At 63.3% G+C, this 57,671-nt stretch carries 52 protein-coding genes (2 of these 52 running past the window's edge); 24 read left to right on the forward strand and 28 right to left on the reverse strand.

Translation table 11 applies throughout. The features are described 5' to 3' along the window. The 7 genes from AC1TQG_RS23310 to AC1TQG_RS23340 form a co-directional block, all read right to left on the reverse strand. Positions 1–76 carry the 5' portion of an FHA domain-containing protein gene (locus AC1TQG_RS23310; protein ID WP_482140683.1) on the reverse strand. It extends 1,328 nt beyond the left edge of the window, so the window shows 76 of its 1,404 coding nt (coding positions 1–76); the start codon lies at positions 74–76; its stop codon lies beyond the left edge, outside the window. A 46-nt stretch (positions 77–122) separates the two neighbouring features. Then, a complete protein-coding gene (gene pstB, locus AC1TQG_RS23315; protein WP_482140685.1) occupies positions 123–899 on the reverse strand; it encodes a phosphate ABC transporter ATP-binding protein PstB in 777 nt (258 codons plus the stop codon). Positions 900–991: 92 nt separating this feature from the next. Beyond that, positions 992–1,885, reverse strand: coding sequence for a phosphate ABC transporter permease PstA (gene pstA / locus AC1TQG_RS23320; RefSeq protein WP_482140687.1), 894 nt, complete (start codon positions 1,883–1,885; stop codon positions 992–994). Position 1,886: 1 nt separating this feature from the next. Further along, positions 1,887–2,903, reverse strand: coding sequence for a phosphate ABC transporter permease subunit PstC (pstC, locus tag AC1TQG_RS23325; RefSeq protein WP_482140689.1), 1,017 nt, complete (start codon positions 2,901–2,903; stop codon positions 1,887–1,889). Positions 2,904–2,986: 83 nt separating this feature from the next. Further along, complete coding sequence (gene pstS, locus AC1TQG_RS23330) at positions 2,987–4,039, reverse strand: phosphate ABC transporter substrate-binding protein PstS (RefSeq protein ID WP_482140691.1); 1,053 nt, start codon at positions 4,037–4,039, stop codon at positions 2,987–2,989. A gap of 247 nt (positions 4,040–4,286) precedes the next feature. Continuing rightward, positions 4,287–5,156 carry a mycothiol synthase gene (gene mshD, locus AC1TQG_RS23335; protein ID WP_482140692.1) on the reverse strand — a complete coding sequence of 290 codons (870 nt, stop codon included), beginning with the start codon at positions 5,154–5,156 and terminating at the stop codon, positions 4,287–4,289. Further along, a complete protein-coding gene (locus AC1TQG_RS23340; RefSeq protein ID WP_482140694.1) occupies positions 5,146–5,937 on the reverse strand; it encodes a winged helix-turn-helix transcriptional regulator in 792 nt (263 codons plus the stop codon). The genes mshD and AC1TQG_RS23340 overlap by 11 nt, the downstream gene beginning before the upstream one ends. A 180-nt stretch (positions 5,938–6,117) precedes the next feature. On the opposite strand from AC1TQG_RS23340, the gene AC1TQG_RS23345 reads away from it, so the two are divergent. The 4 genes from AC1TQG_RS23345 to AC1TQG_RS23360 all read left to right on the forward strand — a co-directional run bounded on the left by AC1TQG_RS23345 (position 6,118) and on the right by AC1TQG_RS23360 (position 9,347). Continuing rightward, positions 6,118–6,930, forward strand: coding sequence for an LmeA family phospholipid-binding protein (locus AC1TQG_RS23345; protein WP_482140696.1), 813 nt, complete (start codon positions 6,118–6,120; stop codon positions 6,928–6,930). A 375-nt stretch (positions 6,931–7,305) separates the two neighbouring features. Next, the gene (locus tag AC1TQG_RS23350) at positions 7,306–8,145 is read left to right on the forward strand and encodes a sulfurtransferase (RefSeq protein ID WP_482140698.1); all 840 of its coding nucleotides are present in this window, start codon (positions 7,306–7,308) and stop codon (positions 8,143–8,145) included. 2 nt (positions 8,146–8,147) lie between these two features. Continuing rightward, positions 8,148–8,453 (forward strand): DUF1416 domain-containing protein, encoded by a 306-nt coding sequence (locus AC1TQG_RS23355; RefSeq protein WP_482140700.1) that lies wholly within the window; start codon positions 8,148–8,150, stop codon positions 8,451–8,453. A 279-nt stretch (positions 8,454–8,732) separates the two neighbouring features. Further along, the gene (locus AC1TQG_RS23360) at positions 8,733–9,347 is read left to right on the forward strand and encodes a heme-binding beta-barrel domain-containing protein (protein WP_482140702.1); all 615 of its coding nucleotides are present in this window, start codon (positions 8,733–8,735) and stop codon (positions 9,345–9,347) included. Here AC1TQG_RS23360 and AC1TQG_RS23365 read toward each other — a convergent pair. Then, entirely contained in the window at positions 9,335–10,213 is an 879-nt protein-coding gene (locus tag AC1TQG_RS23365) for an NAD(P)H-binding protein (RefSeq protein ID WP_482140704.1), read from the reverse strand. The genes AC1TQG_RS23360 and AC1TQG_RS23365 overlap by 13 nt on opposite strands. 203 nt (positions 10,214–10,416) lie before the next feature. Between AC1TQG_RS23365 and AC1TQG_RS23370 the strand changes: the two genes are divergently transcribed. Beyond that, positions 10,417–10,734 (forward strand): winged helix-turn-helix transcriptional regulator, encoded by a 318-nt coding sequence (locus AC1TQG_RS23370; RefSeq protein ID WP_482141439.1) that lies wholly within the window; start codon positions 10,417–10,419, stop codon positions 10,732–10,734. A gap of 245 nt (positions 10,735–10,979) precedes the next feature. On the opposite strand, the gene cydC is transcribed toward AC1TQG_RS23370, so the two are convergent. The 5 genes from cydC to AC1TQG_RS23395 all read right to left on the reverse strand — a co-directional run bounded on the left by cydC (position 10,980) and on the right by AC1TQG_RS23395 (position 18,306). After that, positions 10,980–12,689: a thiol reductant ABC exporter subunit CydC gene (gene cydC / locus AC1TQG_RS23375; protein WP_482140706.1), complete on the reverse strand. Its 1,710-nt coding sequence runs from the start codon at positions 12,687–12,689 to the stop codon at positions 10,980–10,982. Next, a complete protein-coding gene (gene cydD, locus AC1TQG_RS23380) occupies positions 12,676–14,367 on the reverse strand; it encodes a thiol reductant ABC exporter subunit CydD (protein ID WP_482140708.1) in 1,692 nt (563 codons plus the stop codon). The genes cydC and cydD overlap by 14 nt, the downstream gene beginning before the upstream one ends. Beyond that, the gene (gene cydB / locus AC1TQG_RS23385; protein WP_482140710.1) at positions 14,364–15,425 is read right to left on the reverse strand and encodes a cytochrome d ubiquinol oxidase subunit II; all 1,062 of its coding nucleotides are present in this window, start codon (positions 15,423–15,425) and stop codon (positions 14,364–14,366) included. Before cydB ends, cydD begins: the two co-directional genes overlap by 4 nt. A 16-nt stretch (positions 15,426–15,441) precedes the next feature. Beyond that, positions 15,442–17,055: a cytochrome ubiquinol oxidase subunit I gene (locus tag AC1TQG_RS23390; RefSeq protein WP_482140712.1), complete on the reverse strand. Its 1,614-nt coding sequence runs from the start codon at positions 17,053–17,055 to the stop codon at positions 15,442–15,444. Positions 17,056–17,394: 339 nt separating this feature from the next. Further along, a complete protein-coding gene (locus AC1TQG_RS23395; protein ID WP_482140714.1) occupies positions 17,395–18,306 on the reverse strand; it encodes an aminodeoxychorismate lyase in 912 nt (303 codons plus the stop codon). A gap of 30 nt (positions 18,307–18,336) precedes the next feature. On the opposite strand from AC1TQG_RS23395, the gene ygfZ reads away from it, so the two are divergent. The 3 genes from ygfZ (at position 18,337) to AC1TQG_RS23410 (ending at position 20,540) form a co-directional block, all read left to right on the forward strand. Then, positions 18,337–19,470: a CAF17-like 4Fe-4S cluster assembly/insertion protein YgfZ gene (ygfZ, locus tag AC1TQG_RS23400; protein ID WP_482141441.1), complete on the forward strand. Its 1,134-nt coding sequence runs from the start codon at positions 18,337–18,339 to the stop codon at positions 19,468–19,470. A 58-nt stretch (positions 19,471–19,528) separates the two neighbouring features. Next, entirely contained in the window at positions 19,529–20,167 is a 639-nt protein-coding gene (locus tag AC1TQG_RS23405; protein WP_482141443.1) for an MOSC domain-containing protein, read from the forward strand. A 193-nt stretch (positions 20,168–20,360) separates the two neighbouring features. Continuing rightward, positions 20,361–20,540: a DUF3073 domain-containing protein gene (locus AC1TQG_RS23410; protein ID WP_331889125.1), complete on the forward strand. Its 180-nt coding sequence runs from the start codon at positions 20,361–20,363 to the stop codon at positions 20,538–20,540. 232 nt (positions 20,541–20,772) lie between these two features. On the opposite strand, the gene purM is transcribed toward AC1TQG_RS23410, so the two are convergent. From purM to AC1TQG_RS23425, 3 genes are all read right to left on the reverse strand, one after another. Next, entirely contained in the window at positions 20,773–21,867 is a 1,095-nt protein-coding gene (purM, locus tag AC1TQG_RS23415) for a phosphoribosylformylglycinamidine cyclo-ligase (RefSeq protein WP_482140716.1), read from the reverse strand. A gap of 222 nt (positions 21,868–22,089) precedes the next feature. Continuing rightward, on the reverse strand, positions 22,090–23,643 hold the full coding sequence (gene purF, locus AC1TQG_RS23420) for an amidophosphoribosyltransferase (protein WP_482140718.1): 1,554 nt from the start codon (positions 23,641–23,643) through the stop codon (positions 22,090–22,092). A 113-nt stretch (positions 23,644–23,756) separates the two neighbouring features. Continuing rightward, positions 23,757–24,143 (reverse strand): sterol carrier family protein, encoded by a 387-nt coding sequence (locus AC1TQG_RS23425; RefSeq protein WP_482140719.1) that lies wholly within the window; start codon positions 24,141–24,143, stop codon positions 23,757–23,759. 122 nt (positions 24,144–24,265) lie between these two features. Between AC1TQG_RS23425 and AC1TQG_RS23430 the strand changes: the two genes are divergently transcribed. The 5 genes from AC1TQG_RS23430 to AC1TQG_RS23450 all read left to right on the forward strand — a co-directional run bounded on the left by AC1TQG_RS23430 (position 24,266) and on the right by AC1TQG_RS23450 (position 29,446). After that, positions 24,266–24,565, forward strand: a complete 300-nt coding sequence (locus AC1TQG_RS23430) for a hypothetical protein (RefSeq protein ID WP_482140721.1) — start codon at positions 24,266–24,268, stop codon at positions 24,563–24,565. Further along, entirely contained in the window at positions 24,562–26,232 is a 1,671-nt protein-coding gene (locus AC1TQG_RS23435) for a hypothetical protein (RefSeq protein ID WP_482140723.1), read from the forward strand. Before AC1TQG_RS23430 ends, AC1TQG_RS23435 begins: the two co-directional genes overlap by 4 nt. Positions 26,233–26,318: 86 nt before the next feature. Continuing rightward, the gene (locus tag AC1TQG_RS23440) at positions 26,319–26,915 is read left to right on the forward strand and encodes a hypothetical protein (RefSeq protein WP_482140725.1); all 597 of its coding nucleotides are present in this window, start codon (positions 26,319–26,321) and stop codon (positions 26,913–26,915) included. Positions 26,916–26,940: 25 nt separating this feature from the next. Further along, complete coding sequence (locus tag AC1TQG_RS23445; RefSeq protein WP_482140727.1) at positions 26,941–27,645, forward strand: hypothetical protein; 705 nt, start codon at positions 26,941–26,943, stop codon at positions 27,643–27,645. Positions 27,646–27,808: 163 nt separating this feature from the next. Next, positions 27,809–29,446 (forward strand): ABC-F family ATP-binding cassette domain-containing protein, encoded by a 1,638-nt coding sequence (locus tag AC1TQG_RS23450; protein WP_482141445.1) that lies wholly within the window; start codon positions 27,809–27,811, stop codon positions 29,444–29,446. Positions 29,447–29,468: 22 nt separating this feature from the next. Here AC1TQG_RS23450 and AC1TQG_RS23455 read toward each other — a convergent pair whose 3' ends face one another. Further along, positions 29,469–30,095 (reverse strand): TetR/AcrR family transcriptional regulator, encoded by a 627-nt coding sequence (locus tag AC1TQG_RS23455; RefSeq protein WP_482140729.1) that lies wholly within the window; start codon positions 30,093–30,095, stop codon positions 29,469–29,471. Positions 30,096–30,193: 98 nt separating this feature from the next. Between AC1TQG_RS23455 and AC1TQG_RS23460 the strand changes: the two genes are divergently transcribed. From AC1TQG_RS23460 to AC1TQG_RS23470, 3 genes are read left to right on the forward strand one after another with little or no spacing between them, the layout of a single operon-like run. Further along, positions 30,194–31,306 carry an Rv3169 family protein gene (locus AC1TQG_RS23460; protein ID WP_482140731.1) on the forward strand — a complete coding sequence of 371 codons (1,113 nt, stop codon included), beginning with the start codon at positions 30,194–30,196 and terminating at the stop codon, positions 31,304–31,306. Continuing rightward, on the forward strand, positions 31,303–32,373 hold the full coding sequence (locus AC1TQG_RS23465; RefSeq protein WP_482140733.1) for a phosphotransferase family protein: 1,071 nt from the start codon (positions 31,303–31,305) through the stop codon (positions 32,371–32,373). The genes AC1TQG_RS23460 and AC1TQG_RS23465 overlap by 4 nt, the downstream gene beginning before the upstream one ends. A gap of 57 nt (positions 32,374–32,430) precedes the next feature. Continuing rightward, positions 32,431–33,939, forward strand: coding sequence for a glutamate-cysteine ligase family protein (locus tag AC1TQG_RS23470; RefSeq protein ID WP_482140735.1), 1,509 nt, complete (start codon positions 32,431–32,433; stop codon positions 33,937–33,939). A 74-nt stretch (positions 33,940–34,013) separates the two neighbouring features. Here AC1TQG_RS23470 and AC1TQG_RS23475 read toward each other — a convergent pair whose 3' ends face one another. Together AC1TQG_RS23475 and AC1TQG_RS23480 are read right to left on the reverse strand one after the other, a co-directional pair. Continuing rightward, entirely contained in the window at positions 34,014–35,408 is a 1,395-nt protein-coding gene (locus tag AC1TQG_RS23475; RefSeq protein WP_482140737.1) for an MFS transporter, read from the reverse strand. Between the two features lie 558 nt (positions 35,409–35,966). After that, positions 35,967–36,995 carry an AraC family transcriptional regulator gene (locus AC1TQG_RS23480; RefSeq protein ID WP_482140738.1) on the reverse strand — a complete coding sequence of 343 codons (1,029 nt, stop codon included), beginning with the start codon at positions 36,993–36,995 and terminating at the stop codon, positions 35,967–35,969. Positions 36,996–37,173: 178 nt separating this feature from the next. On the opposite strand from AC1TQG_RS23480, the gene AC1TQG_RS23485 reads away from it, so the two are divergent. After that, positions 37,174–38,574: an FAD-binding oxidoreductase gene (locus AC1TQG_RS23485; RefSeq protein ID WP_482140740.1), complete on the forward strand. Its 1,401-nt coding sequence runs from the start codon at positions 37,174–37,176 to the stop codon at positions 38,572–38,574. Between the two features lie 16 nt (positions 38,575–38,590). On the opposite strand, the gene AC1TQG_RS23490 is transcribed toward AC1TQG_RS23485, so the two are convergent. Continuing rightward, positions 38,591–39,439 (reverse strand): phytanoyl-CoA dioxygenase family protein, encoded by an 849-nt coding sequence (locus tag AC1TQG_RS23490; RefSeq protein ID WP_482140742.1) that lies wholly within the window; start codon positions 39,437–39,439, stop codon positions 38,591–38,593. Between the two features lie 51 nt (positions 39,440–39,490). Then, a complete protein-coding gene (locus AC1TQG_RS23495; RefSeq protein WP_482140744.1) occupies positions 39,491–40,291 on the reverse strand; it encodes a nuclear transport factor 2 family protein in 801 nt (266 codons plus the stop codon). A 109-nt stretch (positions 40,292–40,400) separates the two neighbouring features. Between AC1TQG_RS23495 and AC1TQG_RS23500 the strand changes: the two genes are divergently transcribed. Further along, positions 40,401–41,426 carry an NAD-dependent epimerase/dehydratase family protein gene (locus AC1TQG_RS23500; protein ID WP_482140746.1) on the forward strand — a complete coding sequence of 342 codons (1,026 nt, stop codon included), beginning with the start codon at positions 40,401–40,403 and terminating at the stop codon, positions 41,424–41,426. A gap of 88 nt (positions 41,427–41,514) precedes the next feature. Here AC1TQG_RS23500 and AC1TQG_RS23505 read toward each other — a convergent pair whose 3' ends face one another. Next, positions 41,515–42,594: an NAD(P)H-dependent amine dehydrogenase family protein gene (locus AC1TQG_RS23505; RefSeq protein WP_482140748.1), complete on the reverse strand. Its 1,080-nt coding sequence runs from the start codon at positions 42,592–42,594 to the stop codon at positions 41,515–41,517. 120 nt (positions 42,595–42,714) lie between these two features. After that, positions 42,715–44,994 (reverse strand): phosphoribosylformylglycinamidine synthase subunit PurL, encoded by a 2,280-nt coding sequence (gene purL / locus AC1TQG_RS23510; protein ID WP_482140750.1) that lies wholly within the window; start codon positions 44,992–44,994, stop codon positions 42,715–42,717. A gap of 165 nt (positions 44,995–45,159) precedes the next feature. Here purL and eccA point away from each other — a divergent pair, with 165 nt between their 5' ends. Then, positions 45,160–46,977 carry a type VII secretion AAA-ATPase EccA gene (gene eccA / locus AC1TQG_RS23515; RefSeq protein WP_482140752.1) on the forward strand — a complete coding sequence of 606 codons (1,818 nt, stop codon included), beginning with the start codon at positions 45,160–45,162 and terminating at the stop codon, positions 46,975–46,977. Positions 46,978–46,981: 4 nt separating this feature from the next. On the opposite strand, the gene AC1TQG_RS23520 is transcribed toward eccA, so the two are convergent. The 3 genes from AC1TQG_RS23520 to cysD are packed head-to-tail and all read right to left on the reverse strand — an operon-like array spanning position 46,982 to position 50,612. After that, on the reverse strand, positions 46,982–47,818 hold the full coding sequence (locus AC1TQG_RS23520; RefSeq protein ID WP_482140754.1) for a 3'(2'),5'-bisphosphate nucleotidase CysQ: 837 nt from the start codon (positions 47,816–47,818) through the stop codon (positions 46,982–46,984). Beyond that, complete coding sequence (cysC, locus tag AC1TQG_RS23525) at positions 47,815–49,698, reverse strand: adenylyl-sulfate kinase (RefSeq protein WP_482140756.1); 1,884 nt, start codon at positions 49,696–49,698, stop codon at positions 47,815–47,817. The genes AC1TQG_RS23520 and cysC overlap by 4 nt, the downstream gene beginning before the upstream one ends. Next, a complete protein-coding gene (gene cysD, locus AC1TQG_RS23530) occupies positions 49,698–50,612 on the reverse strand; it encodes a sulfate adenylyltransferase subunit CysD (protein ID WP_482140757.1) in 915 nt (304 codons plus the stop codon). Before cysD ends, cysC begins: the two co-directional genes overlap by 1 nt. A gap of 70 nt (positions 50,613–50,682) precedes the next feature. Here cysD and AC1TQG_RS23535 point away from each other — a divergent pair, with 70 nt between their 5' ends. Beyond that, entirely contained in the window at positions 50,683–51,579 is an 897-nt protein-coding gene (locus tag AC1TQG_RS23535; protein ID WP_482140759.1) for an IclR family transcriptional regulator, read from the forward strand. Here the strand turns inward: AC1TQG_RS23535 and AC1TQG_RS23540 are convergent. Together AC1TQG_RS23540 and AC1TQG_RS23545 are read right to left on the reverse strand one after the other, a co-directional pair. Next, positions 51,566–52,327 carry an ABC transporter ATP-binding protein gene (locus tag AC1TQG_RS23540; protein WP_482140761.1) on the reverse strand — a complete coding sequence of 254 codons (762 nt, stop codon included), beginning with the start codon at positions 52,325–52,327 and terminating at the stop codon, positions 51,566–51,568. The genes AC1TQG_RS23535 and AC1TQG_RS23540 overlap by 14 nt on opposite strands. Then, a complete protein-coding gene (locus tag AC1TQG_RS23545; protein ID WP_482141447.1) occupies positions 52,324–53,373 on the reverse strand; it encodes an ABC transporter permease in 1,050 nt (349 codons plus the stop codon). The genes AC1TQG_RS23540 and AC1TQG_RS23545 overlap by 4 nt, the downstream gene beginning before the upstream one ends. A gap of 162 nt (positions 53,374–53,535) precedes the next feature. On the opposite strand from AC1TQG_RS23545, the gene AC1TQG_RS23550 reads away from it, so the two are divergent. From AC1TQG_RS23550 to AC1TQG_RS23565, 4 genes are all read left to right on the forward strand, one after another. Then, positions 53,536–54,705 carry a sensor histidine kinase gene (locus tag AC1TQG_RS23550; RefSeq protein WP_482140763.1) on the forward strand — a complete coding sequence of 390 codons (1,170 nt, stop codon included), beginning with the start codon at positions 53,536–53,538 and terminating at the stop codon, positions 54,703–54,705. Continuing rightward, on the forward strand, positions 54,702–55,319 hold the full coding sequence (locus AC1TQG_RS23555; protein ID WP_482140765.1) for a response regulator: 618 nt from the start codon (positions 54,702–54,704) through the stop codon (positions 55,317–55,319). The genes AC1TQG_RS23550 and AC1TQG_RS23555 overlap by 4 nt, the downstream gene beginning before the upstream one ends. A gap of 321 nt (positions 55,320–55,640) precedes the next feature. Further along, entirely contained in the window at positions 55,641–56,543 is a 903-nt protein-coding gene (locus tag AC1TQG_RS23560) for an enoyl-CoA hydratase (protein WP_482140767.1), read from the forward strand. After that, positions 56,543–57,671, forward strand: partial view of an acyl-CoA dehydrogenase family protein gene (locus AC1TQG_RS23565; protein WP_482140769.1) — the 5' portion only. Its footprint extends 47 nt past the window's final position; the window shows 1,129 of its 1,176 coding nt (coding positions 1–1,129); its start codon is at positions 56,543–56,545; its stop codon lies beyond the right edge, outside the window. Before AC1TQG_RS23560 ends, AC1TQG_RS23565 begins: the two co-directional genes overlap by 1 nt.

A 57,671-nucleotide genomic window follows, 5' to 3' on the forward strand; every position in this document is an offset into this window, starting at 1 on the left:
CGCGCCGGAGAGCGATGCCACGACCAGGCAGCACGCTGACCGGATGTTTGACCGTCACTCCCCCATCATCACCCATGCCGCCGGATTTTCACCCGTTCGGGGCCAGGCGACAATCGTTCGGACTAGCCGAATCGACCGGAGATGTAGTCTTCCGTGGCCCGTTGCGCGGGGTTGGAGAACATCGTCTCCGTATCGCTGACCTCGATCAGTTGTCCCGGTTGACCGACACCGGCCAGGTTGAAGAACGCCGTCTGGTCACTGACACGGGCAGCCTGCTGCATGTTGTGGGTGACGATGACGATGGTGAAGTCCTTCTTGAGCTCGTTGATCAGCTCTTCGATGGCCAGCGTCGAGATCGGGTCGAGAGCTGAGCAGGGCTCGTCCATCAACAGCACCTCAGGCGAGACCGCGATGGCGCGGGCGATGCACAGACGCTGCTGCTGACCGCCGGAGAGGCTGCCACCGGGCTTGTCGAGACGGTCCTTGACCTCTTCCCAGAGGTTCGCACCGCGCAGGCTGCGCTCGGCGACCTCGTCGAGCTTCTTCTTGTCCCGCAAGCCCTGCAGGCGAAGGCCGGCGACCACGTTGTCCTTGATGGACATCGTCGGGAACGGGTTCGGCCGCTGGAACACCATGCCGATGGTGGAACGCACCGACACCGGGTCGATGTTTTTGCTGTAGATGTCCTCGCCGTCGAGCAACACCTTGCCCTCGACGCGGGCACCCGGGGTGACCTCATGCATGCGGTTGAGCGTGCGCAGCACCGTCGATTTGCCACAACCGGACGGACCGATGAAGGCGGTGATGCAGCGTGGCGGCACTTCCAGGCTCACGTCCTTTACCGCGTGGAAGGCGCTGTAATAGATGTTCAGGTCTTTGATATCGAGGCGCTTTGCCATGAATCTGTACTTTCGTTCGCTACTGGAGCCGGCGGGCGTCGGGGGGTGGGCGTCGCGTCAGAATCTCTGTGATCATCAGAACTGCTGTGACATCAAAACTTCTTGGGCGAGAACACCTTGGAGACCAGCTTGGCGCCGAAGTACACGATCGCCACCAGGATCACCAGGGTCAACGCCGCGCCCCACACCGTGTCGAAGGCGCCGGGACCGTTGTTGTATTGCTGCACCATCATCAAAGGCAGCGACTGCTGGTTACCTTCAAATGGGTTGGTGTTGATCACCTTTGTCGAGCCGACCAGGATCAGGACCGGCGCCGATTCACCCATCACGCGCGCTATCGCCAGCATCACGCCGGTGACGATGCCCGACAGTGCTGTGGGAAGTACGATCAGCGCGATCGTCTTCCACTTGGGCACGCCGAGGGCGTACGACGCCTCCCGCAGATCCTGCGGGACGACCTTGAGCATTTCCTCGGTCGCCCGGACCACGATCGGTGCCATCAGCAACACCAACGCCAGCGCGACCACAAATCCCGAACGCGGCAGCCCGAACGTGGTGCGCCACACCGCGTAGATGAACAGCGCGGCCACGATGGACGGCACACCCGAGAGGATGTCGACCATGAAGGTGGTGATCCGGGCGAGCACCGAATTGTTGCCGTACTCCACCAGGTAGATCGCCACGAAGATGCCGATGGGGATCGCGATGACCGCGGCCAGCGCAGTCTGTTGAAGCGTGCCGATGATCGCGTTGAGCGCTCCGCCCCGCAGTTCCGACTTCTGCCACCACTCGGCGTCGAGAATGGTCGACAATCCGCGGGAGATCAGCGTCCAGACCAACCATGCCAACGGGATCATGGCGATGACGACGGCGGCCGTGACCATGATCGCGGCACCCTTGTCGCCGATCTTGCGACTTCGTTTGACCGGTGTGAAGCCCGAGGGTGTGCGCTTGACCGGTGCAGTGCTCGTGTCGAGAGTTGTCATGTCACTTGGCCTTCTTTCCGCTGATGACGGCCCGTGCCGCAGAGTTCACGATGAACGTCAGCACGAACAGCGCGAGGCCGGCGGCGATGTAGGCACCGGTCTTCGACGGTGAATCGAACTCGGCGGCATTGTTGGCGATCTTCGTCGCGAACGTTTCGCCGCTCTCCATGAGGTTGAAGTCGATCGGGCCCGCCGTCGAGATGATGAGCAGTAGCGCCATTGTTTCGCCGAGGGCACGTCCCAGGCCGAGCATCGATCCGCTGATGTACCCGGAGAATCCGAACGGGATCACCGCCACCCGGACGACCTCGAACTTGGTCGCGCCCAGCGCCAGCGCCGCCTCACGATGCCCAGCCGGTGTCTGCACGAACACCTCTCGGGTCACCGAAGTGATGATCGGCAAAATCATCACAGCCAGGACGATGCCTGCGGTGAGCATCGTTCCGCCGGTCGACATGTTGGTCACCTGAGATGGTTCCTGGAAGAGCGGCATGAAACCGAGGTTGCCCACGAGCCATTCGTTGAGTGGCACGAGTGCGGGCCCCAGGACCAAGATGCCCCACAGGCCGTAGACGATCGACGGCACTGCGGCGAGCAGATCGATCACGTAGGCGATCGGACTCACCAGCCGCTTTGGTGCGTACTCGGTCAGGAATATCGAGATACCCAGTGCGATCGGCATCGCCAGCAGCAACGCGATGATCGACACCACCAACGTCGCGTAGAGCAGGCCCAGGATGCCGAACTTCATGTTCCCGGGATCGGTACTCCACGGGCCCGAGTAGGTGAAGAAGTTCGCCTCGTTGTCGAGCATCGAGGGGACCGCCTGGATCACCAGGAAGAGTGCGATCAATCCGATGATCACCGAGATGAAGATGCCGGATCCGACCGAAAGGGTCCGGAAAATCCGGTCTCCCAGTCGAATCGCCGAACCGCCGGACTTGATCTGCGACCCGGCCGGTTCTGTTGTCCCGCCTCCACCGGTGGTGGTACCGGGTTGAGTCGTCGAGGAGCTCATAAGCCCTTTCGCCCTCGTCGTATCGTCAGTCTCTGTCATCGCCTTCTACCGCTTTTTCTTTACGGTCACCCTCGCCTACTCGATCAGGCCAGTGCGTCGATGGTCGACTGCAGCTTGGATTTGTATTCTTCGGGCAGGGGGGTGTAGCCCAACTCTGCCAGTCCCTCTTGGCCATCGCTCAGAATGGTGGTGAACGCATCTTTGAGGGTCTTCGAGACGTCACCTTCGTAGCCTGCGGAGCAGACGATCGAGTACGGCGTCAGCAGCAGCGGGTATGCGCCCTCCTCCTTCAGCCCGTACAACGCGTCGGTGTCGACGATCAGGTCCTTGGACGCCGGGTCCTTGAACTCGACCGCGTCGAGCGCCTTGGCCGAGGTATCACCGTTCAGCTCCGTGGCACCGACACCGAAGTCGACCTGCGCGATACCCAGACCGTTCTCCTCGGCGAATCCCCACTCGACGTAGGTGACCGAGCCGGGAGTCTTCTTGACGGTGTCACCGACACCTGTCGACTTGGCCGCACCCGAACCACCCTGACCCTGGAAGGCCTTGTCGTGCTCGTACGGCCAGGCCTGCGGCGCCGAGTTCTGCAGAAAACGCTGGAAGTTGTCTGTGGTGCCCGAGCTGTCGCTGCGGTGCACCGGCACGATGGCGGTGGCGGGCAGTTCAACGCCCGGGTTCAGAGCTGCGATCTCGGGCGCGTTCCAGGTGGTGATCTTCGAGTCGAAGATGCCCGCCAGCACGGCCGGGTTGAGGACAAGACCATCGACCCCGGGCAGGTTGTAAGCGATCGCGACCGGACCGGCCACCATCGGGATGTGCCATGCGTCGTTGCCGGCGCAGCGGGTCTTCGCCTCGGCGATCTCCTCGCCCTTCAGTGGCGAGTCCGAACCGGCGAAGTCGACGTCGCTGCTCAAGAACTTGGCAACACCGTCACCTGAACCCGAACCGGTGTAATTCAGCACGACGCCGCCATTGTCGGCGACCACAACCTGGAAGTGTTCCATCGCCTTCTGCTGCGCGGTTGATCCTTCACCGCTGACGGTGCCACCGCTCTCTTCGCTGCTACACGCAGACAGCACCAGAGCAGTAACCGCAGCCGCACTGACGAGCGCAGCACTTGACTTCATTCTCACCGAAGACTCCTCCATGGACTTTCCGTGACATCTCGCGATTCGAGCCGTCACCCGACGCTCAATGCGTCACCTGTTGAAAGCTAGAGGTCCGTCATGTCTGGATTACCTACGCGTGGTGAACCGCAGATGAATACAACATCGCCCCCTAGACGGCGCTCTCGCAGGGGAAACCAGAGGTGTCCACCCAATGTTCACCTACATGCCACCTCTACGACGATCTGATGTCCGCCGGACACCTGATGGTCGGTCAGCCGTAGGCCACATCGATCGCGTATTGCTCGAATCCGAGCTTGCTGTAGGTGTTCAGAGCGGCGGTGTTGTCGCCCTCGACGTAGAGCTCGACTTCGTCGACTCCCTGCTCAGCAAGGTAGTGCAGACCGGCGAGGGTCAGGAGGCGGCCGAGACCACGGCCTTGCGCCGCGACATCGACGCCGACGATGTAGACCTCGCCCAGCGACGGGGTGTGAATCTTGGTCCAGTGGAACCCGAGTAACCGGTGCGGGTCTGCCGCGTCGAAGGCCAGGAACAGCCCGGCCGGATCGAACCATGCCGCGCTTGTACGTTCTTCGATCTGCTGCGATCCCCAGCCGCCCTGTTCCGGATGCCAGGCGAACGCCACATTGTTGACGCGAATGATCTCTGCATCGTCAGAGGGTCCGGCATATGTTCGGAGCACCACATCATCGGGGACGACCAGTTCCGGCAAGGCGGGATTCGGCAGTGGCCGGCGCAACTGCAGTAATTGGCGTCGCGCAGTCAGCCCGGAAGCCGCGGCCAGGGCCCGCGCGGCAGGCAGATCGCCGTGCGCCCAGACCCGGACATCACCGGTGACGCGCTTACGCGTCTCGCCCAGCAGTGTCCTGCCGTGACCCTTGCGTCGGTGGTCCGGATCGACCACCAATTCGATCACCGCCAGTTCGTCACCGCGCGCCGGAGTCACGTTGGCGTACCCGACGATCTGGTCGTCGTCGCTGACGGTGACCTCTACGACGCCGGGACGGCCGACACCGTTGACGGCCTGCTCCCCCAACGGCGCGACGCCGTCAACGGCCGTCGCGGCGTCGAGAATCTCCTTGATTCGCCCGGCGAACTCCGGGCTGCCCGATTCAGCTCCCATTGGTGCTGGAACTTAACTCCGCGTCCGGGAACTCGACCTCATCGGTTTCGACAAGGCCATCCAATTCTGTTCCGTCCGTGACAGTTCCGTTCGAATCCGATGTTCGTCCGCCACGGCTTGGCCGCACGGCCTTGTATCCGACGTTGCGCACGGTTCCGATCAGCGCCTCATACTCGGCGCCGAGCTTTGCGCGGAGTCGTCGGACATGTACGTCGACGGTGCGGGTGCCACCGAAGAAGTCGTAGCCCCACACCTCCTGCAGCAACTGTGCACGGGTGAACACCCGGCCGGCGTTCTGCGCGAGGTACTTCAGCAACTCGAACTCTTTGTATGTCAGATCGAGGGGGCGTCCCCGCAACCGCGCGGTGTACGTGCCCTCGTCGATGACCAGATCACCGAGTGTGACCTTGCCACTGGCTTCTTCTGCGGTGACGCCACGACTGCGAACCACAAGCAGACGAAGTCGCGCGTCCAATTCGGCCGGACCTGTGGCCGGCAACAGGAAGTCGTCAAGACCCCACTCCGAGTTCACGGCCACCAGGCCGCCCTCGGTCAATACAGCAACGACGGGCACCGATGAGCCCGTACTCCCCAGTAGCCGACACAGACCGCGTGCGGCTGCCAGATCAGAACGCGCATCGACGATGGCTACGTCTGCATTTCCAGCTTCCATCAGCGACGACACCTCGGTGGGCGCTACGCGGACGGTATGAGCCAGCAGTGACAACGACGGCAGTACAGACTCAGGGGTGGGATCGGCTGTCAGTAACAAGAGATCCACAAACCACTCCGATCTCGAAGGTACGTATTTATGTACGCTGCCTTACCAACGTGTGCGAGACAGATGTCAGAATAGCGCCATATCGGTCTCAGCCCGTTAACAAGTCCCTTGTTGGCGAATGAACAGCGACGGTCAGCCACGGTGACCAAGGGCCCAAAGTCCACGTAAAGAAGGGTTTAGGTGCGCAAACTGCTGGTCGGCGTGCTCATCGTCGTCCTCGCTGCGGTCGGCATCGACTTCGCCACCGCCGCCTACGCGGAGCACCATTATTCCCAGGCCCTGCGAACAGCCTCCGAATTGGAGTTCGACCCCGAGGTCACGATCACCGGTTTCCCCTTTATCGCCGCCGCCGCAAGCAACGAATACGACCGGATCGGTATCACCGCCAGGGGCACTGACCTGGGAAATGGCCGGCGCGGGGACCTCCGCTCCAACCTGTCCGGTGTCGAACGGGTCGGCGGCGCCTGGCTGATCGGGAAACAGACACAATTACGGGTCGACAAGGTGAGCGGCTCACTGAAGATCGATTCGGTGAACCTGGGCCGTTTCCTGGGTCTCGACGACCTCACCGTCACAACACCTGCACCCGAGGACAAGGCCGGCGGAGGCGGACCCGGCGACGGCATCCTTTCTGCCGACTCAGGCATCATTCTGACCGCGACGATCAGTTTGCCAAAAGTGGGTAATGTCGGTCACATTCGGGCTACCGACCACCAGAAAGTCAGTGTTTCCGCCGATCTGTCGATCAGCGGTGGCGCTTTGCGGATCGACGCAACCGGTATCTACTCGGGCTCCGCGGACCACGTCGACTCAGATGTCTCGCCGCAGCAGCTGCCCGACGTGTTGTCACAGTTCTCTCGGACACTGCCCGTTCTCCCGCTCCCGTGGTCGCTGCCTGCATCGTCGGCGGCAACCGAGGGCAGTGACGTGGTTCTCACCGCCGATCCGAAACCGCTGGTGGTGACCGCGGCCGAGTTCTGGCAAGGGTCTTGAAAACCCGGACACGGAGCGAAGCGGAGTTGGGCCATTGGCCGGACACGGAGCGAAGCGGGGCTGGACACGGAGCGAAGCGGAGCTGGACCAAAGTGGGTTGCATGCCTGCGGTAGTCTGGCGCTCATGCAACTGGGCCGTGAGTTGATGCTCACACGTCGCCGGGCGATCGACTTCTGTCGTATCGCCAACTGTTGCTGTCTGAGCCGGTAGTCGACGGGCTTTTCACAGTATTTCTCTGTGCCCCGTATGCCGGTGCGCCTCCTGGACAGCTCTGCGCTGTTCCAAGGCGATCACCTCACGTCACCCGCACGTCCCGATCTCTTTCGATCACCGAACAACACCTGAACGCAATACCCCTCTACGAAAGGAAAACCATGGCTCGCTCCGATGTCCTGGTCAGCGCTGATTGGGCTGAGCAGAACCTGAAGGCCGACAAGACTGTTTTCATCGAGGTCGACGAAGACACCTCGGCATACGAAGGCGGCCACATCGAAGGCGCCATTCGCCTGGACTGGCGCAAGGACCTGCAGGACGGCGTTCGTCGCGACTTCCTGAACCGGGAGCAGTTCTCCGAACTCCTGTCGGCCAAGGGCGTTTCGAACGACGACACCGTTGTCCTCTACGGCGGCAACAACAACTGGTTCGCCGCGTACGCGTACTGGTACTTCAAGCTGTACGGCCACAAGGACGTCAAGCTGATCGACGGCGGCCGCAAGAAGTGGGAACTCGACGGCCGCGAGCTGTCGAAGGACGAGGTCACCCTGTCGGCCGCGACCTACAAGGCCGAAGAACCCGACACCAGCATTCGCGCCTTCCGCGATGAGGTCATCAACGCCATCGGCAGCAAGAACCTCGTCGACGTGCGTAGCCCCGATGAGTTCTCCGGCAAGATCCTCGCGCCGGCTCACCTCCCGCAGGAGCAGGCTCAGCAGAAGGGCCACATCCCCGGAGCCATCAACATCCCGTGGAGCACCACTGCCAACGAGGACGGCACCTTCAAGTCGGACGAAGACCTGGCAAAGTTGTACGCCGACAAGGGATTCGACGAGAGCAAGGAAACCATCGCTTACTGCCGTATCGGCGAGCGCTCAAGCCACACCTGGTTTGTGCTCGATCAGATCCTCGGTAAGAAGAATGTCAAGAACTACGACGGCAGCTGGGTCGAATACGGCTCACTTGTCGGCGCCCCGATCGAGCTGGGAGAGAACAAGTAATCATGTGTGCTGCGCCTAAACAGGGACAGAATCTGCCCGCCGGTGTCGATACCGAAAAAGAGACCGTGTTGACCGGCCAGGTGCTCGACACCGACGGCAACCCGGTGGCCGGCGCATTCGTGCGCCTGCTTGATGGAACCGGCGAGTTCACCGCCGAGGTTGTCGCCAGCGGTACCGGCGACTTCCGCTTCTTCGCCGCCCCCGGAACCTGGACGCTGCGCGCGCTGTCGTCCACCGGTAACGGTGACGTCATCGTGAAGCCCGAAGGTGCCGGCGTGCACGAGCAGAACGTGACCGTCAGCAAGTAAGAGCCTCGGCTCTTGACGAAGGCCCGGTTCACCTTTCGAGGTGGACCGGGCCTTCGTGCGTCCAGAGAGGAAGCACCCCATACCTGCTCCCCCGGTCGACCCTCGCTCAGACGCCATGACGGCTCGGCAAAAGTGAGGGAATCCCCACACGCAACGCGATCCGGGCGGACGCTAGAATACTCAGGTGGTCATCTTCTTCGAAGCGTTGTTGGTACTGGCGAGCGTTCTGATCGTCTGGTTCGGCCTTTACGTGCTCTACCGGCTGGTCACAGACGAATCGTGACCCGTTCTGGCAACGAGGCGGTCAATCAGGCCGCCATCAAGGCTCAGGAAACCGGCAGCAGGAACATCCCGTCGCTGCCTGACCTGCCGCTGCCCGACGACACCGCCAACCTTCGCCAGGGTCCGGATCTCCATCCGGGCTTGCTGGCGTTGTTGCCGTTGGTCGGGGTCTGGCGTGGTGAAGGGGAAGGTAATCACCCCGAAACCGGCGACTACCGTTTCGGCCAGCAGGTGATCATCAGCCACGACGGCCAGAATTACCTCAGCTGGGAGTCCCGCTCATGGGTCACCGCAGAGGACAGCGATGAGGTCACGCCCGACCTCCGCGAATCCGGCTTCTGGCGCATCGGCGCAGACGATGTCATCGAACTTCTCCTCACCCATGCCGAGGGATGGATCGAACTCTTCTACGGCACCCCGTTGAACCAGACGAGCTGGGAGCTGGCCACCGACGTGGTGATCAAGTCCGCGTCGGGTCACCAGGCCGGCGGCGCCAAGCGTCTCTACGGTCTCGTAGAAGACGGCGACCTCGCGTACGTCGAGGAACGCATGGACAGCGACGGTGACCTGGTTCCCCGGGCGTCCGCGAAACTGCGCCGCTACGTCGGGTGAATGGCGGAGGCGGCGCGATAGCCCGCAGCCAACTCCTCGTGCAGCCCATCTCGGTTCGGCTGCCAACCCAGGGCGTAGGCGCGCAACGACTCGCCAACCACCTGATCCATCAGTAACGCGTCTGCGAACGCGGCACCCAGGCGTGATCGCGTGTCTTCCACGGTCGCGGGGATCAATTCTGCTCCGGGGTGTGCGGCCTCGTGAAGATCGACCACCGATGCCGTACTACTGACACCGATCACTCTCCCTCCCGGGTTGCTCTGCAGTGCAAGCACATACAGCTGCGCAAGATCACGGACGTGAACCAGTCCCCAGTGTGCAGAACCGTCACCGATGAGTGATACCTGCCCGGACCCGACACCTGGTGCATCGACGACGAGGTTCGGGATTCCACCACCGTCGCCGTACACGATTCCCGGAGCAACGATCGTGGCCGCCACCGACGACTCGAGCAGCCGGTCTTCCTGCTCCACCCGCCACGCGACGATGGCGGGCGGATCGAGCGGAGAATCGTCCACAAACCCGGTATTCGATCCCCACAGCCACATGCCACTGGTGTGGACATACGGTTTGCCCGTCCCGTCGAACGCAGTTGTCACGGCATCGATGACCGCCGAGTCGAGTGCGCTGCTGGTGGCGTCACCCGGGCTCGCCGTGTGGACGGCTCCGTCGGCGTCGGCAAGTAGACGGCGCACCGCAGCAACATCGAAGAGGTCGACGACCAGCGCGTCGGCACCTCGATCCCGCACGGTCCCGGCAGCCTCCTCCGAGCGCACCAGCGCCGTCACTGCCGTGCCCCGTGCGATGAACTCGTCGAGAACCGCTCCCCCGATATAGCCGGTCGCCCCGGTCAGCAGAATTGTCATGTCTCACCTTTCACAGTGGATAAATGGCCTGTGATCAGGACACTATCTGCCAGATACCGGTGACTTCAACGTGCCATACTTACCTGATGGAAAGCATCCAGCCCACCGGCCATGCCGCCCTTGAGTTCCCGCCAGACGAGGTTCGCCGAGCTCCGTTGCGTCCCCTCCACGGTGACGTCCTCAAACCATCCTGTCCGAGCCGCATGGTCGTCGAGCGACTCGGCGAAAGATGGACCTTGCTCGTCCTGATCGCCCTGCGTAACGGGCCGATTCGATTCACCGCACTCCGCGAGATGATCGGCGTGGTGACCCCGAAAGTGCTGACGCAGTCCCTGCGCGGCCTGGAGCACGACGGACTGGTCCTGCGCACGGTCTACCCAGAGATCCCACCGCGCGTGGAGTACGAATTGACCGAACTCGGCGTCTCGTTGATGGGCCCGGTGGACGCCCTTCGGCTGTGGTCAGAGACGAACAGCCGGCACATCGTCGCGGCCCGCGAGGCAGCCGACCGCCAGTCCTGATCGCGATGCGTGGACCCGGCCTCCCCAACCCGCGAAAAAACGGGCAGACCCCCGCACCACCCACTGAGCAGCGGGTATCCGACCAGGACGAGGCCGGGGGTGCGGGGGTCCGGTGACCAACGTGGATTTCTCTCCATACCAATTGGGGTACAAGGTAATCCACCAATCGGCCGGTTAGCTGATGGTCACCTCACGTGTCCTAGAAATCAATTTCAGACCACCTCCTTCCTCGTGTACCGACGAAGCTACTCCCGGTACCGCGACTCGGCAACAGTATTTTCTGTCGGCGAAACCTCGGGGAGGGTCAACACCAGATCGGCATGGTGACGGGCCGGGAGGCGATGGGTCACCACCACGACCGCCCGGTCCGGCTCGACCAACGCTGTCGTGGATGCGTCGAGCAGTTCGGACTGCAATCGATCAGAATCGGCGCGGTCCAGGTTCTCCCCCGGCTCATCGAGCAAAAGTATCGGCGCTTCGTTGATCAGCGCGCGTGCGAGCAGCAAACGCCGACGCTGACCTCCGCTGATCGAGTCCGCACCGGCATCCAGCGGAGTGTCGACTCCCGCAGGGAGTCCGGCCACCCAATCACCGAGCCCGACCCGATTGATCGTGTCGATGATCAGGGCATCGGAGGCATCACCGCGCGAGACCAGCAGATTCTCGCGGACGCTGGTCGTGAAGATGTGACCGTCCTCGGCAAAGTAGCGGACGACGTTGTCGTCGGGCCGGGTGACCGTACCCGCCACCGGCGTCAACAGGCCGGCCAGGGTGAGGAGCAACGACGACTTCCCACACCCGCTCGGTCCGACAATCGCGATCCGTGACCCCGGTTCGATGTCGAGGTCGATCCCGTTGTCACCACCGAACACCTCGCCACCCGGCCAACCCCAGCGCAGACCACTGGCCACCACTGCGTTCGGGTCCGTGCCCGTAGTCACCGTCGGCGCCGGCTGCTCGAAATCGTCGGCCCGGTCGACCATCGACATGATCCGGCGAGCAGAGTTTCGGCTCTTCTGAAGCTGCAGCGCCGCCTCGGTCATCGGCCCGGTCGATTCGAATGCGCTCAGCGGCAGCAGGATCAGCACACCGAGCGCCATCGGGGATGCCCCATCGGCGAGTCCGATCCCGACCAGAGCCGCGGCCAGTACCGACACCCCGACCGCCAGCGGAACCGCGGCACCGGCCCAGGCACCTTGCCTGGCACCACGATCACCGGCATCGGCAGCATCGGTCTCGGCGGTTCGGGCCTCGTCGAGCAGCACCTGACGCCGCCCGGCAACCGCCAGTTCTGCGGCATGGTCGAGCAGGGTCATGATCGCGCCTGCGTTGCGCGTCTGGGCTGCGGCCTCGGCCCGCGCTGCGCTCTGGGCGCCCCGGACCGCCAGCCACGGCGCAATCACACCGCTGACCACCAATGCGACCGCCAGTACCAGCGCCGCCCACAGCGACACGATCGCCATGATCGCCACCGCCGCACCGGACACCACGACCGACACCCCGATCGGGATGATCGCGCGGATGAGCGCATTGCCGATCTCGTCGACGTCAGTCCCCGTCCGCGACAACAACTCTCCGCGCCGCAGCCCTACCGAATACCCGGCCGGGCCCCCGGCCAGTGCCAGATAGAGTCGACTGCGCGCCGTCGACATCGCATCAAATGCCAGGTCGTGGGTGGCGAGCCGTTCGAGGTACCGGAACAGGCCTCGGGAGATACCCAGTGCCCGAACCGATGTCACAGCCACCGACAGGTACAGCACCGGCGGCATCTGCCAGGCCCGGGTGATCAACCACGCGGACAGGGCGGCCAGGGCCAGGGCGCTGCCCGCTCCCAGGATTCCGAGAAGCAACGACCTGGCCACCGGACGGCCGCGCAGACCCAGTAGGCCCAGCGCCCGCCAGAGCGGATCGCCGCGAAGGCCTCGATGAGCAGATATGTTGTCAGTGTTCGGCATAGGTCACCCCGGTGACTTCGACTATGTCGTCGGCAACGGCCAGCATCGCCGGACGATGGGCGACCACGATGACGGTATCGCCTGCCACAGCCCGCGACTGCAACGCGCGCGCCACCGCCAACTCTGCATCGGCATCGAGGTGGGTGGTGGGCTCGTCGAGCAGCAAGAGCGGCGCAGGCGAGGCGAGTACCCGGGCCAGTGCTAGACGTTGTCGCTGTCCGGCGGACAGTCCCACTCCACCACTGCCCAGGATCGTTTGCCAGCCGTCAGGGAGACCGGCCAGCACGGAGTCGAATCCGCTGGCCCGGCAACCGAAATCGCGCTCGCTGTCCCCTACCGGACCTGTCATCGCGAAGTTCTCCGCGACTGTGCCCGGCACCAGGACCGGATGTTGGGGCAGCCAGGCCACCTGCTCCCACAACGCCTGCTGATCGAGTTCGGTGACCGGCACATCGCCGATCAGGACTGAACCCTCCTGCGGTGACTGCAGGCCCAGGATGGCCGACAGTACCGTCGATTTCCCGGCCCCGTTCGGGCCGGTCAGCACTGTCAGGTGACCGGGCGTGATGGTCGCGGACAGATCGTGCGGCGCCCAGCCGTCGCGGCCATGCACACCCAGACCGGCCACGACGATCTTGGCTCCGGCGACAGCCACCGTTCGGCTTCCCACCGAGCGTTGGGTGGCCCCACCCTCGATGATCTCGAATACCTCACGTGCACTGGCTGTTCCGGCCTCCGAATTGTGGAACTGTGCACCGGCCGTCCGCAGCGGCAGGTACACCTCGGGCGCAAGGATCAACGCGAGCACACCTCCGTAGAGGCCCATCTCGCCGTGCACCAGACGCAGGCCGATGCTGACCGCCACCAACGCCACCGACAACGTCGCGAGGAACTCCAGCACCGCACCCGACAGGAACGCCACCCGCAACGCCTGCATCGTACTGCGTCGATGCGCCTGCCCGAGTTCGCCGACCCGGGCGGCCGGCTCCCGCTCGCGCCCCAACGCACGCAAGGTCGGTATCCCCGCGATCAGGTCGAGAAGCTGAGAGGACAAGCGGCTCATCGCCGTAAGCCGATCAGCGGTTCGATCCCGCGTCAGGCGACCGATCAAGATCATGAAGATCGGGATCAGAGGCAAAGTGATCACGACGATGACGGCAGAGGTCAGATCGGCCATCGCCATCACGACCACCAGCACCGGGATCGCCACCACCGAGAGCAGCAGCGCTGGAATGTATCCCGTCAGATACGGGCCCAGAGCTTCGAGTCCCTGCGTGAGGATCGTGGCGAGCCGATTGCGCCGCGCCAGGCGTTCACGGGGCGGGGTCCGGGCCGGATCCGATACCGCAGCAAGCGCTTCTCGGCGCAGGTCCGCGATCACCCCGGCACTGGCCCGGTGCGCGTATCGGTCGTGGATGTACACCGCCATCACCCGTACCGCGATGGCCCCGCCCAACGTCCACAGGTGCCAGGCCTGGGCGTCCAGACTGCGCCGATCCGGCGACACGATCAGCTCGGACAGGATCGACGCAACCATCGCGGCGGTGACGATCACGCAAATCACCTGTGTGATCGTCATCAGCACCGTCAGGATCAAATACCGGCGCGAGGTCCGCGAATAGCGCCACAGCCGTGGATCAATCGGCGGGCCGGATGCCGCCGGTGTCGCCGAGGTCACTTCGACTGCTCGACCACTTTCGGTCGGCGCAAGGGCAGGCCGATCGACGGCGGAATCTGACTCGTGGAAATGCGCTGGCGGAACACCCAATACGTCCAGCCCTGATAACACAGCACCAACGGGGTGAAGATGGCCGCGGCCCAGGTCATCACCACCAGCGTGTGATGGCTCGACGCGCTGCCTTCGACTGTCATGTCGAAGGCCGGATCGAGCGTAGACGGAATCACGTTGGGGAACATCGACCCGAGGATCAGGACCACGACGCCGGCGATCGCAAAGCAGGTGGCGACAAAGGCCCAACCCTCACGTCGCAGATACGCCAACCCGGTCGCGGCGATGATCGCCACTGCCGCCACCCCCAGCGCGATCCACGTCCAGCCCTGGCCGTAGGCGATCTGCGTCCACAGACCCCAGACAGCAGCAACAGCCGTGGTGGGGACGGCAAGCGCGAACGCCGTCTTCATCGATTCTCGTTGCAGGTCACCAGCCGTCTTGAGGGCCAGGAACACCGCACCATGGGTGGCGAACAGCATTGCCGTGGCCACACCACCGAGCAGAGCGTATGGGGAGAGCAGGTCGAAGAAGTTACCGGTGAACTGTTCGTCACCGTCGATCGGCAAACCGCGCACCAGGTTTGCAAATGCGACGCCCCACAGGATCGCAGGCAACCACGACCCCAGACCGATGCCGAAGTCGGCCCACCAACGCCAGCGCGGGTCGTCGATCTTTCCGCGCCATTCGATGGCCACGACGCGGACGATCAGACCGAACAAGATCAGGAACAGGGGAATGTAAAAAGTGGTGAACATCGTTGCGTACCAGTTCGGAAAGGCCGCGAACAGCGCGCCGCCACCGGTGATCAGCCAGACCTCATTGCCATCCCACACCGGTCCGATCGTGTTGATCATCGCCCGGCGACGGGTATCGCCGGGTATGCCGTTCTTCGGGCGGCCGAGGAAGGGCAACAGCATGCCGACACCGAAGTCGAACCCCTCGAGTACGAAGTATCCGAGGAACAGAAAGCCCACCAAACAAAACCAGAACTCTGCCAGACTCATTGATCTACCTCAGTCCTCAGTACGCGAACGACAGTTGCTTGGGTTCATCGGATTCCGGCCGGTCGTCCGACTCGGGCCGCTCCGGGCCATCACCCGGACCGTTGATCGGCGGGCCGGCATCGGCAGGGGTCGGCCCTTCCCTGGTGTACTTGCGGATCAGCACGAACCAGATGACACCGAGTGCGCCGTACAGCAACGTGAAGATGAGCAGGCTGGCCAGGACCAGGTAACCCGAATGTTGACTCACCCCTTCTTGAACCGTCAGATGGATGCTCTCGAGCCCGTTGGTGTCACCCTGATTTGCCGGGTTGGGCACCACCATCCAAGGCTGCCTGCCCATTTCGGTGAAGATCCACCCCGAACTGTTGGCCAGGAAGGGAGTCGGGATCATCCAGATGGCAAAGGTGGCAAACTTCTTCGAATCCGGTATTCGGCCGCGGCGCATGAACCACAGCCCCAGCACCGCCAGAGCCGCCGACCCGAGCGCCCAGCCCATCATTGCCCGGAATGCCCAGTATGTGACAAACAGATTGGGCTTGTAGTTGCCGGGACCGAAGTTGGCAACGTGCTCGGCTTGCAGTTCCTCCACACCCTGCAACGTCGAGTTGAAGTTGTTGTCGGCCAGGAACGAGAGCATGTTGGGAATCTCGATGAGGTGTGTCACCGATTCACAGTTGTTCTGCGTCCCGATTGCCAGAATCGAGAAACCTGCCCCGGTTTCGGTGGTACACAACGATTCCGCCGATGCCATCTTCATGGGCTGTTGCTCGAACATCAGCTTTGCCTGCTGGTCACCGGTGATGGCCAGGGCCACACCACTGACGATCATGATCCACAACGCCAGGCGCGTCACCGGGCGGTACAGGGTTCGCGCATCGTGCTCGAGTTGGTCAGCGGTCTTGCCGTGCATCGACGGCTCAGGATCGTCCGCGACCGCAACCGTTCCCTCACCGGAGCTCACACCGACCGGCACACTCTCCCGAAGCTTCTTGGCCCGTCGCATGTTTCGGACCATCCACCAGATTCCGATGGCGGCGACCAACGTGCCCGCAGTGAGGAACGATCCCGCGATCGTGTGTGGGAAGGCAGCCAGTGTGGTGCTGTTGGTCATCACGTCCCACAAGCTCTTCAGCTCCGGACGCTGCTTTTCCTCATTCCACTGCGCACCCACCGGATGTTGCATCCACGAGTTTGCCGCGACGATGAACCAGGCCGACGCGTTGACACCGATCGCGACCATCCAGATCGTCATGAGGTGCACTTTTTTCGGCAGCCGGTCCCAGCCGAAGATCCACAGGCCCAGGAACGTCGACTCCAGGAAGAACGCCACGAGGCCTTCCAGCGCCAATGGTCCGCCGAAAACATCCCCGACGAATCGGCTGTACTCGCTCCAGTTCATCCCGAACTGGAACTCCTGAACGATGCCGGTGGCCACGCCCAGTGCAAAGTTGATCAGCAGGATCTTGCCGAAGAATTTGGTGGCCCGAAGCCACTGTTCCTTGCCTGTCACCACCCAAACGGTCTGCATGATCGCCACCATCGGCGCCAGCCCGATCGTCAGCGGGACCAGGATGAAGTGGTAAACGGTGGTGATGCCGAACTGCCATCGGGAGACGTCGAGTGCGTCCATGTTTTCTCAATCGCCGGAGGTCTACTACGGTCGGTAGTAGCTGCAGATTACGCCTCTGAACCGAAGCCGAACAAGGCGTTTAGCGCATATTTGCTGTGCTGATGGCCACTTTCGACAGAATGGGGCACAAGGGCCCGCACCGGCCGGGACCCTCGACCCGGGCCGTGCTGCTCTACACCGCGACACCTCGATCGCCTGTTCATGGCGACGGTATGCATAACTAAAAATAGAGCACCCACAGGCGCCGCGCGCCGTCAATGAGATAAACGCGAAAAGGGAAATAAACGCGAAAAGGCGGCGTCCCCCAGAACAGGCGACGCCGCGACACTTCGGCGGGCCTTACTCGACGGCGCGGTCGACCAGCGCGGAAAAGTCTTCCGGATGATCCGGCGTCACCATCGTGTAGCCGTTCAGTTCTGTGACCCTGGTGGCGAGCGTGATGCTCGATACCAACCAGACCGCCTCGGCGCACACAAGATCGGCCGGACTCAATGGCGCGATCTTGGTTTCCCACCCCTCTTTTTCGGCCTGTGCGAACAACGCCTGCTGGGTGGTGCCTTCCAAAATGCCGGATTCCGCCGGCGGAGTGGTCAACGTCTTGCCGTTGACCACGATCACGGTCGAGCGGGGACTTTCGAGTACGAGTCCCTCGCTGCTGGTGTAGATGACGTCATCGGCGCCCTGATCGGCGGCGTAGCGCAGGGCCGCCATGTTGGTGGCGTAACTCAACGTCTTGGCACCCAACAGCTGCCAGGGCGCCGCGGCTGCGAGGTCAACGGAGTAGCCACGGGAAGCGGTGATCACCTTGACCCCGTGTTCACGCACCTTCGACGCCCGCTCGGCCACCGGCCCGACGGTCAGGTACTCGGTGGCGCCACCACCATCACGCGTCAATCCGGTCTGGCTGCCCGTTTTGGCCGCCACCGCATCCACCGGTGCCGATTCACGTCCACGCGAGTAGACCAGCCGCATCAGCCCCTCTGCCGCGTCGTTCGCCTCGGTCCAGACGCGGGCGCCGGTGGCGACTGCTTCGGCCCACTGCTCTTCGTCCGGGGCGGGCAGATCGAGCGCCTTCGCACTGCGCGAGAGCCGCTGCAGGTGTAGTTCGACGCAGCGGGCCGTGCCGTCACGCACCAGCAGCGTCTCGAAAACACCGTCGCCGCGCACGGCGGCGAGGTCGTCGGCATGCAGGATCGGCACGTCCGGGTCGAGAACAGCACCGTCAACAGTCACCAGAATTGGTTGAGCCATAGCGGCAAGGGTAGCGACCACACTCGTACCATTGGGAAGGTGACTGAACTGTTGGAATCATTGCGCCCCTCAGGAGCCGTCGGCGGCCTGGAAAATACGCCGGATGAAGCCGTGGCCTGGCATTTCGGTGACCCGTTCGGTGAGCAGCGTGCCGCCACCACTTCCGCGGCCGTCATCGACCGTTCCCACCGCGGTGTGATCGCACTGACCGGGGACGAGCGCCTGAGTTGGCTCAACACGATCTCGAGCCAATTCGTCACCGATCTCGCGGACGGTCGCAGTGCCGAAAACCTGAGTCTGGACGGCAACGGCAGGGTTGAGGACCACTTCGTACTGACCGAACTCGATGGGACGACCTGGATCGACACCGAGCCATCGCGGTCCGAGCCGCTGGCCGGTTTCTTGCAGAAGATGGTCTTCTGGGCGAAGGTCGAGGTTGCTCCCCGCCCCGATATGGCGGTACTGACGCTGCTCGGACCTGCCACCCGCACCGGGGCGATCGCGCAGCTACTACAGATTCCAAGTGCGGCAACGGTTTATGACGCCGGAAAGTTGCCCGACGGCGGTTTCTGGCGGGTGATGCCCGCCCTGGGTGATCACGCGTCGGTCGAATCGATCGATCTGGTCATCCCCGCCGACCAGCTCATCGCATGGTGGAAGAGCCTGACCGCGGTCGGCGCGCGTCCAGCCGGGATGTGGACCTACGAGGCGCTGCGCGTGCCTGCATTGCGTCCCCGTCTGGGGATCGACAGCGACGAACGCACGATCCCGCACGAGGTCAATTGGATCGGCTCACCGGACGAGTTGGGTGCGGTTCACCTGAACAAGGGTTGCTACCGGGGCCAGGAGACGGTCGCCCGGGTGCACAACCTCGGCAAGCCGCCACGACAGATGGTGTTGCTGCACCTCGACGGCAGCGCCGAGCACCGACCGGCCACCGGTGATCCGGTCACTGTCGGGGGCCGCGCCGTTGGCCGTGTCGGCACCGTCGTCGACCACTTCGAGTACGGCCCGATCGCCTTGGCCCTCATCAAACGCGGCGTACCGGCCGACACCCAGCTCGACATCAACGGCGCCAGTGCCGCAATCGACCCGTCGTCGGTGTCGGCTGATGACCGCGTCCAAGCCGGACGTGCTGCCATCGACAAGTTGAAGGGCCGGTAGTCGGCGTGCGCAGCACCTTGGCCAGGCCCCGGGCAGACAAGTTGAAGGGCCGTTGAGCCTGGCGAAGGGCACGGTGCTCGCTGTCTGCGCCGTGCACGAAGAACATGCCCTCGCCGGTGAAGTCGGACACAGTGCGATCGACAAGCGAGCAGTCGAGGGCCCCGTCGACGTCGACGAGTTCGGCCTCACCATCGACCATGTCTGCGACACCAAATACCACGGCGGAATCGATCAGGCGGTGTACGCATACGGCGACGACGAAGCTCGGCGATGGGCCGGCGAACTAGGGCGTGAACTCCCCTACGGATGGTTCGGTGAGAACCTGCGCATCTCCGGGATCGCGACCACCGACGCCACCATCGGCGAGCAGTGGCAGGTCGGTGAGCGCCTGCTGCTCGAGGTGACCATTGCCCGCACTCCGTGCCGCACATTCGCTGATTGGGCGCAGGAAGACCACTGGATCAAGCGTTTCTACGCACGGGCAGATGTGGGTTGTTATCTCCGTGTCGTCGAGGGCGGCCAGGTCCGGGCCGGGGATCGGGTCACTGTCGTCTCACGGCCAGACCACGGCGTGCTGGTGCGCCATCTGATCACCGGGCCCGATACCGATTCGCTGAAGAAACTGCTCGCGATCAACGATCTTCCGCCGAAAGTGGTCCGGGACGCGAACCGCTGGCACCGGCTGGCAAAGAGGTGACCGCGACGCGGCCGGTCAGTCGATTCCCGACCTGAAATCCGGTGCCCTGTTTGTTAATTTTCGCGACCGGCGGACGAGCTGGTCCGCATCACCCCTTCGGGCACGGTAGACTGACTTCCACGACCATATTTGTAAACACAGAATGGGGCCGCCACACGTTTGGCCGCCCCTTCATTGCGCGAGGGGGTCCCCAATGGGCCGCGGCCGGGCGAAGGCGAAGCAGACCAAGGTTGCTCGTGAACTGAAGTACAGCTCACCGAACACCGACTTCGACAGCTTGCAGCGAGAGCTGTCGGGCAGCGAATCAGTTGATCCGAACGATGGGATCACTGATGATCGGTGGTCCGATGAAGAAGGGTGGCGGCGGGCCTGATGGCCGTCGTGGGCCCGGTTTGAACCGGGACCCGATACCTTTTTCGACAGCCCCCTGAAGCGCTAGACCTCAGGCGGGCTGTTGGCATATCCCCACCCAGGCGACGTTTGAGCCGACACTGCTCCCTCGCCGACGACATCCCCGATCAGGTCCGGATACGAACTCCCGCCTGAATACAAAAAAGGTTCGGTCGACGCGAACGTCGACCGAACCTCTTCGTTTTCAGGCGCATTCAGAACCGCGGGTGTACGCCCATCAGTTCTGCGATCCCGTTCTTTGCGCTCTTGACCTGCTCTGTCTTGGTCGAATGAGACTTCTTGATCGAGCCGAGCACCCAGCAATCCAGGTGTCGTGCGGTCAGTACCGCCAGCGCCCGATCTGTGTCTTCGGGTGCAACGACCGCGACCATTCCGACACCCATGTTGAAGGTGCGTTCCATCTCGGCGCGTTCCACGCGGCCACGCTGGGCGATCATCTGGAAGATCGGTGCCGGTGACCACGTACCGCGGTCCAGTTCGGCCACCAGACCGCCGGGGATGACGCGGGCGAGGTTCTCTGCCAAGCCTCCACCGGTGACGTGCGAGAACGTGCGTACATCGGTTTCGGCGGCAAGCGCGAGGCAGTCCTTGGCGTAGATGCGCGTCGGCTCGAGCAGTTCCTCACCGAGGGTCCGTTCGAACTCCTCGACATGACCGCCGAGATCCATGTGGCCCCACTCGAGCAAGACCTTGCGGGCCAGCGAGTAGCCGTTGGAGTGCAGACCCGAGCTACCCATCGCGATGACAACGTCGCCGGGCCGAACACGGTCCGGGGACAGCACGGAGTCGGCCTCGACGATGCCGACGCCGGTGGCAGACAAATCGTAGTCCGACTCGCCCATCAGGCCCGGATGCTCAGCCGTCTCGCCACCGAGCAGGGTGCAGCCGGCTTCGACACAGCCGTCGGCGATGCCCTTCACCAGTTCTGCCACCACTTCTGGCACGACTTTGCCGACCGCGATGTAGTCCTGCAGGAACAGCGGTTCGGCGCCACAGACCACCAGGTCGTCGACGACCATGGCGACCAGATCGCGTCCCACTGTGTCGTGCTTGCCCATCGCCTGAGCGACTGCGATCTTGGTGCCAACGCCGTCGGTGGACGATGCCAGCACCGGCTCGCGGTAGTCCTTGAGTTTGAACAGTCCGGCGAATCCGCCGAGGCCACCCATGACTTCGGGACGCAGGGTGCGCTTGGCATGCGGGGCGAACAGCTGCACTGCCCGCTCGCCGGCATCGATGTCCACTCCCGCCGCAGCGTAAGAGGCGCCGCCGGGCTCGTTGTCGGTCATCTTGCGTCAGGTTCCCGTTCTCGAAAGGTTGGCAGGAAAATCCTGCCGGGGCGGTGAATAATCCGGCTTCACGCTACCCGAGCGTGGTCAAGCCACTACTGATGGGCGGTTCGAAATCTGCGGGTACGGACATGCATGTACCCGCAGCCGATCTTCGCCGATCCTGATGACATGCGATGTCGAACTGGTCAACCAGCACAGTTTGCGCTGGTTGACCAGCTCTCACGGACGTCGGACAGCGCTGGCGTTGTCGTTGTCTGCGATGACTTCCTGATCGGTTGCCGTCTTCTTGAGCATGGTCTCGAGGACCGCCTTACCCATCGATGTCTCGCGCGGCAATTCGATCGGGTACTTGCCGTCGAAGCAGGCGGCACACAGATTCGAGGCAGGTTGCTCGGTGGCCGCGATCATCTCTTCGGTGCTGATGTACGCGAGTGAGTCCGCACCGATCGCCTGGCGAACACCTTCGACCAGATGCTCTTCGGAGTCGGTGCCGTTGGCGATCAGTTCGGCCGGAGACGCGAAGTCGATGCCATAGAAGCAAGGCCAGCGCACCGGGCTCGACGCGATCCGCACATGAACCTCGGCCGCTCCTGCCTCTCGGAGCATCCGGACGAGCGCGCGCTGGGTGTTGCCGCGGACGATCGAATCGTCCACCACAACCAGGCGCTTGCCGCGGATGACCTCTTTGAGGGGATTGAGCTTCAGCCGGATACCCAGCTGGCGAATGGTCTGCGAGGGCTGGATGAATGTCCGGCCGACATAGGCGTTCTTCATCAGACCCTGGCCGTACGGGATACCCGATTCCTGGGCGTATCCAACCGCCGCCGGGGTACCTGATTCCGGAACCGGGATCACCAGGTCGCCATCGGCCGGGAACTCACGGGCGAGGCGACGACCGATCTCGACGCGGGTGGTGTGTACCGAACGGCCACTGATCACGCTGTCGGGACGGGCCAGGTACACGAACTCGAAGACACAGCCTTTGGGCGTGGCCTCGGCGAAACGACTACTCCGGACGCCATCGGCGTCGATGGCCAGGAGTTCACCGGGTTCGATCTCGCGGACGTAGGAGGCACCGACGATGTCGAGTGCGGCGGTTTCGGACGCCACCACCCAGCCGCGATCGAGGCGTCCCAGACACAGCGGGCGTACGCCGTGCGGATCGCGCGCGGCGTACAGGGTGTGCTCATCCATGAAGGTGAGGCAGAAGGCTCCGCGCAGCGTCGGCAGCAATTCCATCGCGGCCTGCTCGAGGGTTGCGTCCGCAGCGCCGTGGGCGAGCAAGGCGCCCACCACGTCGGAATCCGAGGTCGCGCCCCCGGCCCGACGAGAACCCATCAAGCCGAGATCGCGTGCCTTACTGGCCAGGTCGGCGGTGTTGACGAGGTTTCCGTTGTGTCCCAACGCAACACCGGTGCCGGCAGCGGTGGTCCGGAAAATCGGCTGCGAGTTCTCCCACGTGGTCGACCCCGTGGTGCTGTATCGACAATGCCCGATTGCAACGTGGCCCTGCATGGCGCCGAGCGTCTGCTCATCGAATACCTGGGACACCAGACCAAGGTCTTTGAAGACAAGTACTTGAGATCCGTCGGCCGTCGCGATGCCGGCGGCCTCTTGTCCCCTGTGCTGCAAGGCATATAGGCCGTAATAAGTGAGTTTTGCCACATCCTCACCAGGTGCCCAGACACCGAAAACACCGCATTCCTCACGCGGTTCGTTCTCTGGCTGGTCGGCATCGAGCAGATTCTTGCTGTTTATCGACAGCTCGGTCACTGGCACTCCCATTGGTGGGCTGTTGGAGGGCGTACGAGCGAGTCTACGGGCACGAGATTCGCCATTGCGAATCGCTACGGCGTGTCGTTGCCCGCACGGGACGGGTGTCGATGTCACACGCGCAGCAATGGCAGCCAATGAACGATCTCGGTTGCGCGGCTTCCGGACGCGGAAACCCTGCCGTCCGCAAGCGCGCCTGAGAGATCCAGTTGACCGGTTGCCAGCAGCAACCAGGTGCGGGGATCGGTCTCGACAACGTTCGGTGGGGTGCCGCGCGTGTGGCGAAGTCCTTCGATGCACTGGACCGCCACGAACGGCGGCACCCGCACCTCTACCGAGCCACCCGGCGCGAGTTGGGCGAGGGTTCGTGCGGTCATCCGGACAGCGTCGGCGATCTCTTTCCTCGTCGGCTCGACGGCTTCAGGGTCACGCAGCCACGGCGCCACGGTTTCGACGGCTGTTCGCATTGCGGCCGGGTCTACCGACTTATGAGGTGCCACAAACACATCGTGGCACCCACTCACCGCCCCACGGAACCGCGGACTCTCCCGCGCCGTCCAAATCGGGATATACGGTGAGCAGACGCGGTCACCGGGGGGTGCTCGTATGGGGGGGACATCCGATGCCATTGTTCGAAACAGATACTGCGGCGACCCGCACTGATGCCGGCCGCTATCGCGCACTCGGCGCCGAGATCAACACCATCGACGCCTCAGCCTCCACCACAGACATCGCGGAGTCGTTGCCCGGTTCGAAAGCCGGTGTCACCGCGGCGCGTAGCGGATCTGCGGTGGATACCGCGTACAGCGCGGTGGCGACCCGATTGTGCGCGTATGCCGATGCCTCGGTCGCGGCCACTGAAACCTTCGCCAACACTGAAGTGAACTCGGCAACCACGTTCAAAGCGCTGCGGCTGCAGTGACCTACACCGTCAGCGGCGTCAGGAAATGGCAGCCTTCATTGTTGAGCGACGCTGCAGCAAGCCTTGAGACGTCCAACATCGACTTCGAGTCCAAACTGGACTCCGCGCGTTCGGTAGCTCTGAACCAATACCAGTCGTCGGATGGGCACACCGCCGAAGCGGCGTGGCAGAAAGCCGAAAAAGACCATCGGCTCGGTATTCGCGTAGCCGATACAACAGACAAGGTGATCGAAGCACTCCGATCCGGCGCGACCCGGCTGCAATCGGTCCGCGACAATGCGCTCTCCAACGTCACTGCCGCAGTGCTGAGCAACTTCGAGGTCAGCGACGACTGGAAAGTCGGCGCGTACGGCATCGCGGGGCCGTATACAGCCGACGAGCTCGACAAGCAGGAAGAGGATCGGAAGGCATTTCAAGAAGCCATCGATGCAGCCTTGCAACAACTCGCCGATGAAGACGATGCGGTGGCTTTTGCACTCGACGGCGCCAACGATGAAGTGGACGCCACGAAGGGCGATGTGACGGCGGGCCGCGACTACGCTCCACCGTCTTTGGTGGGCTTGACGCCCGAGCAGGCCAAGACCGTTTTGGACGACCCACGGTTCCAGGAATGGGTGAAGAACCACCCGGATGCGGCAAAGCCGGTCCTGGACACGGCGTTTGATGCCGGCTTGGTTCCAAAAGAGGGCTATGGAGAGTTTCTCCAGAACTATTGGCTGCGAGAGTCACTAGAAGAGGCTGGAATCGATCCATCGCAATGGGATCCGTCGAAGGGCACCGAATACAACACCGAGACGATCACCAAGGTCTACGAGTACTACGGTCAGCTCTTCCTCGATCATCCCGAGCTGCAGTGGGCGGGGATGGCCAACATGATCGGCCCGTCATTCGCCGGAGGCTTTTACGATTTGGCAACGATGCGTGACATCGCGAAAGGCATCCAAGGCCCCGCCGGCGCAGCACTCCCATCAGAAATCGCACCGATGACCAAAGCTCTCGCGGCCCTGAGCGATCCGGAGATCGCCTACTACGAGCAGAAGTTCCTGAGCATGCAGAAGGAGATCTTCGAGGATCAAGCCCCCATGCACGAGGCATACCTCCACGGCGGGACCGCAGAAATCGACCGGATGCGGCGCGCAGCCCTCATCGACCCTGACACAGGTCGTGCGTGGCATCAGATAGACGACGGGGTCACACAAGACAATTCTGCGCTCATCGCCAGCGGAAATACCCAGCTACTTCATCGCGAACAGTTCGACATCATCGCTGACGACTATGAGGAAATGCGGAACCATCCCGTGACGGGCGAGGCAATGACGTGGATGTTGACCACCGTAGGCACACCATCCATACCCGGGGCTCATGCCTACCCTGAGTTGTATCCACACGACTTTGAATTGGAAAACAGGAGATACATCCCCGGTGCGGTGACTGTGCAAACGCCATTCCCAGAAGGAAATATTGCCGACGAGAATCAACGGTGGCGACTCATCACGGAGGACACTCTGCCTGCATATCAGCGTCTACTCGCGGAAGATCCGAATGAAGCCCGCCGGATTGTCGGCTCCGATTTTGATGCCCGAGTCGACGAGCAACGACTCGATAACCAAATGGGCGGCATCCTCAGCAGGTTGCTCACGGACTGGAAGTTTGATCCCCATTGGTGAAATCAGCGCAAGTCCTAGTAATTTTGGTGACAGTCATCGGATTGTTGGCCGCATGCACAGCCACCGCCGACAACAAGGAGAACCCCGTGACATCCACGTCAGACTCCCCTGGCCCCCTTGAGTTCTCGTTGCTTACCGACGAGGGCGTACAGCAGATCAAGGACAGCCGGCGCGCGCGTTTCGATTTCCGCGACCTCACCCTCACCAACACAGACGCCGGACTCCCTGCCGACTACAACAAAGACGTGATCATCGGCGGCGCAGGAAAACCCGACATCGAACTCACCTTCCTCGGCCCCGACGCCCAAGACACCGTCACCACCAAAACCATCTGGATCACCCACTACGGCGGCGAACAGTTCGAAGACCTCATCTTCTGGCGCTCCTTCGACACCCCCGAAGCCGCACAACAAGAACTCGCGCAAGTCACCGCACGCTGGGGAATCCTCCCCGAAAACGTGGAGATGTGGACAAGCATCGCGAGCAAGGCCGGCGAAGACAAAGAAAAAAGGAGCTTGGGCTCCGGAATCGGACCCACCGGACTCATCATCGACATGAACGCCAGCATCAAAAACGGCGTCCAGGTATTTCAGTACTACGTCAACCTCAGCCCACGCACTTACAACCCGGAAAACATCGACAGCATCCGAACCACCGGCATCAGCACTCGCCCCGTGAGCTGACCTGCACACACAGACGACCAACGACATGCCGATCAAAACCAGCCAACGATGTGCCATAGCAATGGTGACCGCCCTCATCTGCCTGCTGTCCGCCTGCACAATCACGAAAGTCGATCAGGAAGCGAAAGCAATTTCGTTGGAGCCGAAACTCCCGGGACAGCCTGGATTTTCACTCCTCTCGACCGCCGGCGTCAAGCAAATCCGAGACAGCCGGCTCACGCGCTTTGACCTTCGAGACCACACAATAACCAATGCAGAGGTAGGACTTCCGGCCGAGCACAAACGAGACGTGATCATCGGCGGCGCAGGAAGACCCGACATCGAACTGACGCTGGTCGGACCCGACGCCGAAGAAACCGTCCGCACCCAAACTATTTGGGTAGCGAATTCTCGCGACGGGCAGTTCAACTACATAACCTTCTGGAGATCGTTCAGTAGTCCTGAAGATGCGCGACAGGAACTCGCCGAAATCTCCGCCCGCTGGGGAATACTCCCCGCAAATGTCGACTCCTGGACGGAAATAGCAGCCAACGCTCGCGAAGATAAGAAAGAAAAGCAAAATCTCGGATCCGGAATCGGTCCGACCGGCCTCATCGTCGATCTGAACGCGAGCATCAAAAACGGTGTTCAAGTCTTCCAATACTTCGTGGTCCTCAACGCCAAAAACTACACCCCAGAGAACATCGAGAACATTCGCACCACGGGCATCGGCGAGATCGTAGCCAACTGAGCCAATACACATGCGCACGTCCTGGCCTAGGAAGGTGAGCTCGATGTCGAAATTGCCAGCACCGCCGAGTCCGTTGACCGACCGCCCACGGCGTTGCGGGTCTGCAATGACGCACCGACTACCCTCGTGAAGAGAACCTGCATTTCGAAGGAGCGTCACCACCATCAGCGCCACCCTGCACACCACCGGACTCACAGCCGGTCACGGCGAACGAACGTTGTTCTCCGATCTCGACCTCACGGTGGCCGACGGCGACGTCTTCGGTCTGGTCGGCGCGAATGGCGCCGGCAAATCAACGCTGCTGACGCTGCTCGCCGGAGTCGGATCAGCCGACTTCGACGGCACCATCACGTTGAGCCCGCCGGACGCCGAGGTCGGCTACCTCGCGCAGGAAGCGGAACCGACGCCGGGCGAGACAGTCTGCCAGTTCCTCGCTCGACGGACGGGCGTCGCACAGGCACAGTCGGCGATGGACGCCGCGGCCGAAGCCTTGGGCGAGGGCGGCGACGACCTCTACTCCCCTGCGCTGGACCGCTGGCTGCACCTGGGCGGGGCCGACTTCGACGAACGGGCCGATCAGGTCGCGGCAGACCTGGGTCTGACCGTCGACCTCGATCTGCCGATGTCGGCGTTGTCCGGTGGTCAGGTGGCGCGGGCAGGGCTGGCCGCACTTCTGCTGTCGCGCTACGACATTCTCCTGCTCGATGAACCGACCAACGACCTCGACCTCGACGGCCTCGCGCAACTCGAGGACTTCGTGTCGAGCTCGCGGACGCCGATGGTCGTCGTCAGTCATGATCGCGAGTTCCTGGCACGCACGGTCACCGGCATCGTCGAGCTCGACCTCGCCCAGCAGCAGGTGTCGGTGTATTCCGGTGGCTATGAAGCCTTTCTGGTCGAACGTGAAGTCGCCCGTCGCCACGCCCGCGAAGCCTACGACCAGTATTCCGACACCAAAGACGCGCTGACCGATCGCGCTCAGATGCAACGTAATTGGATGGAACACGGTGTCCGCAATGCGCGGCGCAAATCCAAGGACAACGACAAGGTCGGCAAGGGCCTGCGGCTGGAATCAACCGAGAAGCAGGCGTCGAAGGCCAGGCAGACCCAACGTCGCATCGAACGGCTCGAAGAGGTCGCAGAGCCCCGCAAGGAGTGGGAGCTCCGCATGGAAATCGCGGCCGCGCCTCGTTCGGGCACCGTCGTCGCCACCCTCAACGAAGCGACGCTCACCCGTGGCGAGTTCACGCTGGGACCGATCAGCACCCAGGTCGACGCCGGCGATCGGATTGTCATCACCGGCGCCAACGGATCCGGAAAGTCGACGCTGCTGTCGTTGCTCCTCGGCGGGCAGGCACCCGACTCGGGTTCGGCGTCGTTGGGCTCGGGGGTGCAGATCGGCGAGGTCGATCAGGCTCGGGGATTGTTCACCGGCGACACCGCACTTGCCGAGGCGTTCGGCGCCCAGGTCCCCGATCAGACCGATGCGGACATCCGAACCTTGCTGGCCAAGTTCGGATTGAAGGGACATCACGTCACCCGCTCAGCCGACTCGCTGTCACCAGGTGAACGGACGCGCGCAGCGCTGGCCCTGCTGCAGGCACGCGGTGTCAACTTGCTCGTGCTCGACGAACCCACCAACCACCTGGACCTACCTGCCATCGAGCAGCTGGAGCAGGCGGTTGAATCCTTTTCCGGCACAGTCCTGTTGGTGACCCACGACCGGCGAATGCTGGCCACCGTCCGGGCCACGCGGCGCTGGCAACTGGCGGACGGCAAGTTGACCGAGACGTTGGCCTGAGCCGAAGGCGAGGTACCGGGTCCTAGGTTCGGCGACGCCGGGTCCGCGGCTTCCAGGTCGAGTAGGCCAACGCCGTGAGCGCGTCCGCAGTCCGGTCACAGAACGCCTCCTGCCCGGTCAGACCAACCGTCAACGCTCGGATGGCCGTTGTCGCAACAAGGAGATCGAAGACCGCGTCGGCCCGCTTCTCCAGCGCCTTCGCGGGCATCTCGGGCAGGTCGCCGCGCAGTAGATCCCGCATCATGATCCGGACGTCGCGCTCAGATCGGTTGACGAGACGCTCGTAGAGATCCTCCTCATGCTGGTAGGCCAGCATGAGGCCCGGAATCGCCGCTCGCGCAACGGGATTTGCGAAATGCTGCAAGAACAGCAATGCCCACGTCCGCAGGTCGTCCCACAGGTCACCGGTGGCCTGTGGGACCACACCCGATTCGGCCGTGCCGAATGCGGCGTCCTCGATCAGCGCCTCCCGGCGTGCCCACCGGCGGTAGATGGTCGGCGCCCCCACCCCCGAGCGTCGGGCGATCGCGGTAATCGTCGCCGCCTGAAAGCCGCCCTCGACCAGTAGATCCCGCGCGGCCTGAAGGACATCGACGTCCTTCTGAGGATCACGTGGACGACCGGGTTGCGGCTGGGCAGAAGTGGTCACCCGATGAAAGTACCGCAAAACGACCATTCAATTACGTTCCATGCCCTAACGTATTGTCCGTCGCCCCCAGAGGTCGCCCCGAAGAAGGAGACTGCGCCGTGTTGACACCCAACGACGAGATCTTGGCTCACCAATTGCCGACCACGTTCGACCACGTATCGCAGAGTGATCTGCGCTGGGTGGAACGCGTTGTGATGTACGGATTCGACAAATCCGGCGACATCAATGTGATGACCGGAATGGCCCGCTACCCCAACCGCAACGTGACCGATGCCTATGCGATGGTCACCAAACGCAACGGCCCGGCCAAGGTGATCCGAATGTCCACCACACTCAATCCCCAGACCGGCGGACTCGGGGAATACACGATCGGCCCATACACCTACACAATCGAAGAACCGTTGCGCCGGGTGCGAACTCAGATCGCCCCCAACAGCCAGGGATTGAGCCTGGATTTGAGCATGACCGGACAATTCGACGCCTACGAGCAGACCGCCGCGTTTCATCGGGTCCGCGGGCGCGTCTCGGAGGACGCCCGCCGCTTCTATCAGAACGGTCTGGTCGAAGGCTGGATCGACATCGACGGTGAACGCATCGAAATTGATCCGCAGCGCTGGTGGTTCGGCCGTGACCACTCGTGGGGGATCCGCAGAGGCGGGGGCGGCGGCCTCCCCGATGGCACCGAACTCCAGCCCACCGATCTGCCCGAAGGTGTCCTCTACTACATGGGGATCTTCCAATTCGACGACGAGCTGGTGCATTTCGCGCAGCGCGAGAACAGCGACGGGTCGAGATGGCAGTTCGAGGGTGAACTGCTCTACCCCATCGATTCCGGGCGCCCACACGAGGCGATCATCGATGTCGAGCACGACCTCAAGTTCCGTGATGATGCGCGCGTTGTGTCCGGGGGAACATTCACGATCGTCCGCGCAGACCGATCGACCAGCACCATCGAGGTGCGCCCGATGACCGACTTCTGGCCCGGGCTGGCCGGTTACGACCACTACAACGGCTACGCCAGCGGCTACTTCCGCGGTGACGACTTCCTCGACGGTTTCACGGTGAACACCAATGATGCAGAGGCGTTGGCGCCCGTTCGGATGCTCAGCGAGACTTTGTGCGAGGTCCGGATGGACGGCAAGGTCGGGCACGGATTGGTCGAGATGGTCTTCATGGGCGCCTACCCGCGCTACGGATACACGGGCTGGTGACGCCGGTGTTACCGTCACGGTTGTCGGCCGATGAGCTCCCGGCCGCACTCGAAGCCGTACTACGACACAGGTTTCCGTCCGCCCATCGCGCGACCATCGCCAACTGGAGAGCCGCCGAACAGGGATTTTCCACCGAGACATACCTGTTCGATCTGGTTGACGTTGACGTTGACCCGACGGCGACCGCACAGGCGGAATCCCAGGGACTGGTGTTCCGGCGACCACCCGACTTCGCGGTCCTGCCGGACTTCGATCTCCGGCGGCAATACCTGGTGATGGAACGACTCGCCGATTCCGCGGTCCCGGTACCGAGAATGCGGTGGATCGACGCAGAGGGAATCGATTTGGGCACGCCCTACTTCGTCATGGACCGCATCGATGACGTCGTCACCGTCAGTGACGTACCCGCATACCACCAACAGGGCATCTTTGCCGACACCGACGATGTGGGCCGGGCACGGCTATGGAACGGATGCGTCGACCTGATCGCCCGGGTCCACCAGATCGACACCACCGAAAGGCGCCTGGGTTTCCTGGATCTCAGCAAGTTCGGCACGACGCCACCGCAGCGTTTGGTCAACTTCCTGAGATACGCGCTCAATTGGGCAGGCGACGGCGGTCCCCTACATCCGGGCTTGGCGCAGGCACTCGATTGGGCCGACAACCATCTGTACGAACCTTCTCGAGTCACGTTGTGCTGGGGCGATTCCCGGATGTCGAACGTCCTCTACGCCAACACCGACCACCATCCTGTCGCTGCCCTCGATTGGGAGATCGCCTACCTGGGAGACCCGGGTGCCGACCTCGCATGGATGTTTCTCACCGATTGGGTCAGCAGTCCGCTGGAGAACCACAGTTCGGTGAGCGGAACGCCGTCACGCGAAGCGACATTCGAACGATACGAGCGACTCACCGGAACGCGGCCGACAAATATGCTGTTCAACGATGTCACCGCTGCGCTACTTCTGGCCGTTCCCCTGATCAGGCTCAACACGAAACTCGAACTCGACGGTATCGATCTCGCCGACATCTGTGCCCAGCGCCTCGAGACAGTACTCGGCGGCTGACGTCCACCCGCGACCGGACATCCACGTGCACCCGGCATTCCGTGGCACGATGGGACGATGGGCACGGATGTCGGCAAGCGCGAATTCAGCCGCGAGGACAGACGACGGTTTCGTCAGCAGGTCGGAAACTGTACGGAGGCGGTCGCCCGCATGCTCGCGGACGGACTGTTCACCGACCAGGGTAATCCGCCCGAACCGTTGCTCGGCATGGAAGTCGAACTCAATCTTGTTGACCGTGCGATGAATCCGGCGATGTCGAACGCAACGGTGCTCGAAGCGATCGCCGATCCCGACTACCAGACCGAGTTGGGCCAGTTCAACATCGAGATCAATGTGGCACCGAGACCCTTCGTCGGCGCCGACACCGTCTCGCTCGAATCAAGCCTGCGCGATTCGCTCAATCAGGCCGAGGCCAAGGCCGCGACCACCGATAACCATCTGGTGATGATCGGCATGCTGCCCACCCTGCGGCAAGAGCACTTTGCGCATCAGTGGATTTCGGCGAACCCACGCTATGACCTGTTGAACCAGCAGATCTTTGCTGCCCGCGGCGAGGACATCGAACTCGACATCACCGGTGTGCCACTGGTGCCCGGCGACCGTCCGGACCGTCTGCAGACGTCGATCGATTCGATCCTGCCCGAGGCCGCGTGCACGTCGCTGCAATTGCATCTGCGTGTTGCCCCCGAGAGCTTCGCCGACCATTGGAATGCCGCTCAGGTGCTGTCCGGGGTGCAGGTGGCACTCGCAGGCAACTCGCCGTTCCTGGCCGGCAAGGCCCTGTGGCACGAGAGCCGCATCCCGGTTTTCGAACAGGCCACCGACACCCGCCCACAAGAGCTCATCAACCAGGGAGTCCGGCCGCGGGTCTGGTTCGGAGAACGTTGGATCACAACCATATTCGACCTTTTCGAGGAGAACACCCGATACTTTCCAGCCTTGCTACCGGTGGTGTCGGACGACGACCCGCTGGCACAGTTGGAAGCCGGTGAGATACCTGAACTGACCGAACTCCGAATGCACAACGGCACCGTGTACCGGTGGAATCGACCGGTCTACGACGTCGTCGACGGGCAGGCGCATCTGCGCATCGAAAATCGTGTCCTGCCTGCCGGACCTACCGTACTCGACATCATGGCAAATACAGCGTTCTACTACGGGGCCCTGCGCGGACTCGTCGACGCCGATCGTCCGATCTGGTCACAGATGACGTTCAATGCGGCAGCAGAGAATCTCCACACCGCAGCCCGCGACGGTATGGATTGCCAACTGTATTGGCCGACAGTCGGATGGGTACAACCCGATGAGTTGGTGTTGCGCCGGTTGCTGCCACTCGCGGAAGAAGGTTTGCAGGCATTCGGTGTCGCGGCCGACGTCCGCGACCGATACCTGGCCATCATCGAGGGCCGCGCGGTCACCGGGCAAACCGGTTCGGTGTGGCAACGTGCGTGTGTGGCAGCCAGGGAAGAGGCCGGCGACAGCCGCGACGTTGCACTGAGCGGCATGCTCAGTGAGTACATCGAACGCATGCACGATGGTGCGGCCGTGCACACCTGGGATCTGTGACACCCCTCGGTCTGCCCGGCCGCACCCGGTGAACCTGCACGCGACCTTCCGTCACGTCCGGGCCACGCTGTCCGCTACCGGGTGACCACCGGCTCCGGCTCGAACGATTGCGCATGCTTGGCCGGATCCAGCAACCCACTCACCTTGAGCCCGACCATCGTCAGGCCGGCAAAGATCAGCACGCCGCCGGCGACCCACATTCCGCTGTTCTCCGAGCCAGTGGCGTCGGTGAGTCCTCCGGTTATGTAGGGCGCAGCAAATCCGGATAGGTTCGCGAGCGAGTTGATCAACGCAATTCCGGCGGCCGCTCCGACTCCGGTCAGGAACTCGCCGGGGATCGTCCAAAAGACCGGGTAGGCAGCAAACACTCCGATCGCGGTCAGCGAGATCACGACCATGACAGCGATCGGCGATCCCAGATAGAGCGCGATGGGGACAGTGAGCCCGGCAAGGAATACCGGTGCCGCGACGTGCCACGCCCTCTCATACTTCCGATCCGAATGTCGCGTCCAATACACCATCGCCAGCGCTCCGAAGAAGAACGGGATGGCCGTGATGAGGCCGGTCTGAAACAGGTTGAAATCGGTCCCGAACGTCTCCGAGAATCCGGCGATGATCGACGGCAGAAAGAAGCTGAGTGCGTAAATCCCGTAGCCGACACCGAATTCCACGAGTGCGAGTCCGAGTACGAGTGGACTGGTCAGGACGCGCCGGAGAGTCCACGGATTTCCGGCTTCGGTTTCCTTTGCATCCGCATCCATCGTTGCTGTCAGCCACTCACGCTCTTCTGTGTCGAGCCACTTCGCGTCCGCAGGCCGGTCGGTCAGATAGAACCAGCACACGATTCCCAGGATCACCGCGGGCACGCCCTCGACCAGGAACATGATGCGCCAACCCGAGAATCCCATGAAGTCATGGCTGTATTGCATGATGGCCGTGGACACCGGAGCTCCGACCACCGCGGATACCGGAACCGCGAGCGCGAACAGTCCAATCGCCTTGGCCCGCTGGCGTCGCGGGAACCAAAATGTCAAGTACAAGATGACACCTGGATAGAAGCCCGCCTCGGCAATCCCGAGGAGGATTCGCACGACGTACAGCGCACCTTCACTGTTCACAAAGGCCATTGCCATGGCAACGATGCCCCAGGTCACCATGATCCGGGCAACCCATCGGCGCGCACCGAACTTGTGCAAGGCCAGGTTGCTCGGGATCTCGAACAAGAAATACCCGATGAAGAACAGACCGGCGGCGAGGCCGTAGGCAGCCTCGCTGAGACCCAGGTCCGCACTCATTTCCAACTTTGCGAACGCAATATTCGTTCGATCCACGTAGTTGATGAAGAACAGAACCGCGATGAACGGGATCAAACGGCGCGACACTTTTCGCATCACACGCTCGCCGAGTACATCGATTTCAGTGTCGGCCTGTCCCCCAGGTTTCACGCCGACCTGCTGCTTGTTTGCCATTTCCGTTTCCTTAACCAGTAGCGGACATTTGAGGGGTAGGGGAATTTCACCCGGATAGATCGGTTCCAGACATGCATCAGCCACTCCACAACTTCACGAAAGTAAAGAATCAGTAAAGAGTTTCCGAGTGTCTTCAGTTAGAAATAGACGACATATTCATGGCTGCAAAAAGATGCCACCTAAAGTTGCAGGCCGCCACGAATGCACCCCGACCAGATTCTGCCACCGAGGAGTGGACCGGAGTCCAGGTCCACGCGTTGCATGCACTGCGTCCGTACTTGCATGCCAAATCCTTTCCAGAGTCCCAATTTTCACCCGCTCTGGGGTCCCAACGATGCTGTGCAGGTTGCCGATAGTGAGTCTTGCATACAATCTGCCGTCAGGTGGTTTCTTTTGCGTTACGTCTAATCGACTCGTCGCAATGCACCGCGTAACCCCACCATTTCGGTTTGATCTTTTTATCGCGGCGCGCGGTCCATCAAAAATCAGACACCCGATTGCGGCATTGAAAATGTCCAGCAAGATGGGGTAAAACGAAATCTCGGCGCCAGTAACTGGTCACTCAACCGAGGTCCACGACCTGCGGCCCGACCAGTCATCCGCGCACAGCGCTACATCTCCCGCTCCCTTTCGTCGCCAAGCGCCCGGAGCTTCCCCGACAGAGCGTTTGAAGGCCCGGTTGAAGGCCGATTCTGATTGATATCCAACAGCATTCGCGGCCTGCGCAACACTGAGTGAACCGTTCTGCAGCAATCGCGCAGCGAGCTGGAACCGCCATCGGGCAAGGTAGGTCATCGGCGGCACCCCCACGTAGGCAGTGAACCGATCGGCAAACGACGATCGGGACATCGCCACCTCGTGGGCCAGGCCTTCGAGCGTCCACGGCTCGGCGAACCGACCGTGGATGAGCCGCAGTGCCGAACCGACGTCGGGGTCGCGAATGCCGGCCGCCCAGTTGCGAGCGTCCGGAGTCAACCCGTCGATGTGTGCACGGAGCGCTTCCACGAACATCAATTCCGACAATTTCGCCAGCATCGCCTCCTGCCCGGCGTTGCGACCGTCACTCGCCTCGATGGCCGCATCGAGCAGCCGCGACATCCAACCCCAGCTACGACTCGACACGGGGGCGTGGACCATTCTCGGCAACGATTCGAGCAACGGGTTGAACGGATGCCGGTCACAGGCGAAGTAGCCACACACGATCCGACAGCGATCGGCGTTGGTGTCGCCGTTGATGTCGATGACGAACGGCAGGGCTTCAGTCAACGGCCGGTAGTACCGAGACAGGTCCGGCTGCCCGCGGAGACCTTGTGCCGATGCGAGCAGGTGTGCCTCGCCGCTGGAGACGATCACCATCTCACCGGCCCGCAGCAACTGCGCGGGTTCGGGCTCGTCGACCGTCTCGACCCAACAAGAACCAAGAGTCAAGACGTGGAAGGCGATCAGGTGTTCGGCGTCCGTGGCGATCTTGGCAGCGATCACATCGGTGGGCGGACTCTCGAGAACGAAGGGCGAACGGGCATCGATGTCGAAGTACACCGCACCGGTCAACCGCACAGCGAGCAAAACGTCGGATAGGACGTCCATGGCGTGACTCCCGGACGATCGGACAACTCTCCCGGACGTGCGGCAAAGACCGAGTCGCTCCGTGGACGTACGGGCAAGTCCTTCGGCGTATTGGGCATTCCCGCACGTCACCGCTGCTTCGTACCGTTCAACTACCCAGTCTCCCACCATGTGAGTCCGTACAGAAGGAGCGCACCAAATGTCCGCTATCGAAGCCACCCCGGATGCCGTCATCTCCGAGTTACGCCAGACCGTTCGCGGTCCGCTGATCGGTCCCGAGGACCCTGAATACGACGAGATGCGGAAGGTTTACAACGGGGCCATCGACCGCCACCCGGCGGCTGTTGCCTGCGTCGCGGATGTCGCCGACGTGATCGCCTGCGTCAACTTTGCGCGCCGCCATCAGATCCCCATCGCGGTCCGCGGCGGCGGTCACCACGGTGCCGGGTTCAGCGTGTGGGATGACGCCCTGGTGATCGACTTCCGCACGCAGCGCTCTACCACCGTCGACCCGAAGGCAGGCACCATACGCGTGGACGCCGGATGCACCTGGGGCGACGTGGATCATGCCAACGCGGCATTCGGGAGGGCCACACCGTCCGGTTTCGTCTCCACAACCGGAGTTGCAGGACTGACACTAGGTGGTGGTACCGGTTATCTCACAAGGCATTTCGGGTTGACCATCGACAATCTACTATCCGCCGACGTTGTGTTGGCCGATGGGTCCTTTGTGACCGCAAGCGCCGACAGCCACCCCGATCTGTTCTGGGCGCTGCGCGGCGGTGGCGGCAACTTCGGCGTGGTCACCTCGTTCACATTTCAATCTCACCCGGTGGGTGACGCCGGCGAGGTCATCGGTGGGCCGGTCCTCTACGACATTGCCGATGCCGAGGAGGTCTTCAGGTGGTACCGCGACCTCATCCCGACGCTGCCCGACGAGCTGAACGGCTGGATCGGTGTCCTGGAGGTCCCCGGCGGGCCACCCTTCCCCGAGGAGCTGTGGGGCCGAAAGGTCTGCGGGATCGTGTGGTGTTATTCGGGGCCGCACCAGCAGGCCGACCAGGTCCTGGCGCCTGTTCGAGACTTCGGCTCACCGCTTCTGTTCGGCCTGGCACCGATGCCGTTTCCCGTGCTTCAGAGCGCGTTCGACGGCCTGCTGCCCACGGGCTTGCAGTGGTACTGGAAGGCCGACATCTTCGAGGAGATCACCGATACCGCGATCTCACTTCACCACCGGTACGGCGAAGCCCTCCCGTCGTCTCTGTCGACAATGCACCTGTATCCGATCAGCGGCGCTGCCGAGCGTGTCGCCGCGGACGCAACCGCCTTCCCCTACCGCAACGGCGGATGGAACGGAGTCATCGCAGGCATCGATCCCGATCCCGCCAATCTGGGACGCATCACAGAGTGGGCCAAGAACTACTGGGAGGAACTGCACCCGACCTCTGCAGGCGGCGGCTATGTGAACATGATGATGGACGAAGGTCGCGAGCGAGTTCAGGCCGCCTACCGCGGCAACTACGATCGGCTCGTCGAGATCAAGCGGAAGTACGACCCGCACAACCTCTTTCGGATCAACCAGAACATCGTGCCGACCTGATCCCCGACGCGACTGGCTACCGCGCCGCGTTCTTGATGAATTCTTCCACTCCTGCAGCAGGTTTGGTGCCGCCGAAGTAACCGCCGCGGACATGGCGACGTTGGGTGTTGTCGTCGGTGGCCCTGGCCGCGGAGTGCCAGAGATAGGCGTCGTGGAAGATGATGTCGCCGCGTTCGGCGTAGATCCCGACCTCACCGCGGATCTTCTCGAAACCCAGCGGCATCTCGAAAGGTGGCTTACGACTGGTCCGTCCGCCGGAAGCCTGGGCAGTATCCGGAACGGGTACGCCGTTGACGTTGCGGTACGGAGCCGGGGTGTCCCACAGATGGCTGCCCGGCACCACCCGCAGGAAGCCGTTGGCCGGACTGGTTCCGTCGACGTGCAGGGTGAATGCCGTACCGGGCCAGACGTCCAGACTGGGGCTGGACTGCCAATCCGAATGCCATCCGATCCGGGTGTATCCGGATTCCTTGCCGGGACGGGCATCCTGATAGACAACGCCGTATTGCTCATGTTCGCGTAACCAGGAATCGGGGCCGAGCAGTCGGTTCATGACGTCCCGCATCACCGGACCGGTGATCGCGGAATCAACAGCGGGCGATACCTCGCTGACGTATTCGACATAGTTGGCAAACTTCTCGGCTTTGGCGGCCTCATCGAGGAATATGGTCGACCCGTATCGGGCATCCAATTCCCCGGCGATCACACCACGTTGCGCAGCAACACATTCCGATTCGATGGCGTCGACGTCGGACGCGCTCAGCGCACCCCGCAGGGTGGCATATCCATACATGTCATAGAACCAGACCAGGCCCTCGAGATCGTCGGGACCGAAGACGCCTGGTGTGGAAAGCGGTGCAGCCATGGACCAGACTTTAGGCCCGCAACGGCAATCCGTCAGCGCAAGTGCCCTCGATCACTCATCGAACACCAGCTCGACGGCCGATATCCGCGCGCGATCGGCCCCAAACACAAAGAGGCCAACACCCTTCCGATCGCCGACGACCAGAGCGACGGCGACCGTGTTTCCTGCCGCCAGCAGCTTGTGCGACCGGACGCCCCGGAGCGATCCGATGACGTGATCAACGCCGACGGCGTCACCACCGAGCACCACAACTGGCGCGGTGGGATCCAGATGCCGGCGAGCGGTCGCCAGATCCCCCCGTGCCGCGGCGTCGAGGAACTTCCCGACGGTCGCCTTTGCCGTGGCACCGACCCGCCGAAACCCCTCGGCAAATCCGATTGCGCCCCAGACCCCTTGATTCCGAAGCAATGCTGCGGTCAGCCGCGCGCCGACCGGCACCGCGGCCACACCACAGCGCGCGAACTGCCTGATCATCCCCGGCAGTTCCCAATAGGCCGCAAGCCGCGTGATGCGCAGATCGTCTCCGCACTCAGACAGGTCGTACCGAATGAAGACGGGTACCCGCAGCGTCACCTTCGGCGACATCTCGACTTCCAGTTCGAGGTCACGAACGACGGTGCGCTCCACCACGAAGTCGGCGTCGCGATGAAAGGTGATGTTCCGTGGACCGATGAAGGTGTCATAGAAGCGCCGGATCTCGGAGCCGCCCGAGTGAATCCGTGACCCCACCGGATCGTTGACGACGCCACCGTCGACGAACAATCCGACCCACTCGTCGCGGTCGTGGGCACCAGCGGCGGCCGGCGAACGTTCAACAAGTGAAAGCATCCGATCCCGGCCGTATGTCGCCATCGGTTGACACCATCTTCCTCAAATCTAGAACGTGTTCTACTCTCAAAGTAGAACACGTTCTAGATGTCGAAGTCGGCGACTTGTTGCCACTCAACCGAAAGTGATCCTGATGAAAGTTGCTGTGACCGGCGCTGCCGGGTTTGTTGGTCGTAATCTCCTCGACCAGTTGGTCACCCGCGGCGACACTGTGGTGGCGATCGATCGACAACAGCCGGCCACAGCTCCCGACATCGCAGGCGTCGAATGGGTCAGCGCCGACATCCTCGACCCAGCGGCCCTGACCACCGCTTTCGACGGAGTCGATATCGTGTACCACCTGGTCGCGGTCATCACCCTGCGCCACAACGACGAGAACGCCTGGCGCATCAACACCGAAGGCGTCCGGAATGTTGCCGAGGCCGCGCTCGCTGCCGGGGTCCGGCGGATGGTGCACTGCAGTTCGATCCATTCATTCGACCAATACCTGTGCGGCGGACAGATCAACGAGGTGTCGGTCCGATCCGACAATCCGGCGCTCCCGGTGTATGACCGCTCCAAGTGGGCAGGCGAGCAGGAACTGCACCGGGTCATCGCCCGCGGTCTCGACGCCGTCATCTGCAATCCCACCGCGGTGTACGGTCCCGCCGATCATGCACCGTATTCACGAATCAACGGAATGCTGCGTGATTCTGCGCGTGGTCGTGTTCCCGCACTCATCACCGGCGGCTTCGATCTGGTCGACGTCCGAGATGTCGCGGCCGGGCTGATCCTGGCCGGCGAACGCGGCGTCTGCGGCGAAAACTACCTGCTCACCGGCGAAATGGTCGAGATGATCGAGGCCTTTCGGATGGTGGCTCGCGAAGCCGGGCGCCGCGGTCCGGCTCTCGCCTTCCCGATGGGTTGGGTGCAGGCGATCCTGCCCGTGGCCGAACCGATCTGCAAGTTGTTCGGTTCCGACCTCGTATCCAAGGCTGCACTTGGTTCGTTGGAGGCCCAGCCCGTGGTCGACGGAACGAAGGCTCGCTCCGAATTGGGTTATGCAGCACGATCTGTCGCCACAACGATGCGCGACTACGCCGACTTCCTCGTCGGCACCGGGCAACTACGACGTCGGCGCCCGATCACGGTGCCGCGACGGGCGAAAGCTTTCGCCTGACCGCCCATCGCAGCCGAACTCCCGCCGCCCATCGGCACTTGCCGGTGGGCGGCGGGAATTCGAGTGCGTGAGGATCGATACGATCGGCTCAGTCCTTGGTCACCAGTCCACGACCGGTGATCTGCGGGAGGTCGATCGCGGTGAGCAGTCCGGGCTGCGCGTCCACCACGGCTTCCACCGCGTTCACCAAACGCATTGCGGTGACCAACATTCCGGAATCGTTGTGGTCACCGTTCTCGCCGTGGTGTACAAAGTCGACAGTCATCACCGGGTCGCCTTTGATCTCGATGCGGTAGCAGCCATCGCCGTTGCCCGGGCTCGGCCATTCGGGCTGAGCATCGCGCTGTGTCCGGGTGACGTGTTCGAGGACGATGCGCGGCACTCCGTTCACGGTCCCGATCACCTCGAAACGCACTGCGGCCATAGTGTCTTTGGCGATGTGACAGGAGGCGATGTCGTAGTCGTTCTCCGCCGGACGACGGTCGATCTTCTCCACCAGCGGCTCATCGAGGGTCACGTCGAGACCGGCCGCGAGTTGTCGCACCACCGGCCCCCAGGCCAGCGACAGAACTCCCGGCATCCACAGCATCGACTGGGTGTCCATCGGTTTGCCGAAGCCGAACAACTCGGTCATGGTCATCGGCTGGTAGTACGTCGAATAGTCGGCGATCTCGGCGACGCGCAGCTCGTCGATCCGCTTCGAGAGCGACGTCATCGCCAGCGGCAGAACATCATTGGCGAAGCCCGGATCGATACCGTTGACGTGCAGGGTGGCATTGCCACCGCGGGCCGCACTGCGGATGCGCTCGTTGAGCTCTGCCGGCAGCACACCGTCGGGGTACACCAGGGCGACCGGACCGGAGGAGACCACATTGATCCCGGCCTCGAGGAACCCGATGAGGTCGTCGATCGCTTCCATGATGCGGTCGTCGGTCATCGCGCCGTGCACGATGCAATCGGGCCGCAGCGCCAACAGCGCTTCTTTGTCATCGGTGGCCGCGATACCGAGGTCTCGGCCGAGTCCGGCCAGTTCGCCGACGTCCTTGCCGACCTTGTCCGGGTTCGACACCCATACCCCGACCAATTCGAGCTCGGGGCGGGCCAGAACCCCCGCTATCGCCAGTTTTCCGATGGTTCCGGTGGACCACACCACAACACGCAACGACACCACAGACCTCCGAACGCAGGAACTAGAACGCGTTCACCCTAGCCTGCCCACAACCGAAAATGTGCCCTTTTGGCGAACAAAACCCCAGGTGGGGACCGCCAAAAGGGCACATCATCGGGGTCAGGAGAAGAGTTTGGGAAGCGTTCCCTCGAAGGCCTCGCGCAACTCGGTGAGCGGCACGGTGAAGGCATCCTGGACCTCGACGGAGTCGCTGCCCTGATCAACGACACCGATGCGAGTCCACGGCATCTGCCGGGCATCGAGCATCCCGCAGAAGCGCACCTCTTCGGAGCGCGGCACCGCGACCAGTACCCGGCCGGACGACTCGGAGAACAGCCAGACAAACGGATCGGCGCCCTCGGGCAACACGATCCGGCATCCGGTCTCGCCCGCCAGCGCGGCCTCGATCACGGTCTGCGCGAGGCCACCCTCGGACAGGTCATGCGCGGCCGACACCAGACCGTCGCGCGATGCGGCGGTGAGGATTTCGCCCAACAGACGCTCACGCTCGAGGTCGACGGCGGGCGGCGTGCCACCCAGATGATCGTGCGCGACCTGCGACCAGATCGATCCGTCGAACTCGTCGTGCGTGTCACCCAGCAGGATCAGCGTTTCGCCGATCTCGGTTCCGAAGCCGGTCGGGATCCGCCGACGCACATCGTCGATCACTCCCAGGACACCGACCACCGGGGTGGGCAGGATCGCCGTGGCGCCGGTCTGGTTGTAGAAGCTGACGTTGCCGCCGCAGACCGGGATGCCCAGTTGCGCACAGCCGTCGGCCAATCCGCGGACGGCCTGCTGGAACTGCCACATCACGGCCGGGTCCTCGGGCGAACCGAAGTTGAGGCAGTTGGTGACGGCCTTGGGGGTGGCGCCACTGACCACGACGTTGCGGTAGGCCTCGGCCAGTGCCAGCTGCGCGCCGCGGTACGGATCGAGATAGGTGTAACGACCGGAGGCGTCGGTTGCCAAAGCGATTCCGCGACCGGAGGATTCGTCGATGCGGATCATTCCGGAATCGGCATTCTCGGCCAGCACGGTGTTGCCGCGGACGTAGCGGTCGTACTGCTCGGTGATGAACCGACGACTACACAGAGCCGGTGACGAGATCATCTCCAGCAGGGTGGCCCGCAACTCATCCGGCGACACCGGACGCTTGAGATCTTTTGTGCTCGAAGCGATCACATCGTCTTGCCAATCCGGACGGGTGACCGGACGCTCGTAGACCGGTCCGTCGTGTGCCACGGTGCGCGGCGGTACGTCGACCACGGTTTCGCCGTGCCAGGTGATCTCGAGATGTTCGCCGTCGGTGACCTGACCGATATCGGTGGCCAGCACGTCCCACTTGCGGCAGACCTCCATGAACGCCTCGACGTTCTCGGGGGCGACCACCGCGCACATCCGCTCCTGCGACTCGCTGGAGAGGACCTCGGCCGGGGTCATGCCGGTGGCCCGCATGGGCACCTTTTCGAGTTCGATGTGCATGCCACCGTCGCCGGCCGCAGCCAATTCCGAGGTCGCACAAGACAGTCCGGCACCACCGAGATCCTGGATACCGATGACGATGCCGGCCTTGTAGAGATCTAGGCAGCACTCGATCAGCACCTTCTCGGTGAACGGATCGCCCACCTGGACCGCAGGCAGCTTCTTCGGTCGGCCACCGGCACTGTCGTCGAACGTCTCCGACGCAAGGACGGACACACCGCCGATGCCGTCGAGACCGGTCCGGGCGCCGAACAGGATGATCCGGTTGCCTGCACCCGACGCGAACGCCAGATGCAGGTCTTCGACCCGCATGACACCGGCACACAGCGCGTTGACCAACGGATTGCCCGCGTACGACGCATCGAAGACCGTCTCGCCGCCGATGTTCGGCAGGCCGAGAGAGTTGCCGTAACCGCCGACGCCGCGGACCACACCGTCGACCACCCGGCGGGTGTCGGGGGCATCGGCCGCACCGAAGCGAAGCTGATCCATGACCGCGATCGGACGGGCACCCATCGCCATGATGTCGCGGACGATGCCACCGACACCGGTCGCGGCACCCTGATACGGCTCGACGTACGACGGATGGTTATGCGATTCGACCTTGAACGTGACCGCCCAGCCATCACCGATGTCGACAACGCCGGCGTTCTCACCGATCCCGGCGAGCATCGATGACCGCATCTCGTCGGTCGTGGTCTCGCCGAAGTAGCGCAGGTGCACCTTGGATGACTTGTACGAGCAATGCTCGGACCACATCACCGAGTACATCGCCAATTCGGCGGCGGTCGGACGGCGACCAAGGATCTCGCGGATCCGCTGATACTCATCATCCTTCAGGCCCAGCTCACGATATGGCTGCGACTGATCAGGGGTATCGGCGGCGACAGAAACGGTATCTAGGTCTGCACTCACGAGAACAGTCTAGGTGGTGCCGCGCCGCCCGCTGACCACGCCGTCTCCGAGGGCCGGCCAACTGCACTGTTCTCTGTGCTCTCGGAGACCCGAACCGGCCAGGTGCCGGGTAGTCTGTGCCTCGCGCGCCGGGGGTGGCGCGTGAGGGGGGACACGGGGGTCATCATGAATGACAGGGCAACTACACCGGGCTCTCGCTCGGCCGTCGCCAAAGCACGCCGGCTGTTCGACTTCGCGGTGCTCAGCCTCGGCATCCCGGTCGACACCGAGCAGTACCCACCCGACCGGGACAAGGCCACACTCGCATTCGCCCGGGCCACCGAATGGGACCCGACGCTCGCCGACGCCTGGCTCGGACGGCTCGCCTGCGGCGACAACTCCCCCGCCGTGATCTTGCAGCTGTACCGGACCCGCGCGACTCTCGGTGCGCAGCAGCGACGACTCGGCCTGCCCGCCCGCACCCTGGCGGGACGCTTCTCGACCGGCTTGTACATCGACTATCCACTCGCCGACCGGACCGAGGCCATCACCGCCTACGCCGCCACCCTCATCGCAGGCGCCGACCACCAAGGCGCCGAGGACGCGCTCGACGAGGCCGCCGCCACCGTCGTCGGGCGGGCCCCCATCATCGATTACCTGCGGGCCAGCCTGCACTTCAAGACCCAGCGATGGCCCGATGTCCTGACGTCGTTGTCCGAGTCGGCCTCGTGGTCTGACGCCTACATGAACGCCGGAGCCGATCTCATGGCCGGTTCGGCGTGTGTGCAGATGGGTTTGTTCGCCGAAGGTGTCCGGCGGCTCGAGGCCGCCCAGGAAGGCCCGATCCCCTCCGCGGCCACCGCGGCGATGTTCACCCACGGCCTGGCACTGCGCGAGCAGGGCTCCGAAACAGCGGCACGCGAACGCTTCGAAGCCGTCTACTCCCGCGACCCGTCGTTCGCGGCCAACGCCAAGGCCCTGTCCGATCCACGATTCCGGCTGGTGATCAACACAGCCGAAGAGATCGACGTGCGCACCGACAAGTGGGATCCGACATCTGTGCCCGACTCACCGGTCCCCGGCACCGACGGCGGCGACCCGGGATTGCTGGCGACCGCCCAGGCCGAACTCGACGAACAGATCGGCCTGGAGTCCGTCAAAACCCAAGTCGCCAAACTGGAGTCCGCTGCAAAACTGGCCAAGATCCGCTCCGACAAAGGACTTGCGACCGGACCTCGCAGCCTGCACCTGGCATTCACCGGTCCACCCGGAACCGGCAAGACCACCATCGCCCGCATCGTGGCGAAGATCTACTGCGGACTCGGATTGATCAAAACTGATGCAGTGGTGCAGGTTTCACGACGAGATCTGGTCGGCGAACACCTCGGCAGCACGGCGATCAAAACCTCGGAGGTGATCGACCGGGCAATGGACGGCGTCCTGTTCATCGACGAGGCCTACACCTTGATCCAGAGCGGCCTGTCCGGCGGTGACGCGTTCGGACGTGAAGCCGTCGACACCTTGCTCGCCCGGATGGAAGACGACCGTGACCGGCTCGTGGTCATCATCGCCGGCTACGACGCCGAGATCGATCGACTACTGAACGCCAACGAGGGCATGTCGTCCCGCTTCGCCAAACGCATCCGATTCGACTCCTACACTCCGACCGAGCTGGCCGGTATCGCCGAATTGCTTGCCCGGAAGCGGGATTCGCTGCTGAGCCCGGAGGCGCTGCAGGAACTCGAGTTCGCCTGCGGCCCGCTCTATCACCAAATCCAAACAGACCAATCCGGAGCCGGGCGCCGCTCCATCGACCTGGCGGGCAACGGCCGGTTTGTGCGCAACGTGGTGGAGAGCGCCGAGGAAGAACGCGAGCATCGCCTGACCAGCGGCGCGATCGATCTGACCGACCTCGACGACGATGCCCTCATGCGGATCGAGGTTGCCGACATCCAGGCGGCGCTGGACAACGTGCTGCGCTCCCTGCAGCGCAGGCCCGGCTGAGTGCTCAGCCCCGGCGGGTGACCTCGAGGATCGTCTCTGCCAGCTCGGGCCGGCAGATGACCAGGTCGGGCAGGTAGACGTCGCGCTGGTTGTATTGCAGGGCAAGCCCATCGGCCCGGCTGCACCACAGACCCTGCGACTTCGCCACCGCCACCGGAGCCGCCGAATCCCACTCGTACTGGCCACCGGCGTGAACGTACGCATCGGCCTCACCCCGGACCACCGCCATAGCCTTGGCGCCGGCAGAACCCATCGACAGAAGCTCACCACCAACGGCCGCTGCGACCTCCTCCGAGAAAGCCGGCGGACGCGACCCACTGACCACCACCCGCGGGACATCCCCACGTGGCGTCTTGGCCAGGCCGACCGCGGGCGCGATGGGCAGTCCGTCGTTGATGTACGTCACCCCGAGCGCAGGCAACGCCACCGCACCCACGGTCAGGCCGCCAGATGGTCGAGTTCCGCCTCCGGCTTCATCTCCGCCAGATGGTCGAGTTCCGCCTCCGGCTTCATCTCCGCCAGCCTCCCAGAGCGCAACATGCACCGCCCAGTCGTTGTGGCCCTCGGTGCCGTACTCCCGGGTGCCATCGACCGGATCGATGATCCACACCCGGTCGGCCTCGAGACGGGCCAGATCATCGAACGATTCCTCGGACAGCACCGCGTCGCCGGGACGCTCGTGTGCCAACTGTTTCAACAAGAGCAAGTTCGCACGGAAATCGCCGGCGTTGCCGAGCTCTTTGCCGGTCAATCCCGATGTGGCACGCAGGTCGAGCAACAACTCGCCGGCGGCCGTGGCCAACCGACCCGCCAGCTCCAGGTCCTTCGGGTTCACAGTCACACGCCCAGGCTACGGCGAATCGACTCGGCAACGTCCCTTGGCGCACCGTCGGTAGGGGTGATGACAACATCCGGAGCGGCCGGACGCTCGTACGGTGAGCTGATCCCGGTGAAATGCGGCACCTCACCGCGCCGCGCCTTGGCATACAAACCCTTGGGATCACGTTGCTCGCACAGATCGAGGGGTGTATCGATGAACACCTCGTAGAACGGGATCCCGCGCTGCGCGTGAACCTCTTTGGCCCGCTGCCGTTCGGCCGCAAACGGACTGATCAACGACACGATGGCCACCGCACCGGAATCGGCGAACAGCGCGGCGACCTCCGCGGTCCGGCGGATGTTCTCCCGGCGATCATCGTCACCGAAACCGAGGTCGGAGTTCAGGCCGTGGCGCAGATTGTCCCCATCCATCAGGTAGGCAGGCCGGCCCTCAGCGACCATGGACCGCTCCAATTCCACTGCTATGGACGATTTTCCGGCACCAGAGAGGCCGGTCAGCCAGACCGTGGCGCCCTGATGTGCCCGCTGCTGCCGCGTGACCGACGAACTGTGCCAGACCACGTGGGAATCACGGCTCACCGGACCGTTGATCATTCCGGCGCCGACCGTCTTGTTCGTCGCCTCATCCACCAGGATGAAGCTACCGGTGTCGCGATGCTGACGATAGGCGTCGAACATCATCGGTTGCGCCGTGCGCACCGAGACCCGCCCTATCTCGTTGAGCTGCAGCGCTTGCGCGTTTCCGTCTCGATGCAGCGAGTTCACATCGAGGCGGTACGTGAGATCATCGATGACCGCTTTCGTCTCACGTGTGGCGCTCTGCAGCGTGTATCGGTTACCGGGTTTCAACGTGGTGTCCTCGGAGAACCAGCAGACCATCGCGTCGATGTCGCGGCCGACGTGAGGCCGGTTGCCCGGACGGGCCAACATCTCCCCTCGACTGATGTCGATGTCGTCGGCCAGCGAGATCGAGACCGCCATCGGCGCAAATGCCTCATCGATCTTCGCACCACCCGGACCCCAGATCTCCGACACCGTGGTGGTGAACCCACCGGGCAGCGCCACGACCTCGTCGCCGGGTTTGAAAGTACCGCTGGCGATCGTGCCCGCGTAGCTGCGGTGATCCGTGCCGTCGCCGAGTTGTGGCCGGATGACATATTGCACGGGAAAGCGCGCGTCGATGAGGTTGTGGTCAGAGGCGACGTGGACGTCCTCGAGGTGCGACAGCAACGAACCACCCTGGTACCAGGGCATATTCGTGGACGCATCGACCACGTTGTCACCGCGGAGCGCGGACACCGGGATGAAACTGAGATCGCTGACGTCGAGCTTGGTGGCAAACGCGGCGAACTCATCGCGGATCGTCGCGAACCGGTCTTCGGACCAATCGACCAGGTCCATCTTGTTCACGCACAGCACCACATGCGCAACGCCGAGCAACGATGACAAGAACGCGTGGCGACGGGTCTGTTCGAGAACACCCTTACGAGCGTCGATGAGGATCAAGGCCACATCCGCGTTGGACGCCCCGGTCACCATGTTCCGCGTGTACTGCACGTGTCCCGGCGTGTCGGCGATGATGAATTTCCGCTTGGGCGTTGCGAAGTAGCGGTAGGCGACGTCGATCGTGATGCCCTGCTCACGCTCGGCACGCAGCCCGTCGGTGAGTAGCGCCAGATCCGCGTATTCGTCACCGCGCGCAGCGCTGGTCCGTTCGATGGACTCCATCTGATCGGTGAAAATGCTCTTGGAGTCGTAGAGCAACCGTCCGATGAGGGTCGACTTTCCGTCATCGACGCTACCGGCGGTAGCCAAGCGCAGCAACGCCTTTCGACCACCGATTGCTGTTCCGGCGGCGAGTGCCTCATGGTCGACAGTCATCAGAAATAACCCTCCCTTTTGCGGTCTTCCATGCCGGATTCAGAGATGCGGTCATCGGCCCGGGTCGCACCGCGCTCGGTCAGCCTGGTCGCAGCGATCTCGTCGATGACCTGATGGACCGTTGCCGCATCGCTGAGTACGCAGCCGGTACAGGTGGCATCGCCGACGGTCCGGAATCGCACCTGCTCGGTGTGAACTTGTTCCCCCGGACCCAATTCCAGGAATTGCGTTCTGGCCAAGAGCATTCCATCTCGGGACACCACGTCGCGCCGATGCGAGTAGTAGATACTCGGCAGCTCGATCTCCTCGGCGGCGATGTACTGCCAGATGTCGAGTTCGGTCCAGTTGCTCAGCGGAAAGATCCGGATGTGCTCGCCTTTGTGATGACGACCGTTGTAGAGGTTCCACAACTCGGGCCGCTGGGCGCGCGGATCCCAGGCACCGAATTCGTCGCGGAAGCTGAACACCCGTTCCTTGGCCCGGGCCTTCTCTTCGTCACGACGTGCCCCGCCGAAGACCGTGTCGAAGGCGTTCTCCCCGATGGCGCGCAGCAACGCCGCGGTCTGCAACCGGTTACGACTGGCGCCCGGGCCCGTCGCTTCGACCACCCGTCCGGAATCGATGTCGTCCTGTACGCGCGAAACAATCAGCCGGACACCGGTTTCTTCGACCACCCGATCCCGGTAGTCGATCACCTCGTCGAAATTGTGGCCGGTGTCGACATGCATCAGTGGGAACGGAACCGGTGCAGGCCAGAAGGCTTTGCGAGCGAGGTGGAACATCACCACCGAGTCCTTGCCCGCGGAGAACAGCAGCACCGGTCGCCGCGCGGTGGCTGCGACCTCGCGAAAGATGTGGACCGACTCCGCTTCGAGCGCAGCCAGGTGTGAGAGTTCGTACCTCGTGCTCACCATCAGGATGACCCTTCGTCAAGGTGCTCCGAGAACTTGACTTGTCGAATATTCGACACTAACGTCCGACAATATGACATTGACGGTAGGTGACGGCAAGGGCGCCGGTCAACCCTCTCCACCGACACAGCGTGTGGTGCGGACCATCGAAGTGCTGGCGGACAGCATTGACACACCCCTGCCGCTTGCCGAGATCGTCCGGCGCACGGGGTTTTCGCGGGCCACCTCCCATGCGGTCCTCGCGCAGCTCACCAACGACGGCTGGGTGACCCGCCAGGACGGCAACTTCAGCATCAGTGCCGGATTCGTCGCGCTTGTCCGGCATGCCGAACGCGGATTCCCGATGCGCCGTCTCGCGGCCTCCGCGGCCCGTGACATGGCCGACGCACTCGACATGCCGGCCTTCGTGGCCGAGCGCACCGGCGAATCGATCACTGTGACCGACGTTGTCGGCACCCCCGGACTTGAGTGGATCCGTCCCGGACGTCGCATCACCCTGCGCCCCACCGTCTGCCGGGAGTTCGTCGCATGGTCACCCTCCGATGAGATCCAGCGTTGGCTCGACGCCGCACCAGCACAGGCCCGCGCCCGACTACGCGACGTCCTCGACACCATCCGCGATCGCGGCTACGCGGTCGAACGATTGACGCCCGACCATGCACAGATGGTCGATACCCTTGCATCCCTGCGTAATTCGCCGGTGTCGGACTCGTTGCGGTCACGGGTCGACGGCCTTCTCACCGAACTGACCACCATCGACTACCTGGCAGATGAGACGGTCGGCCAGGTTGCCGTGGTCACCGTCGGCGCCCCGATCTTCGACGAGTCCGGCGCCGTGGTCGCGTCGATCGTCGCCGTGCCCGACCGCGAGATGCCTGCCGAAGAACTGCATCAGATCGGAAAAGCGGTCACCTGCGCCGCCGGCCACGTCGGGGAAGCGCACATCCGTCACGGACTCAACAGGGCTTGAGCAGGGTGTCACCACTTGCACCGGCATCCGTCGCGACCGATGCATCGGTGAGCACACCGTCGACCACCTGATAGACCGAATCCATCTTCGCGAAGTGGGTTCGATCATGAGTGACCAGCAGTGTGGCCGCCTGGTGGTCGCGGACCACGCCCACGATCAGGTCGATGATGGCGGCGCCGCGTTCTTGGTCCAGGGCGCTGGTGGGTTCGTCGACCACGAGTAGCCCAGGGTTGTTCATCAGGGCTCGGGCGAGATTGACGCGCTGACGCTGGCCACCGGAGAGTTGCCCGGGCTTCTTGTTTCGGTGTTCGGCCAGCCCGACCGCGTCCAGCAATTCCATCGCACGATCCCGCGTCTCCCGTCGGCGACCACGCGGTACCACCAGGGACTGTCCCAGATGAGCGGTCACCTCGAGCTGTTCGAGTGCGGTCAGCGACGACACCAGGTTCGGCTGCTGGAACACGAATCCGATCTCGTTGCGCCGCACCACCGCAGCATCTCGAGGGGAGAGCTCGGTGATATCGGTCCGGCTTTCGTCGGTGCACAGGAAAACGCGACCACGGTCAGGGCGGATGAGTGTCGAGGCCACAGCCAGCAGACTCGATTTTCCTGAGCCCGAGGGACCGGTGACGGCGGCTATCTCGCCGCGGTCGAGACGGAGTGATACGTCGTCGAGCGCGGTGATGCGGTGATTTTGTCCGTCAGCGAAGGTGAGCGTGACATGTTCGATGTCGAGAGCGATGTTCATCGGGTACTCCCAAGGGCAGTGAGTGGATCGGTGGTGGACACGAAACGGAGCGCAAACCCGGCGCCGAGCAACCCGAGTCCGACGAGGGCCGCCGCCGGCACGACGGTGGTGGACATGTCGACGACAAACGGGACCGCGTCGCCCATGACCTGACCGGCGGCCACCGTGATGGCCAGTCCTGCGCCGACCCCCACGACGAGGACGATCAACGCCTGGCCCAGTGCATCGCGAACGAGTGAACCGGTGCCGGCCCCAAGGGCTTTGAGAACCGCGATGTCCGGGGTCCGCTGAATGGTCCAGACCGTGAAGAACGCACCGATCACCAGCGCTGAGATCGCGAAAAGCATCACGGTCATCAACGTCAGGGACAAGTTCTCGGATTTGTAGGAACCGATCGCCTGCAGCGAATCCGACACACTTGTCGACGTCGTTCCGGCGACCCTGTCCACGGCGTCGGTGTTCGAGATCCCCGACACCGCGAGAACCGTGGCGCCTGCGGTTTGGTTCAACGCCTGCCACTCGGCCAAACCGATCCAGATCACCGGGCTGTGGCTGAACCAGTCATCGCCGCGGACCGCGCCGACGGCGAAGTGCTCGCCGCCAAACGTGACCGTGTCCCCGACTCCGACGTCGAGGTCTGACGCTGCGGGTTCGCTCAGAGCCACAGTGTGGGGTGTGGTCGGCGTGCGGCCGGTGAATCCGGCGTCGGCCCCGATCAATGCCACGGTTGCCGTCGATCCGCCGTCAGATATTGCCTTGGCTCGACTGATCCCGATCGGGTCGACCTCCCCACCGGCCCGTTCCCAGGTGGCAATCTGATCAGTGGACACGCTGGAATCGTCGAAAGACGGATCCGTTTCACCGCCAGCGAAGACCACCGTTTGAGCGGTGATCGCCTCGATGGCCGATACGTTCTGATGGCGTAGCCCGGCAGTCAGACCGCTGAGAAAACTGGTCAGCACGGCCACCATCAGGACGACGAGCGTGATCAGCACGAACCTGCCGCGCGCGGCGCGCAGGTCCCGTAGAGCGACGAACACGAGCATTCCTTTCATCGACGCCACCTTGTTGCGGCCTTGAACTCATCGTGGCTGTGGTCGGCGCCGCCGCCATCGCACGGAAGCGCCGGTCCGCGCAGGTCGAACGATCGACCGCGGCTACTTCTTTTGATGGATGCGCAGGGGTGCTGGTTGTTTACGCTCGAAGACGTGCGTCATTCGTCCCTGACCCCGGTGTTCGCGGGCCTGCAGACCTCGCTGCATGCGCTGATCGTCGCGCTGAGCATGGTGGTCGTTCTGCGCGCGCTGCTCCTCGACGAGCCGCATCCGGTGGCGGTGATCGTCCTCACGCTCGGGTTCCTCGGTACGTATCTCGTCGGCGTCGTGGTCCGCTTGCAGCGACGGGGACGAGGGGTGTGGATCGCCATCCTGACGCTGTTGTGGCTGGTCCTGATCGTGCTGACACCCGATGCCGCCTACATCGTGTTCGGACTGTTCTTTCTGTATCTGCGGGTCCTGCCCCCGCGGTGGAATCTGCTCGCGGTCGCCGCGGCCACTGCCCTCGCGATCGTCAGCACCGGGGTGCATCGGGGCTGGTCTGTTGCCGGTGTGGTCGGTCCGGTGATCGGGGCCTGCGTCGCCGTTGTCATCGGAGTGGCCTACCGGACGCTGTATCGCGAGGCCAAGGAACGGCAACGACTGATCGACGAACTCGTCGCCACTCGGGAAGTTCTCGCCGCCCAGGAACGCGCCTCCGGCACGCTGGCAGAACGTGAGCGGTTGGCCCAAGACATCCACGACACCGTCGCGCAGGGGCTGAGCAGCATCCAATTGCTGCTACACGCCGCCGAACGGGCCGACCCGCAGCACCCTGCGGTTCAAAAAATCCAGATGGCCCGCGAGGTCGCTGCCGACAGTCTCGCCGAAACCCGTCAGCTCATCGCCGAACTCACTCCGGCAGCGCTGGAGGGGCAGTCACTGGGGTCGGCAGTGCGGCGGATCTGCGCCGGAGCACAGTCGGAGACCCTGGACGTGCACACCCTCGTCGAAGGCGAGGCCGTGCAATTACCGATGCCGATCGAGGCGGCGCTGGTGCGGATCACTCAGAGCGCGATGGCAAACGTGGTGCAGCACGCGCAGGCGACACGCGTCCAGGTCACGCTGACCTACAGTGACGACGTGGTGTCACTCGACGTCGTGGACGACGGGATCGGATTCGATGTGCGGATACTCGATCAGGACCCGTCAGAATCGTTTGGTCTCAATGCAATACAGCGTCGAGTGCAGCAGCTTCACGGTTCACTCGATCTGGAGTCCGAGCCCGGGCACACCGCACTGGCGGTCTCGTTTCCGATCGCCTCGGTGAAGATGACGCGATGATCCGATTGCTGTTGGCCGACGACCACGCGATCGTGCGGGCAGGTCTGCGCGCGATCCTCGAAGACAGCGAAGACATCGACGTCGTGGGTGAGGTGGCCACCGCAGAGGCCGCGATCGCCTACTGCACCACCACCGACGTCGATCTGGTGCTGATGGATCTGAGATTCGGTGCCGGCACGTCGGGCGTCGAAGCCACCGCAACCCTGCGCGGGCTGCCGAACGCGCCACATGTGTTGGTGGTGACCAACTATGACACCGACAGCGACATCCTCAACGCCATCGAAGCCGGCGCCTGTGGCTATCTCCTCAAGGACACCCCGCCTGCTGAACTACTCGCTGCGGTTCGGACCGCAGCGGTTGGCCAGAGTGTCTTGTCGCCCGCCGTCGCCTCCAAACTCATGACGCGGGTTCGCAAACCCGAGTCGTCGTTGAGTCCAAGGGAGATCGAAGTCCTCCGACTCGTCGAGTCGGGGATGTCGAACCGGGCCATCGGCAAATCGCTGTATCTCAGCGAGACGACCATCAAAACGCACCTGGTCCACATCTACGCGAAACTCGGCGTCAATTCTCGGACCTCAGCAGTGGCGCGCGCCCGAGAAATGGGAGCCATCTGACTCGACGCGCAGTCGTCGAAGGAGCGGGTCAGCGACGTTCTTTGCGCTGCCAGAACCGGCGCCGCCTGAATCGGTGACATCCCCCTGGCTCACAGAGGGCACAGTGGGTACCCGATCGAAGGTGCTCGTGGGCAGCCTTGTCATGGCCACAAACACACTTCACGTCCGACGATTCCGACCTTGCCAACACATCACCACCGAAGACCCTCGCCCGAGCCCTTCAGGCGTCGGCAAAGCATACGTCGATCACCACCGGTCAGGACGTGAAAACCGGCCATGACCACCAGCCGGGGTTTACCAACCAAGCACTTGCTAGGTAGGGTGTCCGGTGTGACGATCCCGAGCCCCCTGAGCGCCGCCGAACTAGGTCCCGACACCTCGCCGGTGGCCTACGACGTTGTTGGCGCCACGGCATACATCACCCTCAATCGACCCGAGTTCCGCAATTCCCAGAACTCGGTGATGACCTACTCACTCGACGCCGCCTTCGGGCGCGCGGTCGACGACGCAAGCGTCAAGGTCATCGTCCTACGCGGAGCAGGCAAGCACTTCTCCGCCGGCCACGACATCGGTACGCCCGAGCGTGATGTGCATGTCAAATACCCCAACACCGCATCCCTCTACTGGGACCACACCGACCGCGTCGGTGGCGACCAGCGACTGGCCCGCGAGACCGAGGTCTACATGGGGATGTGCAGGCGCTGGCGGGAGATCCCCAAGCCGGTGATCGCCCAGATCCACGGTGCCTGCATCGCAGGCGGGTTGATGCTCGCCTGGATCTGCGACTTCATCGTCGCCTCCGACGACGCCTTCTTCTCCGACCCGGTGGCCCGGATGGGCATCCCCGGCGTCGAGTACTTTGCCCACGCCTTTGTACTCGGCCCGCGCCGCGCCAAGGAGATCCTGTTCACCGGGGAACGATTCGGCGCAGCCGAAGCCCTCGAATGGGGCATGGTCAACCACGTGGTCCCCCGCGATCAGCTCGAAGCCAAGGTCGACGACATCGCCGGACGTATCTCGGAGATGCCTCAACTCGGGCTCGCGTTGAGCAAGAAGGCCGTCAACATCTGCGAAGACCAGATGGGTCTGCGCAATGCGATGGATTCGGTCTTCGGCTGGCACCACTTCGCGCACAGCGCCAATGCCGAAGGATCCGGTGGCGACTCGCTCGGCGGAATGGATGCCAAGTCGATGAAGTCCAGCGCCGAGAAGAAGAGCTCCTGATGGATCTACTCTTCGATTCAGCAGCCGACGAATTCCGTGCCGAGGTCCGTGGCTGGCTCGACGACAACGTTCCTTCGGAACCACTCGCATCGATGGACAGTGCCGAAGGATTCGAGCAGCATCGGCAGTGGGAACGGCAGATGGCCGACGCCCGGATGTCAGTAGTGAGCTGGCCGGTCGAGTTCGGCGGTCGCGACGCACCGCTGCTGCACTGGATCATCTTCGAAGAGGAGTATTACCGCAGCGGCGCACCCGGACGGGTCAGCCAGAACGGCATATTCCTTCTTGCGCCAACTCTTTTCGAGCATGCACATCCCGATCAGCTGGCGCGGATCATGCCGCGGATGGCCCGATCCGAAGACATCTGGGGTCAGGCCTGGAGTGAGCCCGAGGCCGGCAGCGACCTCGCGTCGCTACGGTCGACCGCCACCCGCACCGACGGTGGCTGGCTTCTCAACGGTCAGAAGACCTGGAGTTCCCGCTCGAGTTTTGCCGACTGGGGCTTCGGGCTGTTCCGGTCCGACCCGGACTCGTCGCGCCACAAGGGGATCACGTATTTCATGTTCGACCTCCGGGCCGAGGGCGTGACGGTACGACCGATCAACCAGCTCGACGGCGAACCCGGTTTCGCAGAACTGTTCCTGGAGAACGTCTTTGTTCCCGATGATCCCGAATCACCCGGTGAGTCCGGCGTGATCGGAGCGGTGAACAACGGCTGGAAAGTGGCGATGAGCACGGCCGCCAACGAACGCGGCCTGTCGCTGCGTTCCCCCGGCCGGTTCCTTGCCACCACCGACCGACTCCTGGCTCTGTGGAACGACACCGACGCCGAGGCCCGCACCGGATACGGCGATCAGGTCGCCGATGCCTGGATCGGCGCCCGGGCCTATGAGCTCTCGACGTACGCCACGGTGAGCCGTCTCGCTGAAGGTGGCCAGCTCGGGATCGAGTCGTCCATCAACAAGGTGTTCTGGTCGCAGTGGGACATCGCCACGCACGAGACCGCACTCGATCTGCTCGGCGCGGATGCCGAACTCGCGCAGCGGCAGCCGTCCGGGGCCTGGATGGACGGATACCTGTTCTCACTGTCGGGACCGATCTACGCCGGTACCAACGAGATCCAGCGCA

This window comes from Williamsia sp. Y844, from assembly GCF_056786475.1.

What these genes read in the sequence shown, in the direction of transcription:
- pstB (WP_482140685.1), bottom strand. Translation starts at nt 899, where the DNA reads ATGGCAAAGCGCCTCGATATCAAAGACCTGAACATCTATTACAGCGCC.
- pstA (WP_482140687.1), bottom strand. Translation starts at nt 1,885, where the DNA reads ATGACAACTCTCGACACGAGCACTGCACCGGTCAAGCGCACACCCTCG.
- pstC (WP_482140689.1), bottom strand. Translation starts at nt 2,903, where the DNA reads ATGAGCTCCTCGACGACTCAACCCGGTACCACCACCGGTGGAGGCGGG.
- mshD (WP_482140692.1), bottom strand. Translation starts at nt 5,156, where the DNA reads ATGGGAGCTGAATCGGGCAGCCCGGAGTTCGCCGGGCGAATCAAGGAG.
- AC1TQG_RS23350 (WP_482140698.1), top strand. Translation starts at nt 7,306, where the DNA reads ATGGCTCGCTCCGATGTCCTGGTCAGCGCTGATTGGGCTGAGCAGAAC.
- AC1TQG_RS23355 (WP_482140700.1), top strand. Translation starts at nt 8,148, where the DNA reads ATGTGTGCTGCGCCTAAACAGGGACAGAATCTGCCCGCCGGTGTCGAT.
- AC1TQG_RS23365 (WP_482140704.1), bottom strand. Translation starts at nt 10,213, where the DNA reads ATGACAATTCTGCTGACCGGGGCGACCGGCTATATCGGGGGAGCGGTT.
- AC1TQG_RS23370 (WP_482141439.1), top strand. Translation starts at nt 10,417, where the DNA reads ATGGTCGTCGAGCGACTCGGCGAAAGATGGACCTTGCTCGTCCTGATC.
- cydC (WP_482140706.1), bottom strand. Translation starts at nt 12,689, where the DNA reads ATGCCGAACACTGACAACATATCTGCTCATCGAGGCCTTCGCGGCGAT.
- cydB (WP_482140710.1), bottom strand. Translation starts at nt 15,425, where the DNA reads ATGAGTCTGGCAGAGTTCTGGTTTTGTTTGGTGGGCTTTCTGTTCCTC.
- AC1TQG_RS23390 (WP_482140712.1), bottom strand. Translation starts at nt 17,055, where the DNA reads ATGGACGCACTCGACGTCTCCCGATGGCAGTTCGGCATCACCACCGTT.
- AC1TQG_RS23395 (WP_482140714.1), bottom strand. Translation starts at nt 18,306, where the DNA reads ATGGCTCAACCAATTCTGGTGACTGTTGACGGTGCTGTTCTCGACCCG.
- AC1TQG_RS23410 (WP_331889125.1), top strand. Translation starts at nt 20,361, where the DNA reads ATGGGCCGCGGCCGGGCGAAGGCGAAGCAGACCAAGGTTGCTCGTGAA.
- purM (WP_482140716.1), bottom strand. Translation starts at nt 21,867, where the DNA reads ATGACCGACAACGAGCCCGGCGGCGCCTCTTACGCTGCGGCGGGAGTG.
- AC1TQG_RS23430 (WP_482140721.1), top strand. Translation starts at nt 24,266, where the DNA reads ATGCCATTGTTCGAAACAGATACTGCGGCGACCCGCACTGATGCCGGC.
- AC1TQG_RS23445 (WP_482140727.1), top strand. Translation starts at nt 26,941, where the DNA reads ATGCCGATCAAAACCAGCCAACGATGTGCCATAGCAATGGTGACCGCC.
- AC1TQG_RS23470 (WP_482140735.1), top strand. Translation starts at nt 32,431, where the DNA reads ATGGGCACGGATGTCGGCAAGCGCGAATTCAGCCGCGAGGACAGACGA.
- AC1TQG_RS23475 (WP_482140737.1), bottom strand. Translation starts at nt 35,408, where the DNA reads ATGGCAAACAAGCAGCAGGTCGGCGTGAAACCTGGGGGACAGGCCGAC.
- AC1TQG_RS23480 (WP_482140738.1), bottom strand. Translation starts at nt 36,995, where the DNA reads ATGGACGTCCTATCCGACGTTTTGCTCGCTGTGCGGTTGACCGGTGCG.
- AC1TQG_RS23485 (WP_482140740.1), top strand. Translation starts at nt 37,174, where the DNA reads ATGTCCGCTATCGAAGCCACCCCGGATGCCGTCATCTCCGAGTTACGC.
- AC1TQG_RS23490 (WP_482140742.1), bottom strand. Translation starts at nt 39,439, where the DNA reads ATGGCTGCACCGCTTTCCACACCAGGCGTCTTCGGTCCCGACGATCTC.
- AC1TQG_RS23495 (WP_482140744.1), bottom strand. Translation starts at nt 40,291, where the DNA reads ATGGCGACATACGGCCGGGATCGGATGCTTTCACTTGTTGAACGTTCG.
- AC1TQG_RS23500 (WP_482140746.1), top strand. Translation starts at nt 40,401, where the DNA reads ATGAAAGTTGCTGTGACCGGCGCTGCCGGGTTTGTTGGTCGTAATCTC.
- eccA (WP_482140752.1), top strand. Translation starts at nt 45,160, where the DNA reads ATGAATGACAGGGCAACTACACCGGGCTCTCGCTCGGCCGTCGCCAAA.
- cysC (WP_482140756.1), bottom strand. Translation starts at nt 49,698, where the DNA reads ATGACTGTCGACCATGAGGCACTCGCCGCCGGAACAGCAATCGGTGGT.
- cysD (WP_482140757.1), bottom strand. Translation starts at nt 50,612, where the DNA reads ATGGTGAGCACGAGGTACGAACTCTCACACCTGGCTGCGCTCGAAGCG.
- AC1TQG_RS23535 (WP_482140759.1), top strand. Translation starts at nt 50,683, where the DNA reads ATGACATTGACGGTAGGTGACGGCAAGGGCGCCGGTCAACCCTCTCCA.
- AC1TQG_RS23540 (WP_482140761.1), bottom strand. Translation starts at nt 52,327, where the DNA reads ATGAACATCGCTCTCGACATCGAACATGTCACGCTCACCTTCGCTGAC.
- AC1TQG_RS23545 (WP_482141447.1), bottom strand. Translation starts at nt 53,373, where the DNA reads ATGCTCGTGTTCGTCGCTCTACGGGACCTGCGCGCCGCGCGCGGCAGG.
- AC1TQG_RS23555 (WP_482140765.1), top strand. Translation starts at nt 54,702, where the DNA reads ATGATCCGATTGCTGTTGGCCGACGACCACGCGATCGTGCGGGCAGGT.